Origin of the sequence: Streptomyces sp. NPDC003300 (genome assembly GCF_040610915.1) — a bacterium.
GTDB lineage: Bacteria > Actinomycetota > Actinomycetes > Streptomycetales > Streptomycetaceae > Actinacidiphila.
Genome location: NZ_JBEXNE010000041.1, coordinates 1 through 49,795, shown reverse-complemented (window position 1 = coordinate 49,795; position 49,795 = coordinate 1). Strand labels below are relative to the sequence as shown.

36 protein-coding genes are annotated in these 49,795 nt (G+C 71.4%); 14 read left to right on the top strand and 22 right to left on the bottom strand.

Going from position 1 to position 49,795, the window contains the following annotated elements; translation table 11 throughout:
- The 5 genes from ABZX65_RS34415 to ABZX65_RS34395 form a co-directional block, all read right to left on the bottom strand.
- Positions 1-3,261: CHAT domain-containing protein (locus ABZX65_RS34415; RefSeq protein WP_355349346.1), on the bottom strand; the 3,261-nt coding region annotated here is incomplete at its 3' end.
- 182 nt (positions 3,262-3,443) lie between these two features.
- Positions 3,444-4,580: an OmpA family protein gene (locus tag ABZX65_RS34410; protein WP_355349343.1), complete on the bottom strand. Its 1,137-nt coding sequence runs from the start codon at positions 4,578-4,580 to the stop codon at positions 3,444-3,446.
- A gap of 330 nt (positions 4,581-4,910) precedes the next feature.
- Positions 4,911-5,807, bottom strand: coding sequence for a hypothetical protein (locus ABZX65_RS34405; protein WP_355349340.1), 897 nt, complete (start codon positions 5,805-5,807; stop codon positions 4,911-4,913).
- Positions 5,804-6,313, bottom strand: coding sequence for a hypothetical protein (locus ABZX65_RS34400; protein ID WP_355349337.1), 510 nt, complete (start codon positions 6,311-6,313; stop codon positions 5,804-5,806). The genes ABZX65_RS34405 and ABZX65_RS34400 overlap by 4 nt, the downstream gene beginning before the upstream one ends.
- Before the next feature lie 84 nt (positions 6,314-6,397).
- A complete protein-coding gene (locus tag ABZX65_RS34395; protein WP_355349334.1) occupies positions 6,398-7,099 on the bottom strand; it encodes a hypothetical protein in 702 nt (233 codons plus the stop codon).
- A 235-nt stretch (positions 7,100-7,334) separates the two neighbouring features.
- On the opposite strand from ABZX65_RS34395, the gene ABZX65_RS34390 reads away from it, so the two are divergent.
- Positions 7,335-9,374, top strand: coding sequence for a hypothetical protein (locus ABZX65_RS34390; protein ID WP_355349331.1), 2,040 nt, complete (start codon positions 7,335-7,337; stop codon positions 9,372-9,374).
- Between the two features lie 162 nt (positions 9,375-9,536).
- Here the strand turns inward: ABZX65_RS34390 and ABZX65_RS34385 are convergent, their stop codons facing one another.
- A complete protein-coding gene (locus ABZX65_RS34385; RefSeq protein ID WP_355349328.1) occupies positions 9,537-10,556 on the bottom strand; it encodes an aldo/keto reductase in 1,020 nt (339 codons plus the stop codon).
- A gap of 304 nt (positions 10,557-10,860) precedes the next feature.
- Here ABZX65_RS34385 and ABZX65_RS34380 point away from each other — a divergent pair, with 304 nt between their 5' ends.
- Positions 10,861-11,376 (top strand): TetR/AcrR family transcriptional regulator, encoded by a 516-nt coding sequence (locus ABZX65_RS34380; protein WP_355349358.1) that lies wholly within the window; start codon positions 10,861-10,863, stop codon positions 11,374-11,376.
- 139 nt (positions 11,377-11,515) lie between these two features.
- On the opposite strand, the gene ABZX65_RS34375 is transcribed toward ABZX65_RS34380, so the two are convergent.
- Positions 11,516-12,337, bottom strand: coding sequence for a class II fructose-bisphosphate aldolase (locus ABZX65_RS34375; protein ID WP_355349325.1), 822 nt, complete (start codon positions 12,335-12,337; stop codon positions 11,516-11,518).
- A 252-nt stretch (positions 12,338-12,589) separates the two neighbouring features.
- Here ABZX65_RS34375 and ABZX65_RS34370 point away from each other — a divergent pair, with 252 nt between their 5' ends.
- The 3 genes from ABZX65_RS34370 to ABZX65_RS34360 all read left to right on the top strand — a co-directional run bounded on the left by ABZX65_RS34370 (position 12,590) and on the right by ABZX65_RS34360 (position 18,163).
- Entirely contained in the window at positions 12,590-13,378 is a 789-nt protein-coding gene (locus tag ABZX65_RS34370; RefSeq protein ID WP_188283080.1) for a DeoR/GlpR family DNA-binding transcription regulator, read from the top strand.
- A 439-nt stretch (positions 13,379-13,817) separates the two neighbouring features.
- Positions 13,818-16,238, top strand: a complete 2,421-nt coding sequence (locus ABZX65_RS34365) for an endonuclease/exonuclease/phosphatase family protein (RefSeq protein ID WP_355349355.1) — start codon at positions 13,818-13,820, stop codon at positions 16,236-16,238.
- Between the two features lie 476 nt (positions 16,239-16,714).
- A complete protein-coding gene (locus ABZX65_RS34360; RefSeq protein WP_355349321.1) occupies positions 16,715-18,163 on the top strand; it encodes a discoidin domain-containing protein in 1,449 nt (482 codons plus the stop codon).
- A 109-nt stretch (positions 18,164-18,272) separates the two neighbouring features.
- Here the strand turns inward: ABZX65_RS34360 and ABZX65_RS34355 are convergent, their stop codons facing one another.
- The 6 genes from ABZX65_RS34355 to ABZX65_RS34330 all read right to left on the bottom strand — a co-directional run bounded on the left by ABZX65_RS34355 (position 18,273) and on the right by ABZX65_RS34330 (position 25,776).
- On the bottom strand, positions 18,273-18,920 hold the full coding sequence (locus ABZX65_RS34355; protein WP_355349317.1) for a hypothetical protein: 648 nt from the start codon (positions 18,918-18,920) through the stop codon (positions 18,273-18,275).
- Between the two features lie 6 nt (positions 18,921-18,926).
- Positions 18,927-19,271: a hypothetical protein gene (locus ABZX65_RS34350; protein ID WP_355349314.1), complete on the bottom strand. Its 345-nt coding sequence runs from the start codon at positions 19,269-19,271 to the stop codon at positions 18,927-18,929.
- On the bottom strand, positions 19,268-19,978 hold the full coding sequence (locus tag ABZX65_RS34345) for a hypothetical protein (protein WP_355349311.1): 711 nt from the start codon (positions 19,976-19,978) through the stop codon (positions 19,268-19,270). The genes ABZX65_RS34350 and ABZX65_RS34345 overlap by 4 nt, the downstream gene beginning before the upstream one ends.
- A gap of 58 nt (positions 19,979-20,036) precedes the next feature.
- On the bottom strand, positions 20,037-21,623 hold the full coding sequence (locus ABZX65_RS34340; protein ID WP_355349308.1) for a putative T7SS-secreted protein: 1,587 nt from the start codon (positions 21,621-21,623) through the stop codon (positions 20,037-20,039).
- A gap of 139 nt (positions 21,624-21,762) precedes the next feature.
- Positions 21,763-24,573: a GNAT family N-acetyltransferase gene (locus ABZX65_RS34335; protein ID WP_355349305.1), complete on the bottom strand. Its 2,811-nt coding sequence runs from the start codon at positions 24,571-24,573 to the stop codon at positions 21,763-21,765.
- Between the two features lie 267 nt (positions 24,574-24,840).
- A complete protein-coding gene (locus tag ABZX65_RS34330) occupies positions 24,841-25,776 on the bottom strand; it encodes an NADP-dependent oxidoreductase (protein ID WP_355349302.1) in 936 nt (311 codons plus the stop codon).
- A gap of 337 nt (positions 25,777-26,113) precedes the next feature.
- Here ABZX65_RS34330 and ABZX65_RS34325 point away from each other — a divergent pair, with 337 nt between their 5' ends.
- Complete coding sequence (locus tag ABZX65_RS34325) at positions 26,114-27,433, top strand: LuxR C-terminal-related transcriptional regulator (RefSeq protein ID WP_355349299.1); 1,320 nt, start codon at positions 26,114-26,116, stop codon at positions 27,431-27,433.
- 28 nt (positions 27,434-27,461) lie between these two features.
- Here the strand turns inward: ABZX65_RS34325 and ABZX65_RS34320 are convergent, their stop codons facing one another.
- The 5 genes from ABZX65_RS34320 to ABZX65_RS34300 form a co-directional block, all read right to left on the bottom strand.
- A complete protein-coding gene (locus tag ABZX65_RS34320; RefSeq protein WP_355349296.1) occupies positions 27,462-27,950 on the bottom strand; it encodes a hypothetical protein in 489 nt (162 codons plus the stop codon).
- A 512-nt stretch (positions 27,951-28,462) separates the two neighbouring features.
- Positions 28,463-28,954, bottom strand: coding sequence for an ATP-binding protein (locus ABZX65_RS34315; protein WP_355349293.1), 492 nt, complete (start codon positions 28,952-28,954; stop codon positions 28,463-28,465).
- A gap of 331 nt (positions 28,955-29,285) precedes the next feature.
- Positions 29,286-30,053 carry an enoyl-CoA hydratase-related protein gene (locus ABZX65_RS34310; RefSeq protein WP_355349290.1) on the bottom strand — a complete coding sequence of 256 codons (768 nt, stop codon included), beginning with the start codon at positions 30,051-30,053 and terminating at the stop codon, positions 29,286-29,288.
- A 112-nt stretch (positions 30,054-30,165) separates the two neighbouring features.
- Complete coding sequence (locus ABZX65_RS34305; RefSeq protein ID WP_355349352.1) at positions 30,166-31,332, bottom strand: Ig-like domain-containing protein; 1,167 nt, start codon at positions 31,330-31,332, stop codon at positions 30,166-30,168.
- A 333-nt stretch (positions 31,333-31,665) separates the two neighbouring features.
- Positions 31,666-32,913 (bottom strand): Ig-like domain-containing protein, encoded by a 1,248-nt coding sequence (locus ABZX65_RS34300; RefSeq protein ID WP_355349287.1) that lies wholly within the window; start codon positions 32,911-32,913, stop codon positions 31,666-31,668.
- A gap of 414 nt (positions 32,914-33,327) precedes the next feature.
- Between ABZX65_RS34300 and glgX the strand changes: the two genes are divergently transcribed.
- Together glgX and ABZX65_RS34290 are read left to right on the top strand one after the other, a co-directional pair.
- Entirely contained in the window at positions 33,328-35,550 is a 2,223-nt protein-coding gene (gene glgX / locus ABZX65_RS34295) for a glycogen debranching protein GlgX (protein ID WP_355349349.1), read from the top strand.
- Positions 35,551-35,724: 174 nt separating this feature from the next.
- Positions 35,725-37,107: an MFS transporter gene (locus ABZX65_RS34290; RefSeq protein ID WP_355349284.1), complete on the top strand. Its 1,383-nt coding sequence runs from the start codon at positions 35,725-35,727 to the stop codon at positions 37,105-37,107.
- 185 nt (positions 37,108-37,292) lie between these two features.
- On the opposite strand, the gene ABZX65_RS34285 is transcribed toward ABZX65_RS34290, so the two are convergent.
- The 4 genes from ABZX65_RS34285 to ABZX65_RS34270 form a co-directional block, all read right to left on the bottom strand.
- Positions 37,293-37,874 carry an RDD family protein gene (locus tag ABZX65_RS34285; RefSeq protein WP_355349281.1) on the bottom strand — a complete coding sequence of 194 codons (582 nt, stop codon included), beginning with the start codon at positions 37,872-37,874 and terminating at the stop codon, positions 37,293-37,295.
- A gap of 11 nt (positions 37,875-37,885) precedes the next feature.
- Positions 37,886-38,185 (bottom strand): hypothetical protein, encoded by a 300-nt coding sequence (locus tag ABZX65_RS34280; protein ID WP_355349278.1) that lies wholly within the window; start codon positions 38,183-38,185, stop codon positions 37,886-37,888.
- Between the two features lie 791 nt (positions 38,186-38,976).
- Positions 38,977-39,258 (bottom strand): hypothetical protein, encoded by a 282-nt coding sequence (locus ABZX65_RS34275; protein WP_355349275.1) that lies wholly within the window; start codon positions 39,256-39,258, stop codon positions 38,977-38,979.
- 320 nt (positions 39,259-39,578) lie between these two features.
- Positions 39,579-40,349 (bottom strand): hypothetical protein, encoded by a 771-nt coding sequence (locus ABZX65_RS34270; RefSeq protein ID WP_355349272.1) that lies wholly within the window; start codon positions 40,347-40,349, stop codon positions 39,579-39,581.
- Positions 40,350-40,463: 114 nt separating this feature from the next.
- Between ABZX65_RS34270 and ABZX65_RS34265 the strand changes: the two genes are divergently transcribed.
- The 6 genes from ABZX65_RS34265 to ABZX65_RS34240 all read left to right on the top strand — a co-directional run.
- Complete coding sequence (locus ABZX65_RS34265) at positions 40,464-40,655, top strand: hypothetical protein (protein WP_355349270.1); 192 nt, start codon at positions 40,464-40,466, stop codon at positions 40,653-40,655.
- 343 nt (positions 40,656-40,998) lie between these two features.
- Positions 40,999-42,987 (top strand): ABC transporter ATP-binding protein, encoded by a 1,989-nt coding sequence (locus tag ABZX65_RS34260; RefSeq protein WP_355349267.1) that lies wholly within the window; start codon positions 40,999-41,001, stop codon positions 42,985-42,987.
- On the top strand, positions 42,984-44,870 hold the full coding sequence (locus ABZX65_RS34255) for an ABC transporter ATP-binding protein (protein ID WP_355349264.1): 1,887 nt from the start codon (positions 42,984-42,986) through the stop codon (positions 44,868-44,870). The genes ABZX65_RS34260 and ABZX65_RS34255 overlap by 4 nt, the downstream gene beginning before the upstream one ends.
- Before the next feature lie 514 nt (positions 44,871-45,384).
- The gene (locus tag ABZX65_RS34250) at positions 45,385-47,790 is read left to right on the top strand and encodes a M4 family metallopeptidase (protein ID WP_355349261.1); all 2,406 of its coding nucleotides are present in this window, start codon (positions 45,385-45,387) and stop codon (positions 47,788-47,790) included.
- Positions 47,791-48,067: 277 nt separating this feature from the next.
- Entirely contained in the window at positions 48,068-48,271 is a 204-nt protein-coding gene (locus ABZX65_RS34245; RefSeq protein ID WP_188279682.1) for a cold-shock protein, read from the top strand.
- 120 nt (positions 48,272-48,391) lie between these two features.
- Positions 48,392-49,795 (top strand): DEAD/DEAH box helicase (locus ABZX65_RS34240; RefSeq protein WP_355349258.1); only part of this gene is annotated, 1,404 nt, incomplete at its 3' end.

The following is a 49,795-nucleotide window of genomic DNA, read 5'->3' as shown; positions in this document are numbered from 1 at the left end:
TCCGGGGGGGGGGCCGCGAACCGCACCCCCCGCCTCGTCCCCCCGGGCGCGGGGGGGGCCCTCCCCCCCCCCCGCCCCCGCCCCGGAGCCGCCGTCCGTACCGGTGGCGCGGCCCACCGCGAGGTGCCGGGCGGCGCCCTGCGCCGCGGGGCGACGTTCCAGTCGGGCGTGCCGCAGCGCCCTGATGCTGGGCGTGTAGGAGGAGGCGACCCGGTCGAGCACGGAACGGCGCTCCACCAGGTCCGCCTTGCGCTGGTAGCCGGCGGCGTGCAGCGGCAGATGCGCCAGCGGGCCGGAGGCGGACCACCACAGCCGGGGGACAGCGTGTCTCGGCGTCCCGTCCGGGATCGGCTCGGTGAGGCCGGCCGCCCGCAGCACCGGTTCCGCGACCTTGTCCCACAGCCACTCAAGGGTCCGGAAGATGGTCTCGGCCGCCGCGGCGCGCACGTCCTTCGGGCTGTCCAGATCCACGGCGACCGCGGCAAGGAAGTCCCGGGCCGTGTGGGCCAGCAGTCCTTCGGTCACGTCGAGTGTCACGGTCCTGATGCCCCGGGACGTGACCACCAGCGCGTCACATCGCAGCCGGTCAATGTTGATCAGCACGATGGGCCCCTGTACCGCCTCCGCCTGCATCTGCATCGCGGTCGGCGGCAGCAGGAAACTGCCGAAGCCGGGGTGGGACCGGATGTCACCGAGGAGCAGCCGCCACTGCTCGGCCGCCCGGTGCTGCGCCCGTACGCCCGAGGTCTCGTCCCGCGACGCGATGTCATCGGCCTCCCGCATCCGCCCGGCGAGGTCGGTGAAGCGCGCGGCGAGCCGCGGATGAGCCTCTGCGAGGTCGGACACGTCGCCGCGCGCCTCCAGGTCCTGGCTCATGAGGACGGCACGGCCCTGTTCCAGCAGCGCGGCCGCCTGTTCGGTCCGGCCGGCGGCGAGCGCCACCGCGCACCCGGTTCGGGTCAGGCTGGTGCCCGTCGAACTGTCCGGGGACGGCCCTTGGAGGGCAGTGTGCACGGCGCGCTGGCGATCGTCGCGGTGCAGCGCCCGCGAGGTGAGCAGCGGCAGCATCTCCAGCGCGACGGCCGCGGCGTCCGCGGCCCGTGCCCAGTCCCCGAGCTCCACCCGGCGGCCGAGCGCGACGCGCGCGTTCTCGAATCTCACCGCTGGGGGCAGCTTGGCCTCTGCCTCAGGCTGCCACCGCACCTCGGCTTCCTCGACCCCGATCAGGTCTCCGCGGAGGTCGTGGTCGGCCATCACCACCAGGTCGGTGATCGTACGCAGCGTCGGCCGCAGGCGTTCACGCTGCTCCGCCATGCTGCCCCAGTGGCCGGGGGCGTCCGGGAGCGCCTCCAACGTGCGGGCCACCTTCCGCACCAGCCCGACCGCCTCCTTCGACATGTCCGGGTCGCGGCGGAGCATCGAGACCCCGGCGAGGGCCTTGGCGTAGAACATCGCGCAGGCGACCCACTGCGGTGACTCGGGGCGGACGTGGTCCACGGCCCACCGCAGGCCGTCGCAGGCCCGGAGCATCGTCGCGGCGTCGCCGCGGAGCGAACCGTACGCCTGCCGGTGCTCCTCGACCGCGCACAGCAGTTCGATATAGCGGGAGCTGGTGGCCGGGAGGGTGGCGAGTACGTCGTCGCCGGCCCGCACAGCCCGCTCCAGGTCCGCGGCGTCCCTACTGATGAGGTACTTCGCGGCCCACACCTGGAGCAGGGCCGCGGCCGTCCATCCCCGGCGGCCGGCACTGAGTCCTGGTTCGGCCAGCCTGGCGAGCAACTGCTTCTCGGCGAGCGCCAGTCGGCGCGGGTCCGACGGAGACGTGTCGACCCCGACGAGACTGCGGAGGACCGCTTCCGCGTCTGGTGGCAGACCCGTCAGGTCGGACTCCAGAGAAGGGTCGCAGACGAGGCCGGGCGCGGGCGCGGGGCAGGGCGGCCAGTGCGGTGAGGTGGAGGACGCGGGTCCCCCGTCGCCGCCCGGTGCGCGTTCGCGGTCCGGCCCGCGGGGTGTTCGCGCCTCCGGGTCCGGAGCACCGCCGAAGGAGGCCATCTCCTCCGGTCCTGCGCCCGGTGACCGGTAACCGGGGCTGCGTGGCGGTTCGTACAACCGGATCGGCGGCAGCGGGGGAAAGGTCAGGAGTGGACCCATCCACGGCCGCACGAGGCGGAGAAGACCTCCCGACTTGAACGGGAGCATTCCCATCAGCCGCACCATCTCGGCGGTCGCGGCGCGCTTCTGGGCGATATGCGGAAGCAGCGGGTCGCCCGGCCGCAGGTCCCGCTGCAACATCGCCCACAGCTCGTCCGACCTGGCGATGTCCCGCCGGGATCCGCTGAGGACGGCGCGCGCGGCCAGCAAGGACGCCATGTTGACCGCGTAGACACCGCCGTCGTCCGGTGGCCCGTCGGCCCGGAACGCCTCCATGTGCGCGATGGCCTCGTCGGCCGTCTTGAGGTCGAGTTCGTAGGTCAGTACGGACATCAGGGCTATCGCCAGCAAGAGGTGCACCGGGGCGGCCTCGTGGGGCCGATAGTCCGTGCCGTGGACCCGCGCGTGCTCCACGCCCGCCAGCGCCAGTCGGCCGGCGGTGACCGCGAAGGCGGCCGAGGCGCGGTCCTTCGGGTCCGCACGGAATCTGACGACGGCGGCGTGTGCGGCCGTGCGCCCGACCAGTTCCGCCTCCAGGTGGTCGGGCGTGACGGCGTCGTGGGCGGCTCGGGCCAGCCGCCACATCTCGGGGAGCGCCGACTCGTCGCCGGACTCGTACCGGAAGCACGCGGACTGGGCGAGCCGTACCAACAGGCAGCAGCGTGCGATGTCGTCCCGCGGGAGCGAGTCCGCCAGCCGGGCCGCCGCCGACTCGATGGGCAGGACCGGCTGGAAGTGCCGGGGCAGCGGCAGTTCGGGGTAGGTGGCGGCGACCCTTACCGGGTCGTCGGCCGTACGCCCCTGCTTCTGCGCGCCGAGATGGTGCTGAACGTCGCGCGACAACCGGTAGTCGCCGAAGCGGAACGACAGGGTGCGCTCGGCCAGCCACAGGTGCAACACCCACGCAGGCCGCCCGGGATCGTCCCGCGCGCCGGTGTCCAGCGCGAACTCCAGCAGCGCCGCGGCGGCCACCGCCGCGTCGCGGCCGCCGCTCGACCAGGAGGACAGCAGCAGTCCGTCGGCGGCGGACAGCCAGCTCCGCGGGTCGGCGCGGACCGCGCCGACCCGGCGTTCGATGTCGGACGACCAGGACGCTTCACAGCGTCGCATCACGCGGTCCACGACTGCTCTCATATCCGGCATGTCGAGTCCTCTCTGAAGGGTGGGACGGTCGGGACTTGCGGGTCGGCCGCGCGGCACGTGGCGATCGGCGGGCCGCGGGGTGGGGCGGTCGGCTGCCGACGAGCGCGCGCCCGGACGGGCGGTCATGTCCGAGCGCGCGCCCGGACGGTTCAGCAGACGAGGTCCAGGACGACGGAGCGGTTGCGTTCGGCGGGGCCGGGCAGCAACCGGCCTTCGCTGTCGAGGTCTTGGACGTGGCCCGGCCACCGCGTGCCGACTCCCCGCAGCGTGATGTCGTGGGCGGGCACACCGAGCGAGACGAGGACGTCGCGGACCGCTGTTGCGCGGTCGAGCGACAGTCGCCTACGGCCATCGGCCGTTCCCGCGGACGCCGTCGTACCGATGAGCCCGATCTTCGCGTGGTGGGCCACGGCCCAGTCGGCGAGTTCCCTCAGGGCGACGGCGGCAGCAGGCCGGTCGCGCAGTACCGACGTGTCGGGCAGGAATCCGACACTGCCGCTGTTCCGCAGCACGTGGTTCCCGCAGGAGGGCGGATACGTTTCCAGGGGACGCACCTTGACGACGGACACGGCGGGGGTGTGCGGTACGGCGGCACCCGTCGCCGGCACGGGGTCGGCCGCGACGCACTCGGCCCCCGCCTCGACGGCGATCGCCTTCCATATGGCGACGAGGTTCTTGTGCTCCGGGAGCGGCAGTCTGGCCTGCGGCGGCGCCGTGTCGCCGACGCCGCTGAAGAGGACGGAGATACCGGTGAGCTGCGGGAGCGAGCCCTGCCTCTTCAGGAAGTCGGCGACATCGGTGGCCTGGGCGTCCAGCACGCCGTCACGGCGGAAGTCCAGTGGCGCGACAGTCTGAAGCCCGGAGTCGGCCACCACGACCGTGCCGCCCGGACCGACGTTCCCCGCGGCCTCGGCCAGCGCCGCGAGCAGGTCGGCCTCGGGACGGCCGGCTTTCATGCGGTGGATCGTGTTCGTCAGCGACTTCACGAATGTGTCGTGGTCTTTGGCGCTGCGGGAACCGTTCTTGCCCGTGTCCTCGAAGGCCCCGCGGAATTCCACGTCGGGTGCGCCGTCCACTCCGACCACGGAGATCAGCTGACCCCCGTCGATCGCGGTATCCACCAGTGAGAGCGCGGCGGGTGTCAGCCGGGGCGCGGGTGTGTTGGCTCGGGCGCCGAGGACGAGGGCGACGCGGCCTCGGCCGGTGGCGCACGCGGCGGCCTGCTCCCGCTGCTCCGACGCGCTGTTCTTGGCCGGGTGACCGCAGCCGGATGCCGCAAGCGCCACGGCACCCAGCAGGCAGAGAGCGGTGAGTCCGCGGAGAAGGGATCGTAATCTCGGTGATGCCATGGTGTGTGCTCCAGGAGTTCGAATCGATCGACGGCGCGGGGCCAGGTTCAATGAGCCCGGCCGCCCGGAGGCGTCCGGGCGACCGGATGACGAGCGGGACGCTGCGCGGACGTCAGGGGCTGGTCCAGTGCCGGCCGCACGACGGGCAGCGCAGGCCCAGACGGCAGTTCGAGCAGTCCGGACACGGCAGCAGACGACGAGCGCAGTGGGGGCAGAACTCGGGCCGGGGAGCGGGCGGCCGCATCGGGAACGGGCGCGGCTGCGGGCTCACGCCGCCGCCCCTTGGCCGTTCTCCGCATCGGGCTCGTCGGACTCCCCCGGTCCGTCGGGCCGATCGGCGGCGCGCAGGTCGGGGCCCTTCCAACCGCCGGGGACGAGCCGGTCCCCTGAGTCGGTGAGTCCGTCGGTGGCCGCCGGGTCCGCGATGTGCACGGCCATCAGGAACCGGGCGTAGTGCTTCAGGTCGTCGGCCCAGCCGAGGCATTGCCCGGTAGCCACCTCCCAGCGCCGGTGGTCGCGCTCGCGCTCGGCCAGCTCCTGCTGGTGGCGGTGGACGGCACGGACATGGCGTGGCGTCAGCCGCTGCACCTCCTGCCGGGCGGCCGCACGGTGTGCCAGGGCCATTCGGTACGCCGTGGCCAGCGGATTGTGGGCGAGGTACGCCGTGACCGCCGCCAGCAGGCCGCCGGCCAGGTAGAGGCCGAGGAACAGCAGGGCCGTGCCGAGATTGGCGCTGCCGGTCAAGTCGTCGGCGGGCGCCCCCGCGGTGCTCGGGAGACCGAGGGTCTCGAGCCCGCTGCCCCCCGACGTGGCGGGCGTATTGGTGGCGCGGACGAAGAAGCACACGGCGCCCATGAACAGCCAGACCATCGTCAGCACCACCGCGAGAGCACCCACGGCCGGCGTGGACCGCTCCACGAACCTGCGGGCGAGTACACCCACCTGGTGGCTCACAGCCAGCGCCAGGCCGGTGAACCCGAGGACAAGCGGAATGATCATCCACCCGGCCTCGTTCACCAACAGGCCGACGACTTGGTAGAAGGCGATCCCGTCTGCCCCCACCGCCAGCACCAGCGCGAGGTAGGGGTAGTAGTGCCTGGTTCTGCCGACGACCAGATCAGGGTCGGCGAACGGCATGTGACCGGGCGGGACGGTTCTGCTCATGGGGTCGGTCCTCCTTGCGGGGGCGGGGTGGGTTCAGCGGGCGACGCGGCCTCGGCAGGCCCTGCGGGCGACACGCTCACAGTGGCGGGCGGGGAGAGACGGGCACGGAACGCGCTCAGGTCGCTCTCGGCCCGGCTGAGGTCGTCCTTGGCGTGGTCGAGTGCCGTCTGCGCGTCCGAGAGCTCCTCGGCGGCCACGCCGATCAGGTGGTCGCAGACCGCCTCGCGGAGCTTGTGCTCGGATTCGAGCCGGGTGGCCCACTGGACCGTCCAGGCGTCGATGAGGTTGTCCAGCGCGGTGCCCGTACCGGCGTCGATGGCGTTGGGAGCGAGTTCGCCGACGAGTTGGCGCACGGTCTCCTCGGCGGTGCCGAGATCGGCCGGTGGCGCCATCCGGTAGAGCGCCGGAATGGTCCAGCTCGGGTCGCCGTCGACCACGGTCGAAAACGTCGGCTCGGGCTGTTCGGGCGGGCGCTTGGTCTTACGGCGGAGAAAGGGAAGGTCCACGGAGGGTCCTCTCGGGGCGGGTGTTCACGGGTCCCTGGGTGGTTGGGCCGTCCAGGGAACGGCCGTTCACGAGTCCGGCGGAATTCAGCCGAGTTCGGGACGGTGGCCGGCAACCCAGGCGGGCAGCTCGGGACCGCCGTACTTGGCCTCACCGTTGATCCGGGCACCGTCCGCGTGTCGCCGGACCAACTGCCGGTCGTAGGCCATGACACGGCGCATGGCCTGCTCGTGCAGGTAGACCGCGCGTGCCGCGGCGGCTTCCTGCCGCACCGCGATACGGGCCTCGACCGTGTGCAGTTCGACGGTCAGTGCGGCAGCACGCCCGGCGGCCTGTTCGGCGGCGGAGCGCAGGTCGGCGAGCCGGCGCGACCATTCGCGCGCCCGGCGGGCGCGCACCACCGCCTCGGCGGTCTTGTGCTCGCCGCCGCGCCGCCGGTTCTGCTCTTCCTCGCTCAGGGGGCCGGCCGACTCGGCGACGGCAGCTTCGGCCTCGGCGGCGAGCCGTTCGGCCTCCTGTACGCGGGCCCGGAGGACCAGCGCCCGGCCCCGGTCCTCGGCGGTCTCCCTGAGGCAGAGGATCCATTCGGCCTGCTGACCAGCGGCGGCTCCGCGACCGAGGAACTCGGGCGTCGGGGTGCCGCCGACGCCGCTCTCGCCGAGCGCGGGCAGTCCGGCCTTCGCGTCGCGGTTGGCATGGTGCCGGTCCACCAGGCGCAGGTGGATCGCATAGCGCCGGGGCTTGGGCAGGGGTGCGGGCTTGGTACGGCCGTTGAGGCGAGGGGACATCTGGGGCCTCCCGTGGGCTTGGCAGGCACCGCGAAGCGGTGCGACGGACGGGAGGGACGCCCTGTGCACCCTCGCAAGTCCATCGACATGAAGCGTCTCTTCTTGTCTAACCAGAGTCAACTCTGTTTGTGAATATTCTCTACTTCAGGAGCAAAAGTTATCTGGGGTTTACAGATCGCTACAAGCCAGTACTCTCGTGACGTGCACTGACCTGCGATTAGAGGAGAGACGGCCAGTGATCCTCAAAGCCCAGATCCCCCCCATCCCGGAGAGCCGGGGTCGGCAGATGCCGGCCCGGCTCGCCCGCAAGGTGGGACCGCTCTTCGGAGTCGCCTGGGACGGCGCCCCGGGCGGCATGCATTCCTGGTGCTGCGACTACGCGCAGGTGACGCTCGCCGAGATCATGCGCGGCGCCCCGCGCCCCGCGAAGCCGTCCGAACTGGGGGACCACACCGACCGCGGACTGCCGGACAGCGAGGTGACCAAGGCGGGGCACACTCCGATCGCCAACGCCACGGCGTCGCGCTACGGGCCTGACACCAAGGCCGCGTTCGTCCTCATCGGCACCAATGTGCTGCTGGCGCCGGTCACCGAAGCCCTCGGTCGGGCGCTCGACGAGATTCCCGTCGAGGACCCGCACCTGCTCATCGGCGCCTTCGCGTACAGCCTGCTCGAAGTCTTCCGCTCGGAGCCGATCCTGCTTGTCGCCGCGCTCCAGGCGCAGGGCGTGCAGCACGCGTTGGGCGCCCTGGACGCCCCGGTCCGGAGCGAGGGCGTGCGGAGCCTCGCCTCCCACGAGTACGGTCCGATCCGGGCGCGGTACGACGCCGATCACGCGCCGCTCGGTCTGGACCTCGTGGAGAAGTTGGCGACGGTCCTGTGCGCGCGCCTGCGCCCCAGGGAGTCGAACGAGGTCGGCATGAACGAGCCGCTGCCGGGCGGGAGCGCCCGCGACCGCTTGCGCCGCACCGTCGTGGGCATGGCGCAGGCCACGCTCTTCGACCTCTCCGCGGTCACGGACGACGCCGCGGTGCGCATCGTGGACAACAAGAAGGGCCGGAGGGCTGAGCTCCATCTGCACACCGAGGTACGGGTGCGGCGCTTCGCGCAGGCGGTGCTCCCCCACGTCGAGCTGCCACCGCAGGAGACCCCCGCCCGGATGGCGGACAAGCTCAGCTTGCTCCAGTCCGTGGTCGAGGAGACCCCGTCCGGTCCCGATCTCGACGTCAAGGCCGCCCTGACCGTGCGACAGGGCCTGGTGACGGCGACGCTGGCGCTCTTCGAGGACCGGGACGAGTCGACCCGGCACGTACGGGCCCGCATGCTGGAACAGTTCGCCGACCGGGTCCGCGAACTGTTCGGCGCGGACTCCCCCGAGTTCCTGTTGGAGCGGCTGCACGCGCTGGCCGATCTCGTGCAGTTCCCCGCCGCGCAGGACGAGGACCCGTCACACCCGCAGATCGTCACCCGGCGTGCGGGGTGGCTGCGCGAGGGCGTCGCGCTGGCGAAGACGCTGATGGGCCGGGTCAGCGGGGGCAGCGTGGACGGCGGATACCTCGCCACCCGCCTCGACGACCTGCTGGTCGGCGTGAACCAGTTGCGCAAGGCCCAGTATGAGGCTCACGTCACCGGGCTTCCCGACGCGGAGCAGATCACGAGAGAGCTCATCCCGCTCTGGGACGACTGCATCGAACTGCTCACCTGCTTCTTCGAGAACGGCAGCCCGCGCTACTACGTGCGGCTGCACAACTACTGCGCCTTCCTCGTCGGGGCGGGCTCGAACGTCGAGATGCGCGAAGAGGGCCTGGAGCTGTACGACAACGAGGTGATCCCGGTCCGCCGCCGGATGAACGAGTTGGGCACCGCGTTCACCTCCCTGCGCAACGTCCTCCAGGTAGCGATGCGCGGGCACGTCTCGCTGGCCCGGGACCTTGACGAGCCGCAGCGCTCGCGCGAGCACCTGGCGGCCGCCCGGACGTACGCAGCGGAGATCCGGGCCAACACCGACGAGGTGGACCGACTGCTGGAGTACGCGGGCGAGCGGGCGACCGGGTTCGTCATGGCGCTGAGCCTGGCGAACTGCTTCCTGACCTCGGCGGAGTACGCGCTACCGGACGATAGGGCGGACCGCGCCAGGTGGGCCGAGCAGGCCGCGGAGCTGATGGCCGTCGCGGCACCGTACGTCTCCGGCGGCCAGAGGAACCGCGCAGACCGCAGAAGGGAGTTCGAGAACCTCGGCAGCCGACTGCGCGCCCTCGACAGCGCCGCCGCGTGAGACACGCGGCGGGCATGAACCGCGCCGGCGAGGAGTACGGGGACCGGTCGCAGCCGGCCCCGTGACAAAGAGCACCGCGCACACGTCGACGACCGTCGATACCCCCGCCGCACGGGTCTGGCCCCCGCGATACGGTGCGCGTTCCCGCCGCGGCCCGCTGAGTCAGCGGCGGCGGAGGGAGGGGTCGAGGAGGGCGGGCGGGGTGTCGAACTTCTCCTGGGGGGCGAGGTCGGTGCCGGGCGGGACGATGGCGTCGAGGGCGTCCAGGACGTCGGCGGAGAGCACGGTGTCGGCGGCGGCGAGCTGCGAGTGCAGGTGGTCCAGGGTGCGGGGGCCGATGATCGCGCTGGTCACGGCGGGGTGCGCGGTGACGAAGCCGAGCGCGAGCTGGATCATCGTCAGGCCGGCGTCGTCGGCGACGCGGGCGATCCGCTCGACGGCGTCGAGCCTGGCCCGGTTGGACGGGACGGTCAGGTCGAAGCGCTCCGGGAGGTGGACGGAGCGGTTGGTGGTGATGTCGCGGCCCTCGCGGACCGCGCCCGACAGCCAGCCGGAGGCCAGCGGGCTCCAGGCGAGCACGCCGAGCCCGTACTCCTCGGTCACCGGCAGGACATGGGTCTCGATGCCGCGCTGGAGGATCGAGTAGCTGGGCTGCTCGGTGACGTAGCGGGCCAGGTGCTGCTCGCGGGCGGCCCACTGCGCCTGCACGATGCGGTACGCGGGGAAGGTCGAGGAGCCGAAGTAGCGGATCTTTCCCGCGCGTTGGAGGTCGGTGAGGGCCGACAGCGTCTCCTCGTCGCTGGTGCGCGGGTCCCAGCGGTGCATCTGGTAGAGGTCCACGTGGTCGACGCCGAGGCGGCGCAGGCTGTTGTCCAGTTCGGTGACCAGCCAACGGCGCGAGCTGCCCCGGTGGTTGCGCTCGTCGTCCATCGGCATGGTCGCCTTGGTGGCCAGCACGATGTCGTCGCGGCGCCCGGCGATGGCCTTGCCGACCATCTCCTCCGAGTCGCCGTGCCCGTACATGTCGGCGGTGTCGATGACGTTGATCCCGGCTTCGAGGGCGGCGTCCACGATGGCGGTCGCCTCGTCCTGCGTGGTGCGGCCGATCGCGCCGAAGTTCATCGCGCCCAGCGCGAGGGTGCTGACCTGCACGCCGGTGCGGCCCAAAGTGCGGTACTGCATGAGTGGATTCCTCCGTGCTCTGGCATCATGAGATAAACGGAACATTGTTCCGCCACAAACGACGATACGGAACGACGTTCCGGATAGCAAGCGCGACTGCCGGGGTCACGGGACGGAGGACGGTGCGGTGAACGACGGAGAAGGCGGCGCGGGCGTGCGGGGCGGCGCGGGCGTGCGGGGCGGCGCGGGCGTGCGGGGCGGCGCGGACGCGCGCGGCGATGCGGACGGCAGGGGCGGCGCGGCGGGCGGCGCGGGCGCGGCCCCCCGGCCCAAGCGGGCGGACGCCCGGCGCAACAAGGAGGCCCTGCTCGACGCGGCGGCGGCCGTCTTCGTGACGTCAGGCGTCGAGGCGCCGGTACGGGACATCGCCGCCGAGGCGGGCGTCGGCACCGGCACGATCTACCGGCACTTCCCGACCCGCGCCGACCTCATCATCGCCGTCTACCGGCACCAGGTCGACGCCTGCGCCGAGGCCGGTCCCGCGCTGCTGGCGGCCGACCCGTCCCCGTACGCCGCCCTCGGGCAGTGGATCGACCTCTTCGTGGACTTCCTGGTCACCAAGCACGGGCTGGCGGGCGTGCTGCACTCCGACGAGGCCGGGTTCGACGCGCTGCACGTGTACTTCCTCGACCGGCTCGTGCCCGTGTGCACCCGGCTGCTCGACGCCGCCGTCGCCGCCGGCGAGATCCGCTCGGACGTCGAGGCGCGGGTGCTCATGCGGGGGGTCGGGAATCTCTGCATCGGGGCGGACAGCGATCCGGGGTACGACGCGCGGCGCCTGGCCGGTGTCCTCGTCGCCGGACTGCGGCTGCTGCCGTAACGGTTCCCGCCGCCGCTCTCAGCGCCCCAGACCGCCCGAAGCGTCACGCACGCCCCCGCCGGAAGCCTCACGCCCCCCTTATGCCCCCGCCCGAAGCCTCACGCCCCCCTTATGCCCCCGCCGGAAGCCTCATGCCCCCTTACGCCCCCGCCGGAAGGCGGCTGTCCAGCGCCCGGATGAACCCGGCGACGGTCGCGGTCATGGCGCGCCGCCCCTCGCGGAGATAGACGCGGGGATCGGTGATGTCGTCCACGGCGAGGCGGGCGCGGACGGCGCCGGTCATGGCGATGTCGAGCCCGGTTCCGACAGTGACCTTGCTGATCCCCTCGGCGGCGGCGAGGCCGAGTTCACCGGCGGTGGCGCCCGCCGTGTCGCGCAGGACGAGGGGGACGTCGAGGGCGGTACGCAGCCGGGCCAGCAGTCGGCGGTCCGGGCGCGCGCCGAGCGGGACGGTCAGGGCGTCGACTCCCGTCGCGGCGACGAAGGCGCGGGCCGCGGCCGGGCCGCCGCCCGGCTCGGGACCGGTCGCCGCGCCCGCGGGGACGGCCGCCGCGTCGGCCTCGATCCACAGATTCTGCTCGTGCGCCCACTGCGCGGCGTCGCGCGTCACCGCGACGTTCTCCGCGTACGGCAGGCGCGCCGCGTCGTACATGATCGAGCTGAAGCCGCAGTGCGCGGCCTGGGCGAGGAGCGCCGTCCTGCGCACCCGGTCCAGATGCAGCGCGACCGGTACGGCGGCGGCCCGCGCGGTCTCCGCGGCGGCGCGGGCGAGCGGCAGCAGGCGCCCGTCGTAGTACTGCACCACGCTCTCGCTGACCTGGATGATCACCGGGGAGCCGACCGCCTCCGCGCCTTCGACGACGGCTTGTACGTGTTCGAGGGTGATCGCGTCGAAGGCCGCGATGGCGCGGTGCTCGACCGCTGCGGCGGTGATCAGCGCGCGGGCGGCTGCAAGAGGCATGGGTTCTCCCGACGGTGCTTGCGCGAGGATGCTTGTATTTGCACCTTACTCCGCACAATCGAACACTTTCAAGCATTCCTGGTGCGCGCAGTCCGCACGGCCGTGGGGTCCGCGCGCGTGTGCCACGCTGGTGCGCGCACGATCACGCCGAACCGGTCGAGCCGAGCCCGATCAGCCGCGCACGGTCAAGCCGAACCGGCCAAACCACGCACGATCAAGCCGAGGACGATCACGTCACGGAGGAGAACGCCTGTGTCCAGGGACGCCCGGTGGACCGCACTGCTGGATCTGCTGGCCGAGCACGGCCGCGTGGAGGTGGAGGAGGTCGCGACCACGCTCGACGTCTCCACCGCCACCATCCGCCGCGACCTGGACCAGCTCGCCGAGCAGCAGATGCTCACCCGCACCCGCGGCGGGGCCGTCGCGCACGGCGTCTCGTACGAGCTGCCGCTGCGCTACAAGACGGCCAGGCACGCCTCCCAGAAGCAGCGCATCGGCAGGACGGCCGCCTCCCTCGTCGCTCTCGGCGACGTCGTCGGCCTCACCGGCGGCACGACCACCACCGAGGTCGCCCGCGCGCTGGCCCTGCGCGGCGACGTCACGGCGGACGGCACCCGCCAGCCCGCCCTCACCGTCGTCACCAACGCCCTCAACATCGCCAACGAGCTCGTCATCCGGCCCCAGATCAAGATCGTCGTCACCGGAGGCGTCGCCCGCCCCCAGTCCTACGAACTCACCGGCCCCCTCGCCCGCGGCGTCCTCCAGGAGATCATCCTCGACATCGCCGTCCTCGGCATCGACGCCCTCGACCCCGCCCAGGGCGTCTACGCCCACCACGAGGACGAGGCCAGCATCAACCGCCTCCTCGCCGAACGCGCCCAACGCGTCGTCATCGCCGCCGACTCCTCCAAAATCGGCCGCCGCGCCTTCGCCCGCGTCTGCGGCCTCGAAACCATCGACACCCTCATCACCGACGAGGCCATCCCCCCGGAAACCGCCGCCGCCTTCGAAGAAGCCGGCATCACCGTCACCATCGCCTGACCCGGACCCCGCCAGGCGGTGTTCGAGCCGGTGGACCCTCACGAGGGCGGCCAGAACGTCGGCGGCACGGGTGGCGGCCACGCCACCCCTCGCGCACCATCCGACGCCCCTGTCCGCCCGACCGGGCACCGGTCCGCCCGGACCGCGACCGCGGTCCTGGCGGTAGCACTGGGCGGGGGGACTGATCGGCGGTACGGGAAAGCGTCGTCGGGAACTACGCAGATTTAACCTCTCGGCTCCTTCTACGGCGGGGTCTACGCGCGTATCTTGAGCCGGATCGCTCATTCCGGCTCATGGTGATGTGCCGTCATGAGACGTGGAAACACGACGTATTCATCGCGTTCAACGCACCGCACGAAGGAGACCCTCACCGGTGTCGCACATCTCTGGGGCAGAGCCCCGCCCTGACAGACCCGGTACTGCCGGGAACCGCAAGCGGCTGGTCACGATCGGGATAGCCGGCGCGGTGGTGCTGGCCGCGGTCGGCGTGCACACCGCCTTCGCGACGCCGTCCGCCGATGTGATGGTGTCCGAGGTGTACGGCGGCGGCGGCAACTCCGGTGCCACGTATACGAACGACTTCATCGAGCTGGCCAACTCGGGCAGCGCTCCGCTGGACCTGAGCGGGTACAGCGTGCAGTACCTGCCGGGCGCGCCGACGCCGACGTCCAAGTGGCAGGTGACGCCGCTGACCGGGTCGCTCGGCGCGGGCGCGCGGTATCTGGTGCAGGAGGCCGCGGGCACCGGCGGGACGACGGCGCTGCCGTCGCCGAACGTGGTCGGCGCCATCAACATGTCCGGTACGACGGGAACGGTCGCCCTTGTGCACGGCACCGACCCGCTGACCTGCGTGACGAAGGCGGACTGCGCCGCCGACGGCACCATCCGTGACCTGGTCGGCTACGGCACGGCCGCGGTGTTCGAGGGCAACGGCCCGGCGGCCGGGGCGAGCAACACCGACTCGGTGGCGCGCCCCGCCCTGACGGACACCGACGACAACGCGGCGGACTTCACCGCGGGCGCGCCCACCCCGGGCGCCGCAGGTGACGGCGGCGGCCCGACGACGCCCCCCACCACCCCGCCGACCACGCCGCCGACCACGCCGCCGACCACGCCCCCGACCGGCGTCGAGGCGAAGATCCACGACATCCAGGGCGACACCCGGCTCTCCCCGCTCGCGGGCAAGGCGGTCACCGGCGTGACCGGCATCGTCATCGGCGTCCGCTCCTTCGGCTCCTCGCAGGGCTACTGGGTGCAGGACCCGACGCCGGACGCCAACCCCCGTACCAGCGAGGGCATCTACGTCTTCACCGGCTCGGTCACCCCGACCGTCGCGGTCGGCGACAGCGTCTCGCTCGCGGGCACCGTCTCCGACTACTACCCGGGCGGCACCTCCGCCGGCGGCCAGCCGGTGACCGAGCTGACCAAGGCCACCGCCACGGTGGTCTCGCACGGCAACGCGCTCCCCGCGCCCGTCGTCCTGGACAAGAAGAGCGTCCCCGACGCGTTCGTCCCGGCCGTCGGCGGCGGCACGATCGAGAACCTGCCGCTGCGTCCCGACGAGTACGCGCTCGACCTCTTCGCCTCGCTCGAGGGCATGAACGTGCAGATCGGTGACAGCCGCGTCGTCGGCGCCACCGACCCGTACTCCGAGCTGTGGGTGACGGTCAAGGCGGACCAGAACAAGACCAAGCGCGGCGGCACCCTCTACACGGGCTACGACCAGCCCAACTCCGGCCGCCTGATGGTGCAGTCGCTCATCCCGACCGCCACGCAGGCGTTCCCGGTGGCGAACGTCGGCGACACGCTGCGCGGTACGACGGCGGGCCCGCTGGACTACAACCAGTACGCGGGCACCTTCGCCGTCCAGGCGCGCACGATCGGCACGGTCAAGAGCGGTGGCCTCAAGCCCGAGGTGACCGACAAGGCCAAGTCGGACCAGGCGACCATCGCCACGTACAACGTGGAGAACCTGGCGCCCGGCAACCCGCAGTCGAAGTTCGACGCGCTCGCCAAGGGCCTGGTCACCAACCTCCGTTCGCCCGACATCGTGGCGCTGGAGGAGATCCAGGACAACAACGGCGCCACCGACGACGGCACGGTCGCCGCGGACAAGACGCTGACCAAGCTGACCGACGCCATCAAGGCGGCGGGCGGCCCGAGTTACCAGTGGCGCTCGATCGACCCGGTCAACGACAAGGACGGCGGCGAGCCCGGCGGCAACATCCGCTCGGTGTTCCTGTTCAACCCCGACCGTGTCAGCTTCGTCGACCGTCCCGGCGGCGACTCCACCACCGCGGTGGGCATCACCGGCACCGGCTCCAAGACCGCGCTGACCGTCTCCCCCGGCCGCATCGCGCCCACCGACCCGGCGTGGAACAGCAGCCGCAAGCCGCTGGTGGGCGAATTCACCTTCCGCGGCGAGAAGTTGTTCGTGATCGCGAACCACTTCAACAGCAAGGGCGGCGACCAGGGCATCGACAGCCGCTTCCAGCCGCCGGTCCGCAGCTCGGAGGTGCAGCGCAACCGCCAGGCGATCCTGGAGCACGACTTCGTGCAGCAGCTCGAGAAGGCCGACCGCAACGCCAACGTCGTGGTCCTCGGCGACCTGAACGACTACCAGTTCTCGCCCGCCGCCCAGGCCCTCACCGGCAACGGCACGGTCCTCACCGACCTGGTCAACACCCTGCCCAAGGACGAGCGTTACTCCTACGTGTACGAGGGCAACTCCCAGGTGCTGGACCACATCCTGGTCAGCCCCAGCCTGAAGCACGTCGACTACGACGTGGTGCACATCAACGCGGAGTTCGCCAACCAGACGAGCGACCACGATCCGCAGGTCGTCAAGATCAAGCCGTAGCAGGTCGTCATTCGTGCGGCGTCACGTCGTCGCAGGTCGTCGTACGGCTGAGTGACGCGTGAGGCACATGTGAGGGGCGGGCCCGGCGGGGTCCGCCCCTTCGCGCTGCACGGCTTTCCTGCCCCACGCCTTGACGCGCGCATGGCGGAGTTATAGACCATTACCTGTTCGAGAGAGCGCTCTCACGAGCGTGCCCCACCCTGTACACGGCCCCCCACCCGGTCAGGAGTCCTCATGCACGCCATGCCGGAAGGCAGCGCGATGCCACACGGCAGCCTCTCGCAGTCAGCGCTCCCGCACGCGCCCTGAGCCGCCGGAAACGGTTACGCCGTAACGCGCGGTCCCGCCGCACCCAGCGGTCACGCCGCGCTCAACGGCCCTGCCGTACACGGCGGTCACGCGGTACGCGGCGGTCACGCCGTACTCCGCACACGGGCGCACCCCCCACAACGCTTCGTCGGGACAGGAGATCTCGCATGTCCACCGGACACGCACCAGAGCAGGACCACGGGCACGACCCTCAGGACCGGGCCGGTACGGCCGGCGCCGCGTCGCACCGCGGGCGCCGCTCCCGCACCCGGATCGGCCTCGCGGCACTGGCCGTCGGCGCGCTGGCCCTGGCCGGCCTGACGGCGGTGGCGAGCCCGGGCGGCGCGGCCACCCCCGCGGCGGCCCCGGCCGTCGCACCCGCCGCCGTACCCGCCCCTCCGGCCGGTTTCACCACCACCTGGAGCGACGACTTCAACGGCGCCTCGGGCACCGGGGTCGACGGCGGCAACTGGAAGTACGACACCGGCCCCGGCAGCAGCTTCGGCACCGGTGAGATCGAGACGATGACCAACAGCACGTCCAATGTCTTCCAGGACGGCAACGGCCATCTCGTGCTGCGCGCCCTCCACTCGGGCAGCGACCCGCGCGCGGGCTGGACCTCGGGCCGGATCGAGACGCAGTCGTCGTCCTTCGGGGCGCCTCCCGGCGGCGTCGTGATGATGCAGTCGTCGATCCAGCAGCCGAATCTGACGACCGCCAACGGCGCCGGCTACTGGCCCGCGTTCTGGATGCTCGGCTCGACGCTGCGCACCGGCACCACGTGGCCGACCTCCGGCGAGGTCGACATCATGGAGGACATCAACTCCCGCAGTTCGGTGTTCGGCACGCTGCACTGCGGCGTCAACCCCGGCGGTCCGTGCAACGAGTCCACCGGCATCGGCAGCGGTGAACGCGCCTGCTCCGGCTGCCAGACCGGCTACCACACCTACGCCGTGCAGATCGACCGCTCGGTCTCGCCCGAGCAGATCCGCTGGTACCTGGACGGCGCCAACTACTTCACCGTCAACGCCAATCAGGTCGACGCCACGACCTGGGCCAACGCGGTGGACCACCCGTTCTTCATCATCTACGACCTCGCGATGGGCGGCGGCTTCCCCGACGCCTTCGGCGGCGGCCCCAACGCGGCGACCGTCAGCGGCGGCCAGATGAACATCGACTACGTGGCCGTCTACAACAAGGGCCCGGGCAGCACCACTCCGCCGTCCAACGGCACCAACCTGGCGCTGAACAAGCCCGCGACGGCCTCCTCCACGGAGAACGCGGGCACCCCCGCCTCGGCCGCCGTCGACAACAGCACCACCACCCGCTGGTCCAGCGCCTTCAGCGACCCGCAGTGGCTGCGCGTCGACCTCGGCGCCTCGCACGCCGTCAACCAGGTCAAGCTCAACTGGGAGGCCGCCTACGCCAAGGCGTTCCAGATACAGGTCTCCAACGACGGCACCAACTGGACCAGTTGCTACAGCACCACGGCGGGCACCGGCGGCCTCCAGACCCTCAACGTCAACTGCACCGGCCGCTACATCCGCGTGTACGGCACCCAACGCGCCACGGCCTACGGCTACTCCCTCTGGGACTTCCAGGTCTTCGGGAGCTGACACCGCCCGAAGCCCGCACCTCCAGGAGAGCTGAACGCCTCCCCCGCGTACCAGGGCGGGCGGACCCCCTGCCGGGCCCGCCCGCCCTCGCCGCGTACCGCCGCGTGTCCTACGCCGTCGCGAAGCGGAAGGTGCTCGTCACCGCGTCGAAGATGTCGTGGAACGCTTCGGCGAGGTCGAGGACGGGGCTGGCGCCGGAGACGAGGACGATCTCGGCGGGGCGGCCGGGAACGGGGATGTAGGTCTGGGTGAGCGCCATCCGGACCGTGCGGGTGTCGCCCTGCTCGACGGGGACGTCCTCGACGCCCACCGTGCGGGCGCACAGGCCGACTTCGGGGATCTCGACGGTGGTGACCCGCCGCCAGGCGTCGCCTTCGCGGCGGGGCGTGATCGTCCTGAGCGTGTCGGCGATGACGCGCGGGTCGGTGCTCAGCGTGGAGCCCTGGGAGCCGGTGGCGCTCACGACGGTGACGGTGACCATCGCGGTCAGCGGGACGCCCTCGAAGTTCTCGGCCATGCAGCCGCAGTAGAGCGCCCCCGCGTCATGGGCGTCACGGGCCATCCGGCGCAGCAGCGCGACCAGGTCCTTGCGGTACGGGGCCAGTTCGGGGACGGCCCGGACGCGCGCGTCGATCAGCGCGCGGACGGTCTCCTCGCGGCCCTCGGGCCGTACGTCGAACTCCCACCACGACTCGGGTACGGACAGGGAGACGCCGACCGGCGGGGCGGCGGGGGCTTCCGGCGTGCTCTCGTTCATGACCGGCTATTCCTTCGTGCCGTGCGGGGCGGGCCCCTGCTGCGGGCCGGGGGCGCTCTCGGTGGAGTCGGCGAGCTGCTTGGCCAGGTCGGTGTCCACCTTGCGGATCTCGCTGACCACGGTGGTCGCCATCTTCTCCAGGCCGGTGAGCTGCTTGTGGATGTCGCCCCTGCCGTCCTTCCAGTTGGCCTGGAAGTGGTCGAGCGCGCCGGCGACGCTGCCGTCGCCCATGTCGTCCTCGAAGGCCCGCAGGGTCGCCTTCGTGTCGTCGAGCCGCTTGGTGATCGACCCGAGCATCGTGGCGAAGTCCTCCAGCAGGTCGAGCGGTATCGCCAGCCGGTCCTCGCTCATGCGTCGCCGTCCTCCCAGTCCAGGCTGCGGGCGCGGTACGTGTAGGTGGCGCAGAATGCGGCCAGTTCGGCGGGGAGCGGCTGGACGCAGTCCACCGAGTAGTCGAGGAAGTATTTCGGCGCGATGGCGTTGTACTCCCAGAAGGTGTATTCGGGTTCGAGCCGGTCGAGCACTTCCTGGTAGAGGTCGCGGACTTCGAGGAAGTCGAGCAGTTCCGGCAGCGTCCATTCGGCGACGGATTCGCCGGGGTCGCTCGGCAGCCGTGTCGTACCGGCTTCCGAGGACTTCCGCAGCGGGCTCCCTGCGGCGAGCGTCCGCACGTCGTCGGCGGAGAGGAAATGCCAGGGGCCGTCCTTCTCGACGAACACCCAGCTGTCGACGTTGGCATGGCGGAACAGCTCTCCGGACGCGCCGAAGAACACCTGCTCGGTGAAGGCCATTCCGGGGCGGCGCTGCTGCCGGGTCCGCCCCTCGAACTCGACCTCCACGTCGTGGTCGCCCTGGGTGAGCTGCCGCAGCGCGTCCGCGCGGAACTCCCGCCGGTACGGGGAGGTGCGCAGGCACGAGTGGTGGAAGGAGCCTTCCAGGAACACCTCTTGGGGGTCCCAGGGCGCCAGCAGCATTCGGTAGCTCTTCACGAACGTGGTCCAGCCCGGCACCTGGAGGACATAACGTCCGCAGAACTGGCAGGCGTTGGGTCCGTTCATCGCGCCCGAATCCTCCGTACTCACACTCAATGCCGTCGCTGAAGGTGATTCACGCCGACTATACATGAGGCACTCTCACCACGTACCCGCGGTCATTCATGGGACCGCCCGGCGGATATTGCCCCTGTGGCACGTCGATAATTCCGTTGTGGTCGAAGAACGTGACATTGCCGTCGCGGCTGACCACGGCTTCCACGTGCCTGCTCGCCTTGTTGTCGAGGTCGAACTGCATACTGTTCCGCATTCCCCGGGCCCGTTCGATATCGGTCGGCGGCCCCGGTATGCGGTCCTCGGGGTGGGTGTGGACGGTGAACTTGTAGCCCCGGCCGCGCAGGTCCTTCGGAATGGAACTGCCGATCTCCGTGCCCCGGAAAAGCCGAAGTTCACCGCCGGGGCCCTGGACGATGGCGTGTTCCACACCCGCGAATTTCTGGAGTTCCGCGAGGTGGGTGACATTCACCTCGGCGGGGCGGATCTGGATGTGGCCGTCCTCCAGCGCCTTCACCAACTGCTTGGCCTTCGGTGACAGATCGCGGAAGGGAATGGTGCCGCCGGGCAGCCGGTCGCCGCCCTTGAAGGCGACCGTGATCGCCCGGAGACCCTCGCCGCCGTCCCGGATCAGCGATGCCATGTTCTTGAGCGCGCCCTTGGCCGAACCCAGCGCGTGGGCACCGATCTTGAGCAGGCCGCCCGCCTTGTAGAGCTCGGCGAGCTTGCCGAGGGAGGTCAGGCCCTTGGTCATGGGGACGCAGTCCAGGACGGCGAAGAGCACGTCCCACAAAGTGGCCTTGCCCTGGATGTATTTGGTGACGGTGTCGGCAAGGACGAGCAGCGCCGCGGCGACGACGAGCCAGGCGAGCGGGCCGCCGATGATCATCACGACGATGCCGAGGACCGCCACGATCCACTTGCAGACCGTGATGATCTCGTCCCAGTGGTCGGCGACCCAGTGGACCGCCTTCTCCCACCAGTGCCGGTTCCTGATCCCCGCGTCCGACGCCTCGTGCAGCCTGGCCACCGTGCGTCGCGCCGCGTCCTCCCGCATACCCCGCGCCTGCTCCGCCAGCCGCTTCGCCGCGTCGAGCGCCGACTGCGCGGAGGAGACGGCCTGCTGGGCGTCGGCCCGACGGGCCTTGGCGGCGGCCAGGTCACGGGTGGCCTGGCGGACCTGGTCCGAATCGGGCGGCGGGACGGTCGCGCCGTGGTTCTTCGCCGGATCGTACGAGTCGGCGGTCGACGTGGCCGTGTGCACCCAGTCCTGCGCACCGTTCAGACCGCTCTGCGCGGAGACCAGCCGGGCATGCGCCGTGCGCCCGTCGGCCAGGGCGCGGTCCGCCTGGTACTGCGCGTGCTCCAGATCCGGCCAGTACGACTCCAGCGCCTCCGCCGCGATCCGGTACGACGTGTGCAGCTTGTCGAGATTCTTCGGCGTCGACCCGAACTCCTCCCGGAACGCGTCCGCCGACAGCCCCGCCCACGCCAGGATCGCGTCCTCCGACTGCATCCCCTTCACCAGCCGCAGCGCGCCGCCCACATCGTCCGCGAACTCGTGCAACTGCCGCGACAACGTCTTCACCCGCGACGCGTCACCCGGAACCGGATCGCGATCCATGTCGAGTATGTGCCAGTCGCTCGGACGACCCATGCGTCAATCCCCCCGTCGGCGCGTGGTGTTCAGCGGGTGGTGTTCACGGGTGGTGAACCGGTGATCAACAGCTGATCATCAGTAGAGACGTTTCACGCTACCTGAAGGGTTCCCGGTCGCGGTATCGGCTTTCTTTTGGTCAACCAGTGGTCAAGTCGCGTGTGAGGAAGACGAACTGAGCGGGTTTGTCCGGGAGTTCGACGCGGGGGCCGAGGGTGAAGCCGGTGCTGAGGAGACGGTCGATCGCGCGGGTGTTGCGGGCGTCGGGTTCCGCGACGATACGGCGGCAGGCGGGGTCGGCGAAGACGTGGGCGAGGAGGGCGGTCAACAGGTGCCGCGTGTAGTCGGGTTCGCGTTCGGCGCCGGGGTCGATCGGGCCGACGAAGACGTGGACGCCGACGTCGCCGGGCAGCCGGTCGTAGAAGTCGCCGATGGGGTCGGCCTCCGGCTGGTAGGCCTGGAAGAGGGCCACGGGGCGGTCGTCGCGGCGGACCAGGTAGGCGTGGTGGGTGTCGAGCGAGTCCAGGAAGGCGTAGATCTCGCGCACCTGGTCGCGGGTCGCGTCGCCCATGCCCCAGAACCGGCCCCGCTCCTGGGTGACCCACGCGTGGATGAGGTCGATGTCCCGGTCGGGGTCGACGGGCACGAAGCGGACGGTCCCGAAGCCGGCGGGCGGCCCGTGAAAGGCGGCGGCTCCAGCGGGGCCAGCGGCAGGCGCTTCGGTGGCTTCGGGTGCTTTCGGGGCTTCGGGCACAGAGGTCTCCCTGGTGAGTCGGGTCCAGTCGGTGACCACGGGGACGAGGTCGCCGCGCAGCCAGTACGGAAGCTGGTCGCGGTGGTGCGGGCCGCCGGGCACTCCGCTCGCTCCGAAGGGCACGACCCACCGGCTGTTCTCACGGTCGGCCAGATCCCATACGTAGCGGGCGGCGGGCCCGCGCAGGCTGTGGTGGGTGATGCCGGGGACGCTGGACGTGGACAGCACGCAGTCGTGGTCCCCCGCCAGCCCCGGCCACACCTCGGGCGCGTGCCCGTACGCGTCGGGCGGCAGCGCCTGCCAGGGCGCGAGCCGGTGCAGTTCCCCCCAGGTCCGCTCCCCCGCACCCGCCTCCCCCGCACCGGCCCCCGCCGTCTCCTCCAGCGCGGCCCGTACGATCGCGGCCCGGTCCCGCGCGGGTATGAGCCCGCCGCCCAGCAGCGTCTCCAGCGCGAACGCCACCCGGGGCACCAGTGCCAGCCACGGCGTGAACGTCGCGGGATACGACGGCAGATGGACGAGTTCGGTCAGCGGGGCGAGCGCGGGGTGCGCGGCGAGACCGCGGACGACCGCCGCCCGCAGTACGGCGTATGACGCGGCGTCAGTGCTCTCGGCCGCCATCCGCCGGTCCCAGCGCAGGAGTCGTGCGCCGAGAGCGGAGGCCGCGGGACTCAGCGGCGGCGTGTCAGGGCCCTGGAGGTCGGCGACGTGGTCCAACAGGGCGCGGGCGGAGCCGAGATGGACGTCGGTGTGGATCGCCCCCATGCCGTCCGCCGTCCAGTCGTCGGCGGATGCCAGGAGGCGGCGGATGCGGCGCGCGCGGTGCGGCGCGGCGAATTCGGTGCCGAGCGGGGCGGCCAGTTCGCGCGCGTTGGCCATCACCGCGAGGCCGTCGCGGACGTCGGCGCGCGGCAGGGGCGCGTAGGCGCCGGTCCACGCGTGCTCCTTCCGCCACGCGGGCACGGCGTACAGGGAGTTGTCCGGATGCCGTACGGGCACCCGGCCCGCCGTCCGGTGCAGGAGGCCGCCCTCGGTGTCGGCGGCCTGCACGACGTTGACCGGCTCGACCCAGCCGTCCAGCGCCCGGTCGACGTCGCCGACGGTGGTGGCGCGCAGCAGCGACGGCAGTGCGGAGAAGCCGAGTTCGGCTCCGGCGCGGGCGGGACAGCGCAGGCTGACGGCGTTCCAGATGGTGTCCGCGCGGCCGTCCGACGCGCCGCCGTCCGACGCGGCGGGGGTCTCGGGCGCGTCGGGGCTCTCGGGCGCGTCGGGGTTCTCCGGCGCGTCGGGGCCGCCGATGATCACCGGGCCGCGTGCGGTCTCGACGATCTCGACCCGGACGGGGTCGGCGTCCGCGACGGCGACGGTCTCGGTACGGGAAGCGGCGGGCTCCCAGCCGTCGGGGCCGAGGGCCCGGACGGAGCCGTCGGGGGCGCGGCGCAGGCGCTCGCGGTAGAGGTCCTGGTAGTCGGCCATGGCGTTGGTGATGGCCCAGGCGACCCGGCCGGTGTGGCCGAAGTGGGCGAGGCCCGGGACGCCGGGGACGGCGAGGCCGACGACGTCGAACTCCGGGCAGGCCAGGCGGATCTGCTGGTAGACGCCCGGTGCCTCGATGAAGCGGTGCGGGTCGCCCGCGAGGAGCGCCGCGCCCGTGGCGGTGCGGTCCCCGGTGATCAGCCAGCCGTTGCTGCCCGCGGTGCCGGGCCCGTCGGTGGCGAAGGCCGCGACGGCGTCCGGGCCGAGCCGCCGGGCCGCCTCGTACCGCCAGAGTTTGGCGGGGAAGCCCGCGAAGAGGATGTGGGTGGAGAGCCAGACGGCCAGCGGCGTCCAGGGCTGCCAGCGGCCGGGCGCGAGGCCGGTGGCGGCGAACTCCGGTGCCTGCGCCGCGCCTTGGGGCAGCCCGGCGTTGACGCCGTCCACGTAGGCGGCGACCCACCGCGCGGTGTCCTGGTCGAGCCGGGCGTGGCAGCGGCGGGCGGTGTCGGCGAGCAGCGCGCGGCGGGCGAAGCGGTCCCACTCGACGGCGTCGGCGCCGAGGAACGCGGCGGTGCCGCCCTCCGCACGGTGCCGTTCGGTCTCCAGCTGCCAGGCCCGGTCGACGGCGGCGTTCCGGCCTTGAGCGAAGGCGAGTTCGCGGGCGCTGTCCGCGCGGAGGTGGGGGATGCCCCAGGCGTCCCTGAAGACCTCGCTGCTCACCCTGACTCCCTCTGATCATTAAGGTTAGGGTGCCCTAACTTAACAGGAATCGGGGACCTCACAAGGGCCGGACACCTCACAGGGGCCGGACACCTCACAGGGGCTGGGGACCCACAGGGGCCGGGGACCCCACGAGGGCCGGGGACCCCACAAAGGCCGGGGACCTCACAGGGATCGCGGGCCACACGGCGGCGGGCGGCACGGCCGCGGGCGGTACGGAGCCCGCCCGTACCGCCCGCCGTCACGCCGCGTCCCCGGGTCCGGGTGTCAGACGCCCTCGGACACCTTGAGCACGATCTTGCCGGTCAGGTGCCCGGCCTCGCTCGCGCGCTGCGCGTCGGCCGCCGCCTCCAGCGGGAACACCTCGTGGACGGCGATGGTCAGCTTGTCCGCGGCGAACAGCGCCAGCGCCTCCGCGAAGGCGGGCTCGCCGTAGTACCCCTCGGCGCCCGAGGTGAAGCGGACGCCGAGCTTGCCCGCGCCCGGCGCGTCCGCGATGGACAGCACCCGCTCGGTGCCGCCGGTCAGCTCGACCGACGCCTGGAGCGCGTCGCCCCGCCCGGCCGCGTCGAGCGCAGCGTCGATCCCCTCGGGTGCGGCGACCCGCACCCGTTCCACCAGCCCGTCCCCGTAGGCGACCGGGACCGCGCCGAGCGCCCGCAGGTGCTCGTGGTTGGCCTCGCTCGCCGTGCCGACGACCTTGACGCCGCGCGCGACCGCGAACTGTACGGCGACGGTGCCGACGCCGCCCGCCGCGCCATGGATCAGCAGCGTCTCGCCGGGCCGCACCTTGAGCATGTCCAGCGCGCGGTACGCGGTCTCCGCCGCGACCGGCAGCGCCGCCGCCTGCTCCCAGCTCAGCGTGCCGGGCTTGAGGGCGACCTTCGCGACCTCGGCGAGCGCCCGCTCGGCGTAGGCGCCGGTGGCGGTCTGGCCGAAGACGTCGTCGCCGACCGCCAGGCCCTCGACGCCCTCGCCCAGCGCCTCGACGACACCCGCCGCCTCAAGGCCCGGCACATGCGGGAAGTCCACGGGGAAGACCTGCTCCATGTAACCGGCGCGGATCTTGCTGTCGAGCGGGTTCACGCCCGCCGTGCGCACCGTGATCCGCACCTGGCCGGGGCCCGGCTCCGGCACGTCGGTGTCCACGGCCCGCAGCACGTCCGCGGAGCCGTATTCGGTGAAGGCGATGGACTTCGTCATGGGTTCACAATCCTTCGGAGGGCTCGGAAATATTCGAGAACATTCGGAAACCTGAAGCAATTGCCTTGGCGGGCGCCCGAGGAGACGCGGCGCCCTGGTGCGACGGCGGCGTTCCCCGGGCGTTCCGCCGGCACCTCCTAGGCGTTCCCCGGGCGTCCCCGGGCATTCCCCGGGTGTCCCGGGGAACTCCCCGGGTGTCCCCGGCACTCCCCGGGGTCCTTCAGGGCACTTCCCAGCATCGCCGCGGGCCGCCGCCGACCCGGCCCGCCGTTCGGACGGTTCCGCCCGGCCGAAAGGACAGTCCGCGCCCATCATCGCCGCCGTACGCTCGGGAGGCATGCCGAGCCATGACGGAATCCGCCCGCAGGACGCCCTCGCGCGGGCCCTGGTCGTCACCCGCGCACCGCTGCCCGACACCATGCGGCGGCTGTCGGAGGTGCTGACCGACCTGGTGCCCCACCGGGCGGTCGCCCGGCGGAGCGCCGTCTGCACGTTCACTCCGACGGCGGCCTTCGGCGATGAGGAGCTGACCGGCCGGATCACCGGCGCCGAACTGACGCGCCTGGCCGGGCGGGTGACGGCGGGCGCGCCCTGGCAGGGCGAGGCGGTGCTGGCCGGGGCGCCGCACCCGGTGCTCGCCGTCGCTTCCACGCGTGAGTTCGCCGAGCCCACCGAGGCCGCCGACACGGGCGCGGGCGCGGGCCCGCTGCTGGTCGCCGTACGCTCCTCGGCCGAGCCGCTGGACGCCGACGTCACGGCGGTGGCGCAGGGCCTGTGGGACCTGGTCACCGTCAACCAGGAGCGCCGGATGGCGGAGGCAGGACCGACGCAGGCGGCCAGTTCGCGGGCCGCCGCCGCGGCCAGGGCGCGGGCCATCGCGGAGCTGACCGACGCGCACTCCTCGGTGCTGTCGGCGATCCTCGGTACGCTGCGCGCCGCGTCGCTGGACGACACCGCCGCGCGGCGCGGCGCCGTGGACCTGGCCGTCGCGGCCCTGATCGACCTGCGCGCGGGCGCCGACCTGGACCGGGAGCTGAGCGAGGAGCCCGCGGACGCCGCCTTCGGCCGCCTCACCGCCGAGCTGCGCCCGCTGCTGCGCTACAGCCCCGTCGAGCTGGACCTGCGCCCTCCCGCCTCCCGCCGTACGCTGGCCGCCGACGTGGCCCACGGCGCGCGGGCGGCGGTACGCGGGGCCGTCCTGGCCATGCTGGAGCAGGGCGACCTGGGGCGGCTCCATGTGAGCTGGCAGCTCGACGAGGACACGCTCCGCGTGCTGGTACGCGACGACGGGCCCGGCCTGCTCGCCCCGGAGGCGCTCGCCGTCCACCGCTTCACCGACCGGCTCACGGCGCTCGGCGGGCGGCTCGTCCTCGACGCCCTGCCCGGCTGGGGCTCCACCCTCACCGTCACCCTGCCGCTGTCCCCCGACCTCCCGGCGGCCCCCGCTGCGGCCGGGCCGCTGGACGCCCTCCATCCGAGGGAACGGCAGGTCCTCGAAGAGCTCGCCCTCGGGCGCCGCAACCGCGAGATCGCCCTCGCCCTCCACATCAGCGAGTCCACCGTGAAATTCCACGTCGCCAACATCCTCGCCAAGCTCGGCGTCGCCTCCCGCGGCGAGGCCGCCGCCCTCGCCCGTACGGCGGCGGCCACCGCGTAGACCGCGGGCAGCCGTCACCGGTCGGGCGTCAGGCCGCGACGGCGACCGCCGCGCGGCCGAGCCGGACACCGCCGCGGGCCGGCCGGAAGACGACGAGCCGCAGGAGCAGGAAGCGGCCGAGGCCGGCGAGGGCGGAGGCCGCGATGTAGACGCCCTGCCGGGTGAGGGCGTCGCCGGACGGATACGCGGAGGCGTAGGCGAGCAGCGCCCCGGTGGTGAAGAGGTACGACAGCAGGACGGTGAGCGCGCAGGCGCAGTGGTCGGACCAGGTGGCGCCGCCCCGGCCGAAGGTGAAGCGGCCGTGGAGTTCGGTGGCCAGGACCGTGGAGCCGATGGTGACGACGGCGTTGGACAGGGCGAGGGGGACGCTGTCGCCGATCAGCAGGAGGACGCCGCCGGCGAGGACGGTGACTCCGCCGCCGCACAGCACGAACCGCACGAAGGAGGCGAGGGCCGCGGTGCGCGAGGACGGGGACGCGATGGCCGCCGGGCCGGTGATCGCCGTGCTGGCGGCCATGGTCAACTCCTGTGTCGGTGACGGCCGCTGAGGGCGCCCGTCGTCGTGTCACCGACTCTTCCGCACGGCCGCGCGCGGGCCCATCAGGTGTGTCCCCCATTGCGTGTGGGGGCTACCCCCACCCCTCCTCAGGGGCGTACCCCCCACATCCCCGAGGGTTCCGATCATTAGAAGAAGATGAACGTACTTATCCATGGTTTACAAGGCGGGTGGCGCACATCACCCTTGCTTTGCGCGGCACAATGCCTCTTTTGTCCAGATGTGAGCCATATACGCGTTTGACCATGCCTGGCACTGCGTGCCAGAGTCTTCTCAACGGCCCGCACCGACCCGCGCTCGGCCGTTCCACAGACGCCGCGAACCACACCCCCCTTGCTTCGCGGCGGTTCGAAGAGGCCCTTGCGCAGTCGTTACCACGACGCGAAGGGCCTCTTCACAATATCCGGGCCGGTCACGGCGGTACGGCCCCGACGCCCCCGCACGACGGCCCCGACTCCCGCGCCGGGCGCGAACTACCGCTCCGGGACCCGCAGTTCGAACCACGTCGTCTTGCCGCGCGGCTGGAGGTCGACACCCCAGCGGTCGGAGAGCTTGTCCACCAGGAACAGGCCCCGGCCGCTGGCGTCCAGGCCGCGGACCGGCAGCAGGCAGGGCAGCGCCCGCGAGGGGTCCCGCACCTCGACCCTGACCCAGCCCCGGCGCCAGTGCATCCGCAGCCCGAACGTCCGCGCCCCGGTGTGCCGTACGGCGTTGCCCACGAGTTCGGAGACGAGCAGTTCCACGGTGTCGGCGAACTGCGGGAGGCCCCAGACCCGTACCACGGAGAGCGCCAGGCGCCGGGCGGTGGAGGCGGATTCGGGACGGGAGGTCAGATGGACCTCCTGGACGGACGGGTCGCCGTACAGATCGAGGGCCTTGGCCGCCGTGTCGTCGGTGAGAACGGGAACCGCACCCGCGGCGGTGTCCACCCGCTGCGGCTGCTCAGATGCTCCCCGGCCCGCCATGACTTCATGATGGCTGCAATTGCAGCGCTCCGAGGGGTAACCGGGGGAATTCGTCCGACGGAGTACGCCGCCCCACACCTGTGACTAGGCATATGCCCTGGGCACAGAACACCCCTCAACGGCCCTGCTGATCAGTGGAGTTGACGTATGCAACCATCACAGCGGATGGTGGCGGCCTCCCATTCCTTAAGGCTGGCATAAGGTTGCCTTAAGGTGAGCCGCGCACCCTGCGTCACCTCTGACGCGCTGTCAGCCGAGCATCCGTTCGACGCTCAGCCGCATGTGCGTCGGATCGCCGTCCCCGGCTGACCACGCGTCAGCATCCGCGGGCTCAGCGGAAGGTGGCCTTCCCCGGTCCGTCCTCGACGAAGCTGCGCATCCCCGTCTCGCGGTCCGCCGTCGCGAACAGCCCCGCGAACAAGGTGCGTTCGATCGTCAGCCCGGTCTCCAGATCCGTTTCGAGACCCGCGTCGACGGCCTCCTTCGCGGCCCGCAGCGCGTACGCGGGACCGCGCGCCAGCCGCTCCGCCCAGGCCCGCGCCCGCGCGTACACCTCGTCGGCCGGGACGACCTCGTCCACCAGCCCCAGCGACAGCGCCTCCTGCGCCGTCACCATCCGGCCGGTGAAGATCAGGTCCTTGGCGCGCGAGGGACCGACCAGCCGGGACAGCCGCTGGGTGCCGCCCGCGCCCGGGATCAGACCGAGCAGGATCTCCGGCTGTCCGAGCTTCGCGTTCTCGCCCGCGATCCGGTAGTCGGCACACAGTGCCAGCTCGCAGCCGCCGCCGAGCGCGTAACCGGTCACGGCCGCCACCACCGGCTTCGGAATCCGCGCCACCGCCGTGAAGGACTCCTGGAGCGCCCGCGAGCGGTCGACCATGTCCTCGTACGACATGGCCTGCATCTCCTTGATGTCCGCGCCCGCCGCGAACACCTTCTCCCCGCCCCACACCACCACGGCCCGTACCTCGGGACGCCGCGCCGCCTCCTCGGCGACCTCCTTGAGCCGGTCCTGCGTGCCGGAGTCCAGGGCGTTCATGGGCGGCCGGTCGAGCCGGACGGTGCCGACGCCTTCGTCGACTTCAAAGGTCACAGTCATACGGGCGAGCGTACGACGGACGGCCCGCCCCAGGTCAGGGGCGGGCCGTCGCGGCTCACGTGCGGTGCCTCACACGGGCGGAGCCCGATGCGGAACCTGATGCGGAACCCGGTCAGGACGTCCACTCGCTCCAGGGGAGGTTCCAGCCGTTGAGGCCGTTGTACCACTGGACCGTCTTGTCCTTGGAGTTCTGCACCTGCACCACGTCACCGATGATCGACTGGTTGTAGAACCATGCCGCGGGGGTGCTCGCGTCACCCGCGCCGCGCACGTCGTGCAGACCCACGCAGCCGTGGCTGGTGTTGCTGTTGCCGAAGACCGAGGTCGCGGCCCAGTAGTTGCCGTGGATGAAGGTGCCCGAGGTGGTCAGCCGCATGGCGTGCGGCACGTCCTTGATGTCGTACTCACCGCCGAAGCCGACCGTGTCGCCGTTCATCCGGGTGGTCACGTACTTCTCGGAGATGACCATCTTGCCGTTGTACGTGGTGTGGTCCGGCGCGCCCGAGGAGATCGGGATGGTGCGCAGCACCTTGTTGTCGCGGTAGACGGTCATGGTGTGCTTGGCCGCGTCCACGATGCTCACCTGGCGGCGGCCGACGGTGAAGTGGACGTCCTTGTGCTGCTTGCCGTAGACGCCGGGGGCGCCCTCGACACCGTTGAGGTTGAGGCTCAGCGTGACCTTCGTACCGGCCGCCCAGTACTCCTGCGGGCGGATGTAGAGCTGCTGGTCGCCGTACCAGTGCGCGGCGACCGGGACCGACGGGCTCGCGGTGACCTTGACGCCTTCCTCGACGGCCTTCTTGTTCGTGATCGGCCGGTTGAAGTTGAGGAAGACCTCCATGCCGACGCCGACGGTCGAACCGTCCTCCGGCGTGTAGTAACCGACGAAGGTGTTCTTCGGGGTGACCGTGGTGAAGCTGGAGTGCTTGTCGGACTCACGTCCCGCGTCATCCTTGGCGACCGCGTCCACCGAGTACTGCGTGGACGTGTCCAGGTGCCCGGCCGGCACCCATCCGGCGCCGTCGGCGGAGATCGCGCCCTCCACCTCCGTGCCCTTGTCGTCCTTCACGACGACCGACGAGAGCTTGCCGCCCTGCGCCGTGACCTTCAGCGTCCCCGTGGTCGACACCTCGGTCGAGCCGTCCTTCGGCAGGATCGTCACGACGGCGGTCGAGGCGACCGTGTCCGACGCGTTCGCCTTGCCGTTCGAGGCCGACGTGGAGCCGTTCCCACTGCCGGACTTGCCGCCGCCACCGCCGCCACCGCACGCGGTGACCATCAGCAGCAACGCTCCGAGCGCCAGCACCAGAACGTTTCTCCTGATACCCGGCGCAGCCAATATCGGCTTCAACTCTTGCTCTCCCCTACCGCCCGGAACACCTGAACTCCCCTGGTCAGCGCAAGACAATCACACGGAACAAGCGCGAGTGCTCACGAGATTGTCACCGTTCCGTCCCAGATGGCTGTGGACCGGGGCCGGTCGGGGGTGTAGTGGGGGTGCGGCGGACGGGGAGCCCGCGTGCGCGGACGGGGCGGCGGACTGGGGAGCCCGCGCATGCGGGACGGGGGCGGCGGACTGGCGAGCCCGCGCGCGGGACGGGCGGGGCCGCCGCTACAGGGCGGAACCCGCCTGCCACTGGGCCCAGCTGAGATTCCAGCCGCCCATCCCGTTGTCGGCGGCGACCGTGCGGTCATGGGAGTTGGTCACGCGGATCGGGTCGCCGACCAGGGAGTGGTCGAAGAACCAGCCCGCCGGGCTGGTGGCGCTGCCGCCCTTGACGTCGCGCAGCCCGATGCAGCCGTGGCTGACGTTGGTGGTGCCGAAGACCCCGGCTGGAGACCAGTAGTTGCCGTGCACGAAGGTGCCGGAGTTGGTCAGCCGCATCGCGTGCGGGACGTCCGGGATGTCGTATTCGCCGCCGAAGCCGACCGTCTGGCCGTTCATGCGCGTGACGGCGTGCTTCTCGGCGATGACCATCACGCCGTCGTACGTGGTGTGCTGGGGCGCGCCGGTCGAGGCGGGGAGGGTGCGCACGACCGCGCCGCCGCGCCGGACGACCAGAGTGTGCGCCACCGCGTCGACGGTGCTGCGCTGGTCGCGGCCGATGGTGAACCGCACGTCCTTGGACTGGGTGCCGTAGACGCCGGGCGCGCCCTGGACGTCGCGCAGCCGCAGGTGGAGGGTGACGCGGGTGCCGGCCTTCCAGTAGTCGGCGGGGCGCAGGTCGAGCCGCTGGCCGCCGAACCAGTGGCCGGTGACGGTGACGGCGGGTACGGACGTGACCGTGATGGCGCGTTCGACGGCGGCGCGGTCGGTAACCGGGCGGTTGAACCTCAGCGAGACGATCATGCCGACGCCGACGGTCGAGCCGTTCTCCGGGGTGAAGAAGCCGATGAAGGTGTGCTGCGGCACGAGGGTGGTGAAGTCGGCGTGCTTGGCGGCCGGGCGGCCCTGCTCGTCGACCGCGTAGGCGTCGACGGTGTAGCGGGTGGCCAGCGCGAGGCGTCCGGTGGGCTGCCAGCCGCTGCCGTCGGCGGCGAGGGTGCCGGGCACGGCGGTGCCGTCCGCGCTCTTGGCGGTGACCCCGGTGAGCTTGCCCTGGCCGACGGTGACGCGCAGCGTCCCGCTGGCGGGTACGTCCTTCGCGCCGTCGCCGGGCGATACGGTGATGGCCGCCTGCGAGACGTCCGGTACGGCGGTCGAGGTGTCGGTCGACGTGGCGCTCGGCGCCCGGTCGTCACCCCCGCCCGTCCCGCCGGACCCGCCGGACCCGCCCGGTCCCCCGCAGCCCGCGATCAGCGTCGCACCCAGTACCACTCCCGCACCCGCGCGCAGCACGCGCCTCACCGCTGTCTTCACGCACCGTCAACGAGACGACCGCCGCCGGGGAAACGCGCTGTCCGCCGGCACGTGCACCGATCAACCGTGTGACTCCGTACCCCCCGGTGGGAATGAATGGAGCAGCGGGTGCGGGGAAACGGCCGTCGACGCGGGGAGGGACACCCGGCGTACGGTACGGACCCGGCCCGCCCTGCCGGCACAGCGCACCTGGTCACAGCTCGGTCCTTCGGAGCCGCGGGAGGCATACACGTGTCAGAGACACGCGAACACGGCGTCGTGGGACGCCCGGAGGGTCTTCCGCTGCCCGCAGGCGATCCGGGGGTGGCGACCGTACCGCCGCCGTCGCCGGTGCCGGGCCCGGCCGTACCGCGGGACCCGTCTGTCGCACTCGCCCCGGCCGTACCGCGGAATCCGCCGGTGGCTTCCGTATCGCTGCCGTCCGGTGCGTCGGACCGGCGGGTGGCGCCGCGGCTCGCGACCGTGTGGCCCGGCTCGGCGCAGCCGCTCGGCGCGCGTTTCCACGCCGGTCCCGGCGGGCGCGCGGGCACCAACTTCGCGCTGTGGGCGGGCGGGGCGGAGTCCGTCGAGGTGTGCCTGTTCGACGCGGACGGCACCGAGACGCGGGCGCCGCTGACCGAGCTGACCCATGAGATATGGCACGGCTTCGTACCGGACGCGCTGCCGGGCCAGCGGTACGGCTACCGGGTCGGCGGTCGCTGGGACCCGTGGACCGGCGCCCGCTGGAATCCGGCGAAGCTGCTGCTCGACCCGTACGCGCGGGCGGTGGACGGCGACTTCACGCTGGTCCCCGAGGTGTACGGGCACGTGCGCGACTGGCCCGAGCGGCAGGTCGCCGACACCGTGCGCGACAACCGCGACTCGGCGCCGTACGTCCCCAAGGGCGTCGTGGTCGACGATGACGACGACTGGGAGGACGACCACCGGCCGAAGACGCCCTGGTCGGACTCGGTGATCTACGAGTTGCACGTGCGCGGTTTCACCCGGGCGCACCCGGACATTCCGCCGGAGCTGCGCGGTACGTACGCCGGTCTCGCGCACCCGGCGGCCATCGCCCATCTGACCCGGCTCGGGGTGACCGCCGTCGAGCTGCTGCCGGTGCACCACTTCGCGCACGAGGAGCACCTGGAGCGCAAGGGGCTGCGCAACTACTGGGGTTACAACTCGATCGGCTACTTCGCGCCGCACGCCGCGTACAGCGCGAGCGGCACGCGCGGCGAACAGGTCGGCGAGTTCAAGCGGATGGTGCGGGCGCTGCACGCGGCGGGCATCGAGGTGATCCTCGACGTGGTCTACAACCACACCGCCGAGGGCGGCGAGGGCGGCCCCACGCTGTCGCTGCGCGGTATCGACAACCGCGGTTACTACCGGCTCCAGCAGGACGCGCGGCGCTACGCCGACTACACCGGCTGCGGCAACACCCTCAGCGTCGTCCAGCCGCACGTGCTGCGGCTGATCACCGACAGCCTGCGCTACTGGGTGACCGAAATGGGCGTGGACGGCTTCCGGTTCGACCTGGCGGCGGCGCTGGCCCGCTCGACGCACGACGTGGACATGCTCTCCCCCTTCCTCACGGTGATCGCCCAGGACCCGGTGCTGCGCCGGGTCAAACTGATCGCCGAGCCGTGGGACGTGGGCTCCGGCGGCTACCAGGTGGGCGCCTTCCCGCCGCTGTGGACGGAGTGGAACGACCGGTTCCGCGACACCGTACGGGACTTCTGGCGGGGCGCGGCCGGGGACGTACGCGATCTGGCGTACCGGCTGTCCGGGTCGAGCGACCTGTACGACTGGGGCGGGCGGCGGCCGTACGCCTCGGTCAACTTCGTCACCGCGCACGACGGTTTCACCCTGCGCGACCTGGTGAGCTACGAGCGCAAGCACAACGAGGCCAACGGCGAGGACGGGCGGGACGGCACCGACGGCAACCGGTCGTGGAACTGCGGCGCCGAGGGGCCGACCGACGATCCCGGCATCAGCGCGCTGCGCCGCCGCCAGATCCGCAACCTGCTCTCCACACTGCTGCTGTCCACCGGGGTGCCGATGCTGGTCGCGGGCGACGAGATGGGGCGGACGCAGGGCGGCAACAACAACGCGTACTGCCAGGACAACGAGGTGAGCTGGATCGACTGGTCGCTGGCGGACGATCCGGCCTGGCGGTCGCTGTCCGATCTCGCGGCGCGGCTGATCGCCCTGCGCCGGGCCCATCCGGTGCTGCGGCGCGGCGGCTTCTTCTCCGGGCTCGCGCAGGCGCCGGAGGGGTTGCGCGATCTGGCCTGGTTCGGGCCGCGCGGCGAGGAGATGACGGACGAGGACTGGTTCGCGCCGGGCTCGACGCTGGGGATGTTCCTGTCGGGGCAGGAGATTCCGCAGCGGAACGCGCGGGGGGAGGCGGTCGTGGACGACAGCTTCCTGCTGATCGCGCACGCGGGGTCGCGGCCCGCCGCTTTCACGCTGCCGGGGTCGCCGTGGGCGGCGGCGTACGAACTGCTCGTCGACACCGCCCTGGAGGAGCAGACGGCGGCGCCGGAGGGGGCGCGTGCGGCGGCTGGTTCCGAGGTGGCGGTGGCGGAGAGGTCCGTACGGCTGTACCGGGCGTGCGGCGGCGGTGAGGGGCGGGAAGAGCTGCTCAGCGGGTGAGTTCGGTCACCGGAGCGGGCGGGCGGCGGGGGGTGGCGGGGGCCGGTGGGTTGACCGGTGCGGGGGATGGCGTGGACCGGTGCGTTGACTGGTGCGTGAACCGGCGCGGGGGATGGCGTGGACCGGTGTGGACCGGTGTGGACGACACCGAATGGTCCAGTCCACTATGTCCTGGTGACCTCTTCCGCGCCCAGCCCCGACCGCGCCGGGGCCGATGCCGCCGAGCCGCTTTCGCAGCCGAATCTCATGCCGTTGTCCGACGCCGCGGTGGACCTCCCGCGCACGTCCCCGGTAGACCTCCCGCGCACGTCCCCGCTTCCCGGCAAGGAGCGGCTGTGGTCGGCGAATTTCCGGTTCTACTTCACGGCCCGCTCCGTCGCCATGCTCGGCGACACGATGCTGCCGGTCGCGCTGTCCGCGGGCCTGATCCAGTACGGCTACTCGGCCGGTGACATCGGCCTGGTGATGGCCGCTTCCACCGCGTGCTTCGCCGGATTCGTCATCTTCGGCGGGGTCTTCGCGGACCGCTTCAACGCGCGGCGGCTGATGATCGGCGCCGATCTCGTACGCGTCGGCACGCAGTCCACCGCGGCGGTGCTCTTCCTCACCCACCACATCACGCTGTGGGAGATGGCGCTGATCGCCGTCGTCAACGGCACGGCGGCGGCCATGTTCCAGCCGGGCGTGGCCAGTACGGTCGTCCGGGTCGCCACCGATGTGCAGGGCGCCAACGGTGTGACCCGTACCGCCGAGTCCGTCGCGGGGCTGGCCGGGCCCGCGGTCGCCGGTGTCCTGATCGGCTTCACCTCACCGGGCGTCGTCTTCGCCGTCCACGCGTCCACGTATCTGGTCAGCGCGCTGTGCCTGATCGCGCTGCGGCTGCGCCCGCTTCCGGCGAAGACGGGTGCCGGGACGGGATCGGGGTCGGGCACCGGCTCGGGCACTGGCACGTTCAAGGCCGATCTCGCGGAGGGCTGGCGGGAGTTCCGCGCGCGCACCTGGATGTGGGGGGTGATCGTGATCTGGATGGGCTACATGATCTTTGTCTTCGGCCCCTACATACCGCTCGCCGCCGGTCAGATCATCCCCGAGCACGGCGCGGGCGCCTACGGCCTCGTCAACTCCGCCCTCGGCGGCGGCACCGCGGTCGGCGCGCTGATCGCCATGCGCGTACGCGCGGACCGCCCCTTGCGCGCGGGCTCCATCGCCCTCTTCGGCACCGCCCTGATGCCCGCCTCGGTCGGCTTCGACCTCCCGGTCCCCGCGATCGCCGCCTGCGTCTTCGGCTCCGGCATCTGCTGGGCCTACTGGGGCGTCAACTGGGCCACCAGCGTCCAGACCCAGGTCCCCGGCGAGATCCTCAACCGCATCCACGCCTACGAGGTCGCCGGCTCCATCGCCATGATGCCGGTCGGCCAGTCCCTCGCCGGCCCCGCCTCCGCCGCCTTCGGCGCCCGCCACGTCCTCCAGACCGGCGCCGTGGTCACCCTCATCGTCTGCACCCTCCTCCTCTCCGTCCCCGCCATCCGCAACCTCCGCCGAGTCCCCACGCCTTAGGGCCTGTCCGGCGGATCACGACCGGCCCCTCACCACCCGCCCCAACGGGGCAATCCGGCCGCCCCTGCCCCCATTCCCCCGGGCGGGCGGGGAAGGCGCGCCGCACTGACGCAGGAGGGGGCGCCCGCGCAGTTCCCGCGCCCAACGTCGCCGAGCGCACCCGTTCCTCACGGAAGCGTCCTACCTCACCGGCGCACGACCACGGTGCTCGCGGCGGTGTCAAAGGTGCTCTGGTGGTACGGCCGGTCCTGGACGAGGTGAGCGAGGCGGACAAGGACGGTGATCACATTGATCACCGGGATCAGCCAGCACACGGCCGCCACGAACCGGGCCCGCTTGAAAGCCTCCTGCCACGTCGCCCGCTCGTGACCGCGCCAGACGCGGGCGACCCGCAGGCCGGTGACGAGCAGGCCCGGCGTGCCACCCCACAGCGCGACGAAGACGGTGCCGTACAGCGTGAGCCAGACGAAGCCGCCGAGCCACAGCCCGAGCAGGTCCCAGTAGCCGCCACCGTCCGGCGCGACCGCGTTCTGCAACGCGGTGCCGCCCATCAGCGGTACCGCCAGGCTCGCCCCGGCCACAACGAGGTCGATCAGCGCGGCGAGGAACCGCCGCCCTGCTGGGGCGAGTTCGACGACCACCGCGCCGCCGACCACGGGCAGCGTCCCCTCGACGCCCGCCTGGACGTACGCGGTTTCCGACCCGGTCGGCCGCACCCCGTTCAGCGGGTCCCGCTCTCGTGCCGCACCGCCGGCCGACGGAGGCACCCGCACCTGCGTCACACCGCCGCCCCCAACGCGTACCGCACCGTCTCCACGTCATCGGTGGGCACGGCCAGGTCGTACGACCCGTCTCCGGTCGTCAACTTGAACCGCCGAAACTTGAACGCCCCCGGCACGCGTTCCCCCTCCCCCACAAGCTTCACCGGCCCTGCGAGCTCCACCTGTTGCCGACTTCGCCGGTCCTCCCACACGAGCGGTCCGCTCGCGGTGAGCAACACCCAACCCTGCCGCGACCGGCCCGTATTCGCCCCGCCCGCGCCGATCGTCTTCGTGAACCCGGCGACCTTCAGCGTCATCCCGGCATCGAGATCGGCCCGATCCCCCTCAGCCGACCGCCGCCGCACCCAAGCCCACCGCAACAGCACATCCGCCGTAGTCCGCGTCCCCGCAGCCCGCCGCACGTTCTTCCCCATCCCGCGTCCCCACCCCAGATGTTGTTCAAGTGGACATGAGTTGTCCAGGGGGTGATCTTGGCGGCCGTCAGGTCATGGTGGAGTAATAAAATCCCCAAGGATTCCCAAGATTCAGAGCAACGGACAGCGAAGTGGCGTGTCGCCTCCCAGCACGAAGAGGTCCGGCCCCGTAGACCCAAGCGCACACACCTCGCACGGGCATCACCGCTGGCATGAAGGTATTCGCGGCCAACCGGAGGTGAGGGACGGTGACCCCTCGCTCGGTCCTGCGCTACAAGACCTGGACGATGCAACCCGACCGCCAACCGGACGCGGCGCCAGCCCGGTACACCATGCAGTGCGCCCTGGACGAAGAAACCTCACCGACGAGCGAGGACTTCGCCGAACCGCGCTCACCACCGAACTCCCGTCCCTGCCGGGCACGGCCGACCGAGGCTCGCCCCCCCACCCGTCAGCCCTGGCGGGGGACGGACCCTCACGTGCGTGCCGTACCCGTCGGGTTCTGGCATCAGCCGCAGAAAGTCAGCCACGACGCTGGGCGTGCCGACCGTCGTGGCTGACACATGCGCCTCGCTCGCCCTCGCACCGGCATCAGCCCCGTCCACCTCAGCTCTCGTCCGCGGACGTTTCCGTAAGAGCTGCCATCCCAGGCATCCCGAATACTTTCGAGAAAATCATCCAGCATTTCGCAGTTCTTCAATCGAGGAAGAAATCACGCCTGCATTCCCCTCCAGGCCGTCCATCCCTTGAGCGCTCTCCAGGAAATATATGGACCGAGATCTAAGCTCGCTATCAAATAGCCCACACATGAGAATCAGGTCGACGCAAGCCGTACGAGAATCAAGCGTTGCACTCGTTTCAAGAATCTCAACATAGGCCGGATAACCTAGGCTGATCTCTTTCATGCACTCCGCTTCGGATGTCGGACCGTACACGCCGGGATCCTCCTCGCTCACCACGGCAGCCGAGATGTCCGAGAGAAGCCCTAGAATTAGGTCTTCAGAATATTCCGAGCAGCGCCACAGGCAATGAACGAGACTAGACGCCAAGGCGATTGAGGCTTCACATAGAAGTCCTTGCACAAATACGACCCGCTCTACCCGACGCGTAGCGTCCACCGCAGCTTCCCGACTGCCAGCACGGGAAAGGCCCCAGAGGGCATCCCCGAGCATGCCGGCATCATCAGAAACCCCTTGGAGCGATCCCCAGGAATGCCGTCGCAGCTCTAGGTCCATATCGGCCCCAACCACCCTTATGCGTTATTCATCGTAGAGTCTCAATACGTCTGAATCAAACACCGTACCCGCCCCCTTGAACCCATCACGACCGAACGGAGTCGCGCACCCGAGATAGATCCCCCTCGGGGCGGTGGGGGCGATGGTCGGCGTCGGGGGCGGGGTCGTGTCGATCGTGAAGTAGCAGTACTTCGTCTACGGCGAGTACATGGAACCGGCGTGCCCTTGGCGGCCAGGACACCGGCCGCGGTCTGCACGACGAAGTTGGGTCGCAGCGTCGCCTGCGATCCGTCCGACGACTTCGGAGCCGCCGACAGCCTCGGCGTCGCGGTGCGAATGATCGCCGGGTGTGCTTCGTCGGCGCAGCCCACATTCGGGTCGGCCATCCTCAGACCCGTGGGCTCGGTGGGGGCGGAGACAAAGGTGACCGACAACGTCGCCTTGGTGGCGTTGAACTCCAGGTTGCCGCCGGGGCAGCCGGATGAGCTGCCCTTGGCCGCGGCGAAGGCGTCAACTTGCACGTACCAGGTGGACGGTTTGTTCCAGGTCGTCGATGACGAGATCGAGCTCGTCCGCCACAGTTGGATTTCCATGGGGGTGCAGTTGGCCGACCACACTTCTTCGGCGTTGAAGGTGGCTTCGAGGATGTTCTTGTCTGCCACCCCGTGCGGGTCGAGCACCACCGGGTAGGCAGTGCCGCTGTCGGACAGGAATCCCTGGTCCGGAGTCAGGGTCATCGCCGTCCCGTCGATCGAGACATCCATGACCGCGGTCTTGGATGTCGGCGCGGGGTCGTTCGTGGCGTCTGCCACGGCTGTTCCCGTGGACGCGACGCCACGCGACGTTGCCGCGTCACCCCGGGCGTCTGCACAGGAGGTGCGCTGTCCCATTGCAGAGCCGTTCCGGTCGTGAACACCGGGCGTCCCGTGTCGTCGACCAGTGCCGCGCCGCCCGACGCCGACGCTCTCACCGTCAGGCCGCTCAGCGTGACGGGAAACCGGAGGGCCGCCAACTGCGGATTCTGCGCGGCGGCGCGCGACTTGACGACCACGTTCTCGGCGAATCCGTCCGCGACCGCGGAGATCACGAGGTCCACGTCGGGCAGCACGGAGGCGTAAGTGGCCGTGGCCCCGGCCGGGGTCGGCGCCGGGAGCGTCCACGGAGCGGTGATGCCGTACGACTTGCCGTCCACCGTGACGGTCGCCAGCGGGCCGGTGCCGCCGCCGAGTCCCAACGACCTCACCCGCCCCCGGCGCGGGGACCACGCGGAGGGCGGCCTCGCCGTCCGGTCCGGGGGCCTCGGGTCATGGGGAGGTAATGAATTCTTCAAGGATTCGCATGGTGTGCGACAGGTGATCGCGGGGGCGGCCCCGTGCCTGTGGCGGGAAGAGATCGGAGGGGCGTGGGCGCGGCGGAAAACGGGGTGAGCGGTGTCGGTGGTCGCGCCTAATGTCGGGAGGGATGTCTGCCACGACCACTGACCCCGCGCCCGCCGTCCGTTCGAGATCAGCGATTCGGTCGCTGCTGCGCCTTTGGCCTTATGTGCGGGCGGTGCGGGTGCGGTTGGGGGTGTCCGCGGTGGTGGGCGCGGGCGCGTCGTGCGTGGCGCTGCTGATTCCGCTGGTGCTGAAGTGGATGGTGGACGGGCCGGTCTCGGACCACGATCCAGCCGGGGTGTGGCTCGGCGGCGGGCTGATCCTGCTGCTCGGGCTGCTGGAGGCGCTGCTGTTCGGGATCAGGCGGTGGCTGGTGGCCCGGCCGCTGGCCGGGGTCGAGGCGGCGATGCGGGCGGATCTGTACCGGCATCTCCAGCGGCTGCCGGTGGAGTTCCACGACCGCTGGGCGTCGGGGCAGTTGCTCTCGCGGGCGACGATGGACCTCCAGATCCTGCGGATGTTCCTCGCCTTCCCGCTGGTCTTCCTGGTGGTCAACACCGTCACCGTGCTGATCGGCTTCGCGATCCTGTTCGCGCAGTCCTGGCTGCTCGGCCTGGTGCTGCTGGCGCCCGCCGTGCCGCTGATGATCATGTGTTCCGTCTTCGAGACGCGGTACGCGCTGGCCGCCCGCCGCGCTCAGGACCAGGCGGGCGATCTGGCCACGCTGGTCGAGGAGTCGGTGCTGGGCATCCGGATCATCAAGGCGTTCGGCCGGCACCGCAGCCAGGCGCGGGCCTTCCGCGCGCAGACCCGGGGGCTGTGGCGTACTGAGATGCGCAAGGCGCGGCTGCTCTCGGACATCTGGGCCGTGATCATGACGCTGCCCGAGGTGGCGATCGGCGCCGCGCTGGTGTGCGGTGTGCTCCAGGTCGCGGACGGCAAGCTGTCGGCGGGCACCCTGGTGGCGTTCCTGTCGACCGCGCTCGCGCTGCGCTGGCCGGTCGAGTCGATCGGCTTCCTGCTCGCGATGAGCAACGAGGCGGCCACCGCCGCCGACCGGTACTTCGAGGCGATGGACACCCCCGAACCCGACAGCAGCGGCAGCACCGGCAGCACCGGCAGCACCAGCGGGAGCGAGAAGGACGGAAGCGCCGCAAATGCCACGGACGGCACCGGAGCCGGACGGCCGAGCGACGGCCTGCGCATGCACGCCGTCCGCTTCCGTTACCCCGACGCCCCCGACGCGGGCCCCGACCTCCTCAAGGGCGTCGACCTGCACATCGGCCCCGGCGAGACGATGGCGCTGGTCGGCGCCACCGGCAGCGGCAAGACGACGCTGACCGCGCTGCTCCCCCGGCTGCACCAGGCGACCGGCGGCCGGATCACCCTGGACGGCGCGGACATCGCCGACCTGCCGGTCAAGCGGCTGCGCGAACTGCTCGCCGTCGCCTTCGAGGAGCCGACGCTGTTCTCCGCGACCGTACGGGAGAACGTGGCGATGGGCGCGGGCCCTGAGGGCGCCGACGAGGCGGACATCGTACGAGCCCTGGCCGTCGCGCAGTGCGGCTTCGTGGAGCGGCTGCCGCAGGGCCTGGACACGCAGGTCGGCGAGCAGGGACTGAGCCTTTCCGGCGGGCAGCGGCAACGGCTCGCGCTGGCCCGCGCGGTGGTCGGCCGCCCGCAGTTCCTGGTCCTGGACGACCCGCTGTCGGCGCTCGACGTGCACACCGAGGCGCTGGTCGAGGCCGCGCTGCGCGAGGTGCTGGCCGACACGACCGCGCTGGTCGTCGCGCACCGCCCGTCCACGGTGATGCTCGCGGACCGGGTGGCGCTGCTGGAGGACGGCCGGATCACGGCCGTCGGCACGCACGCCGAACTGCTGCGGGACAGCGCGGTCTACCGCCACCTGATGTCGGGCGCCGACGAAGAGCCGGGTGCCGACGAAGAGTCAGGCGCCGACGAAGAGCCGGACGCCGAGGGGCACCCGGACCTGCCGGAGCAGCACGGCGCCGAAGAACGGACCGGGGAGGCCGACGAGGCTTCCGCCGCGCGGGAGAGGAGCGACGCCCGATGACCTCCGCGACAGAACAGGGCGCGACAGAAGCCGGCGCCACCGAGGAGTACGACTTCGACGAGCCCACCGCCGCGCCGCTCCCGCCCGACGACCCCTTCGCCAAAGACGTCCTGCCCGCCCCGAAGAACGCCCAGTTCACCCTCCTGCGCTCGCTCCTCGGCCCGCACCGCGCCCGCGTCTGGCTGGCCGCGATCCTGCTGCTGGTCCAGCAGGCGGCCGTGCAGGCGGGCCCGCTCCTGGTGGCGTACGCCATCGACCACGCCATCCCGGCGGTGCGCGACGGCCGGCACGGCGCGCTGATCGCGGTCGCCTGCGGCTACATGGGCTGCGGCATCGCCTCCGGCACGCTCCAGCGCTTCTTCATCCGGGTCGCCGCCCGCGTCAGCCAGGACGTGCTGGTCGACCTGCGCGGCCGGATCTTCCGGCACGCCCAGACCCTCAGCCTGGACTTCCACGAGCGCTACACCTCGGGCCGGCTGATCTCCCGCTCCACCTCGGACGTCGAGTCGATCCGCGAACTGCTCAACGACGGCCTGGACGAGCTGATCGAGGTCGTGCTGTCGGCGGTCTACATCACCGCGCTGCTGATCTTCCTCGACTGGGAGCTGGGACTGGCGGCCCTGGTGTCGTACGCCCCGCTGTACGTGGCGATCCGCGTGTACCAGCGGCGCTCGATGGTCGCCTACCGCAAGCGGTCCACGGCCATCGCGGCCGTCATCGTGAAGTTCACCGAGACGATGAACGGCATCCGCCCGGTGAAGGCGTTCCGCCGCGAGGAGCCGAACGACGAGGCGTTCCTCGAACTGAACCACCGCCATGAGCGGGCCAACGGCGACGCGATCCTGGAGATGGCGCGTTACGTCGTCGGCTCCCGCGTGATCGCCAACGTCACGATCGCCGCGATCGTGATGTGGGGCGCGTACCGGGTGGCGGACGGCGGGATGGCGCTCGGTGTGCTCGCGGCCTTCGTGCTGTATCTGCGGCGGCTCTACGACCCGATCGACCGGCTCGGCATGTTCCTCAACTCCTATCAGTCAGCGGCGGCTTCACTGGAGAAGATCGCCGGGCTGCTGGCCCAGCGGCCGACCGTGCCGGAGCCCGCGCCCGAGCGCGCGGTGCCGCTGCCGGAGCGGGCGGGCGAACTGCCGGGCCGCGAGGTCGTCTTCGACGAGGTGCGCTTCGCGTACCGCACGGGCGGCGAGGTGCTGCCGCGGTTCTCGCTGCGGCTGCCCGCGGGGCAGACCGTCGCCGTGGTGGGCGCGACCGGCGCGGGCAAGTCGACGCTCGCCAAATTGCTGGCCAGGTTCTACGACCCCACCAGCGGCCGAGTGCTGCTGGACGGCGTGGAGTTGAGCGATCTCACGCAGACCGATCTGCGGCGCGGGGTCGTGATGGTGACGCAGGAGGCGTTCCTGTTCTCCGGGACGGTCGCGGAGAACATCGCGATCGGCCGGCCGGACGCCTCCCGCGAGGATGTGGAGGCCGCCGCGAAGGCCATCGGCGCCCATGACTTCATCGCGGCGCTGCCGGACGGCTACGACACGGACGTACGCAAGCGCGGCGGCCGTATCTCCGCGGGCCAGCGCCAACTGGTCGCCTTCGCGCGGGCGTTGCTCGCCGACCCCGGCGTGCTGATCCTGGACGAGGCGACGTCCTCGCTGGACGTGCCGGGCGAGAAGGCCGTCCAGCACGCGATGCACACCGTGCTCAACGGGCGTACGGCGGTGATCATCGCGCACCGGCTGTCGACCGTGGAGATCGCCGACCGGGTCCTGGTCATGCGCGACGGCCGGATCGTCGAGGACGGCACCCCGGACGAACTCATCGCGGACGACGGCCACTTCGCCGGACTCCACCAGGCGTGGCGGGACAGCCTGGTCTGACCGTCAGCGCCCCTACGACGAGGCCGTCCACGCCGACGCGGCACCCGCCCGCGTCGGCGCACCGCCCCGCTGGTGTCGGCGAATCACCCCGTCCGGATCGGCGCACCGCCCCGCCCCGCGTCGGCGCACCGCCCGGCCCGCGCCAACGAACCGCCCTTCGCGCCACGCGCGAAGGGCGGTTCGTATTGCCGGGACACCAACTGCGCCTGATCCAGAGGGCCGGATTGGCCCCCTCTTGACCCCATTCGCCCGCAGAAAAACTTCTTCTCCGCGCAACACCGCGATGACAAATGACCGCTATGCGAACACCGCTCACCGAACAACGGACTGTTTTCGGCCAAGTTTGCCCCACGCCACTGACATGTACCGGTAAAGGATGCCACTCTGTGCCCCGTTCCACAGCAACGCCACAGCACTACAGCAGTGCCACAGCTCTACCCGGACAGATCACCAACCCCACCTGTCCGGACTGTCACCGACCGCCCATCCGCGGTCGCCGCAGAAGGAGTGACGAGTGCGCAGATCCCCCCGCAAGGCAACAGCAGCAGGAGTGCTGATTGCCGGTGCAGCGATGCTGGCGGTCGCACTGCCCGCGGGTACGGCCTCAGCAGGCGTACCCGGGCAGGCAACGGCCCAGGCCAGTACACATGTTCAGCCGCGAGCGGGTGCGCTGCCCGCATCGCTCTCCCCGGCCCAGCAGGCCACCCTCGTCTCGCAGGCGCAGACCAAGAGCGCGGCCACCGCGTCCTCGCTGCACCTGAGCTCGGGTGAGAAGCTGGTCGTCAAGTCCGTCACCAAGGACACCGACGGCACCGTCCACACCCGCTACGAGCGTACGTACCAGGGCCTGCCGGTCCTCGGCGGCGACTTGATCGTGCACCAGGACGCCGCAGGGGCGACCACCGGTGTCGACAAGGCGACCAACGCCTCGGTGGCGGTGGCCAGCACGACCGCGGTCAAGAGCGCGGACTCGGCGAAGACCACGGCGCTCGCCCGCGCGAAGGCGGACGGCGCGGCCTCCCCGGCCGCGGTCGGCGCGCCGCACAAGGTCATCTGGGCCGCGTCCGGTACGCCCGCACTGGCCTGGGAGTCCGTCATCGGCGGCTTCCAGGAGGACGGCACGCCGAACCAGCTCCACGTCATCACCGACGCGAGCACCGGCAACCGCCTGTACGAGTACCAGGGCATCGAGACCGGCATCGGCAACAGTGAGTACAGCGGCCAGGTCACCATCGGCACCACGCAGTCCGGATCGACGTACACGCTGACCGACGGCGGGCGCGGCGGCCACAAGACGTACAACCTGAACCACGGCACCTCCGGCACCGGCACGCTGTTCTCGCAGTCCAGCGACACGTGGGGCGACGGCAACCCGTCGACCGCCACGACCGCCGGTGTGGACGCGGCCTACGGCGCCCAGGAGACCTGGGACTTCTACAAGAACACCTTCGGCCGCAGCGGCATACGCGGCGACGGTGTGGCCGCGTACTCCCGCGCCCACTACGGCAACAGCTACGTCAACGCCTTCTGGGACGACTCCTGCTTCTGCATGACGTACGGCGACGGCAGCGGCAACACGCACCCGCTGACCGCGCTCGACGTCGCGGGCCACGAGATGAGCCACGGCGTCACCTCCAACACCGCGGGGCTGAACTACTCGGGTGAGTCCGGCGGTCTGAACGAGGCCACCTCGGACATCTTCGGCACCGGCGTGGAGTTCTACGCCAACAACACCTCCGACCCGGGTGACTACCTCATCGGCGAGAAGATCAACATCAACGGCAACGGCACGCCGTTGCGGTACATGGACCAGCCGAGCAAGGACGGCGGCTCGAAGGACTACTGGTCCTCCAGCCTGGGCGGCCTCGACGTGCACTACTCGTCGGGCCCGGCCAACCACTTCTTCTACCTGCTCTCCGAGGGCAGCGGCGCCAAGGTCATCGGCGGTGTGAGCTACAACAGCCCGACCTCCGACGGTCTGTCGGTGCCCGGCATCGGCCGGGACAACGCCCTCAAGCTCTGGTACAAGGCGCTCACCGAGCGCTTCACCTCGACCACCAACTACGCGTCGGCCCGCACCCAGTCGCTGCTCGCGGCGGCCGACCTGTGGGGCGCCAACAGCGCCACGTACAACACGGTCGCCAACACCTGGGCGGCGATCAACGTCGGCAGCCGGGTCACCACGCCCAGCGGCGTCACCGTCACCAACCCGGGCGCCAAGTCCACCGTGGTGAACACGGCGGCCAGCCTCCAGATCCAGGCGAGCACCACCAACGGCGGCGCGCTGACCTACACCGCGACGGGCCTGCCGGCCGGTCTGTCGATCAACGCCTCCAGCGGCCTGATCTCGGGCACCCCGACCGCGACCGGCAGCTCCAGCGTGACGGTCACGGCGAAGGACTCCACCAACGCCACCGGTACGGCCACCTTCACCTGGACGGTCACCAGCGCGGGCGGCGGCGGCTGCACCGCGGCGCAGCTCCTGACCAACCCGGGCTTCGAGAGCGGCAACACCGGCTGGACGACGACGTCGGGCGTGATCGACAACAGCACCGGCGCCGCGTCCCACGGCGGCTCGTACAAGGCGTGGCTGAACGGCTACGGGACCACGCACACCGACACGCTCGCCCAGTCGGTCACGATCCCCGCCTCGTGCACCAGCGCCACCTTCACCTACTGGCTCTACATCAGCAGCCAGGAGACCTCCACGACCACGGCGTACGACAAGCTCACCCTCACGGCGGGCAGCACGACCCTGGTCACCTACTCCAACGTCAACAAGGGCACCGGCTACGTCCAGCGCTCGGTCGACCTGTCCTCCTACAAGGGCCAGACCGTCAGCCTGAAGTTCACCGGCACCGAGGACGCCTCCCTCGCGACGTCGTTCCTGATCGACGACGCGGCGGTCAACGTCAGCTAGCCCGTACGGCTCGTGTCTGAGTCCTGCGGCGGGTCCCCACCCGCCGCAGGACCCGGGCGGAGGAACTCGCCGGGACAAGATCGACCGGAGGCCGCAGGACTCTGGTAGGCTGGTCGCGTTGCAGTTGTGGTACCCAGAACTTTTTGTGCGCCTGGATGATTGCGATTCCGGGCGCACTTTTGTTTTGCCGGATTTCTCCGGTGTGGGGTGATCATCTACAGCGACCCATATCCGTACAGTGCGGGTTTGGAAACTGCCCCACCATAGGGAGATTGTTATGGCTACCGGAACCGTGAAGTGGTTCAACTCGGAAAAGGGCTTCGGCTTCATCGAGCAGGAGGGTGGCGGCCCGGACGTGTTCGCCCACTACTCGAACATTCAGTCCCAGGGCTTCCGTGAGCTGCTTGAGGGCCAGAAGGTCGAGTTCGACGTCACGCAGGGCCAGAAGGGCCCGCAGGCGGAGAACATCCGTCCGCTCTAATTCAGAGTAACCGGGCCGCGACGCTCGGTAACGGGAGGCCCGCACCGCACGGTGCGGGCCTCTCGCGTGCAGCCGCCGCAATGGCTCCCGCCGTGGCGGCCCGAGGAAGGAATCCCGCTTTTGTCACCCGTGTCCCCCGTAAAGCTGTTCTCCGAGCTTCCGCTCGACCCGGCGCTGGTCGCCGCCCTGGACGCCGACGGGGTGACAGAACCGTTCCCGATCCAGGCCGCGACGCTGCCGGACTCGCTCGCCGGCCGTGACGTGCTCGGCCGCGGCCGTACCGGCTCGGGCAAGACGCTGGCCTTCGGCCTGCCGATGCTGACCCGCGTCAAGGCGCTCGGCCGCCGCGCCGACGCCAAGCGTCCGCTGGCGCTGGTGCTGGTGCCCACCCGCGAGCTGGCCACCCAGGTGACCGACGCGCTCGCGCCGTACGCGAAGGTGCTCGGGCTGCGGACCACCGCGGTGGTCGGCGGCGCCTCCATCACCAAGCAGATCGCCGCGCTGCGCGGCGGGGCCGAGATCCTGGTCGCGACCCCCGGCCGGCTCTTCGACCTGATCGAGCGGCACGCCTGCTCGCTGGACCAGGTCGGCGTGACGGTACTGGACGAGGCCGACCAGATGGCCGACATGGGGTTCCTGCCGCAGGTCACGCGGCTGCTGGAGCAGGTCAAGCCGGGCGGGCAGCGGATGCTGTTCTCGGCGACGCTGGACCGCAATGTCGACAAGCTGGTCAAGCGGTTCCTGAAGAATCCGGTCACGCACTCGGTGGACCCGTCGTCCGCGACGGTGACGACGATGGAGCACCACGTGCTGCACGTCGACGAGGCGACCAAGCGGGCGGTGACCGCGGAGATCGCCGCCCGGCAGGGCGGCGTGATCATGTTCGTCGGCACCAAGCGCGGCGCCGACCGGCTCACCAAGCACCTGCTGGGCCTCGGGGTGCGGGCGGTGGCGCTGCACGGCGGCAAGTCGCAGCCGCAGCGGAACCGGGCGCTCGACCAGTTCCGTACGGGGACGGCCGACGCGCTGGTGGCCACGAATGTCGCGGCGCGCGGGATTCACATCGAGGGTCTCGACCTGGTCGTGAACGTCGATCCGCCGACCGAGGCCAAGGACTATCTGCACCGCGGCGGGCGTACGGCGCGGGCCGGTGAGTCCGGCACGGTCGTCACGCTGGTGCTGCCCGAGCAGCGGCGCGAGAACGCCCGGCTCATGACGCAGGCCGGTATCCGGCCGCACACCGCCCGGGTCCGTCCGGGCGACGCGGATCTGGTCAGGATCACCGGTGCCCGGCAGCCGTCCGGCACCCCGGTCACGCTGCCCGCCGCCGAGGTCCCGGCGCCCAAGGCCAAGGCTCCCGGCGCGGTCCCGTCCCGCCGCCGCCGTGGCGGCAGTGGGCGCGGCGGCGCGGCCGCCGCCGGTGAGCGTCAGCAGCCCGCCAAGAAGGCCGCATCCCGCCGACCAGGAGCCTCGGCGATGGAGTGCGCGTCCGGCCCCGCCCGGAGCACCGGGGCGGGGGCGGCA

Bases quoted from the DNA above. Each gene is read 5' to 3' on its own strand.
- ABZX65_RS34305 (WP_355349352.1), bottom strand. From the start codon at position 31,332: ATGGTCACCGCGTGCGGTGGCGGCGGTGGCGGCGGCAAGTCCGGCAGT.
- ABZX65_RS34330 (WP_355349302.1), bottom strand. From the start codon at position 25,776: ATGACGAAGTCCATCGCCTTCACCGAATACGGCTCCGCGGACGTGCTG.
- ABZX65_RS34310 (WP_355349290.1), bottom strand. From the start codon at position 30,053: ATGACTGTGACCTTTGAAGTCGACGAAGGCGTCGGCACCGTCCGGCTC.
- ABZX65_RS34340 (WP_355349308.1), bottom strand. From the start codon at position 21,623: ATGGGTCGTCCGAGCGACTGGCACATACTCGACATGGATCGCGATCCG.
- ABZX65_RS34385 (WP_355349328.1), bottom strand. From the start codon at position 10,556: ATGCAGTACCGCACTTTGGGCCGCACCGGCGTGCAGGTCAGCACCCTC.
- ABZX65_RS34325 (WP_355349299.1), top strand. From the start codon at position 26,114: ATGCCGAGCCATGACGGAATCCGCCCGCAGGACGCCCTCGCGCGGGCC.
- ABZX65_RS34320 (WP_355349296.1), bottom strand. From the start codon at position 27,950: ATGGCCGCCAGCACGGCGATCACCGGCCCGGCGGCCATCGCGTCCCCG.
- ABZX65_RS34405 (WP_355349340.1), bottom strand. From the start codon at position 5,807: ATGAGCAGAACCGTCCCGCCCGGTCACATGCCGTTCGCCGACCCTGAT.
- ABZX65_RS34255 (WP_355349264.1), top strand. From the start codon at position 42,984: ATGACCTCCGCGACAGAACAGGGCGCGACAGAAGCCGGCGCCACCGAG.
- ABZX65_RS34280 (WP_355349278.1), bottom strand. From the start codon at position 38,185: ATGACGCTGAAGGTCGCCGGGTTCACGAAGACGATCGGCGCGGGCGGG.
- ABZX65_RS34395 (WP_355349334.1), bottom strand. From the start codon at position 7,099: ATGTCCCCTCGCCTCAACGGCCGTACCAAGCCCGCACCCCTGCCCAAG.
- ABZX65_RS34360 (WP_355349321.1), top strand. From the start codon at position 16,715: ATGTCCACCGGACACGCACCAGAGCAGGACCACGGGCACGACCCTCAG.
- ABZX65_RS34260 (WP_355349267.1), top strand. From the start codon at position 40,999: ATGTCTGCCACGACCACTGACCCCGCGCCCGCCGTCCGTTCGAGATCA.
- ABZX65_RS34355 (WP_355349317.1), bottom strand. From the start codon at position 18,920: ATGAACGAGAGCACGCCGGAAGCCCCCGCCGCCCCGCCGGTCGGCGTC.
- ABZX65_RS34350 (WP_355349314.1), bottom strand. From the start codon at position 19,271: ATGAGCGAGGACCGGCTGGCGATACCGCTCGACCTGCTGGAGGACTTC.
- ABZX65_RS34345 (WP_355349311.1), bottom strand. From the start codon at position 19,978: ATGAACGGACCCAACGCCTGCCAGTTCTGCGGACGTTATGTCCTCCAG.
- ABZX65_RS34315 (WP_355349293.1), bottom strand. From the start codon at position 28,954: ATGGCGGGCCGGGGAGCATCTGAGCAGCCGCAGCGGGTGGACACCGCC.
- ABZX65_RS34245 (WP_188279682.1), top strand. From the start codon at position 48,068: ATGGCTACCGGAACCGTGAAGTGGTTCAACTCGGAAAAGGGCTTCGGC.
- ABZX65_RS34375 (WP_355349325.1), bottom strand. From the start codon at position 12,337: ATGCCTCTTGCAGCCGCCCGCGCGCTGATCACCGCCGCAGCGGTCGAG.